Here is a 57,671-nt window from a genome sequence, read left to right on the forward strand (position 1 = left end):
TCAGCGGAATGCCGCGCTCCTTAAGACCCTTTTCAAGGCGTGCGACATTTTCGGGTGACAGGATGTCGGTGATCGACTTGCCGTCCATAAACATGGTGAGGTCGGGTCTTGTCAGCAGCGATGCCGCAATTTTCTTGTCATCGACGATTTCGTCCGATTCCACGATGACCGTCGCGGCTTTTTCAAACGCGGGTGTTGCGGCGGCTGGCATGCCAAGAACGCGTGGATCGGTGACGTGCATGGTGCCGAGAAGAAAGGACGGCGCCGTTCCAGCTTTTTCGATGCGCCAGAAGTTGCCCTTGCCGTTCGGGATAGCTGCCGCTTCCTGTTCGATCTTCGCGAAGCCCTGCGGGTCGCTCTTGCGCATCTCCACGAGAATATCGCTGCCCGTGCAGCTTATCTCCTGTTCGGCGGCTTGCGCCTCACCCAACGATAGCAACGTTGCGAAGAGGATTGCGACAGCAGTGACGTGCAGCGCGGCGAGCAACCAGAGCAGGGTGTCGCCGGTCTTGCCCATCAGTGTGGCGGTGAGATTTTGTGGCTTTATCAGGCTTTGCATAGGTACTATCCGGTTCTAGTCCACTTATAGAACGGCGGCTTGGACGTCTGATTAATGACTATGGTTAAGCATTTCCTGCTTCATGCGCGCGGGTGGGCATTATCGTAGATTTCCAGCAATCTTGCGGTATCGACGCCGGTATAGATCTGCGTGGTGGAGAGGCTGGCATGGCCGAGCAGTTCCTGAATGGTGCGCAGGTCGCCGCCGCCGGCCAGTAGATGGGTGGCGAAGGAGTGGCGCAGCGCATGCGGTGTGGCGTTTTCCGGCAGGCCGAAAGCGCCACGCAACTTCTGCATCTCGCGCTGGATGATGGCAGGTTGCAGCTTGCCGCCGCGCGCGCCGAGGAATAGCGGCTGGTCGGCAGCCAGATGATAGGGGCAGAGCTTTTTGTAGGCCTCAACCGCTTCCGTTACCACCGCCAGCAAAGGCACCACCCGGGTCTTGTTGCCTTTGCCGGTGATGCGAAGGCTGCGGGCGTCGGGCGTGAAATCGGCCGGAGCCAGCCCGAGCGCCTCGGAGATGCGAAGACCGCAGCCATAAAGAAGCGAGAGAACCGCAGCGTTACGGGCGGCAATCCACGGCTCTTCATTCAATTGCGCCTCGGTGGTGGTTATTTTCAGCGCCTGCCGGTCCGTCAGCGGTTTCGGCAGAGATTTCGGCTGTTTCGGCGAGCGCATGGCGGTGGCCCCGGCCGCATTCACCAGACCTTTCTTTTGCAGATAGTGGAGAAAGGAACGCAGGCCCGCCAGATGCCGCCCCAGCGAGCGTGCGCCGGCGCCTTCCCTGCGACGACTGGCCAGAAAGGCGCGAAGATCGACCGGGCGCAGATCGGCGATATCGGCGATTGAAGCTGACTTGCCGATGTAACCGGTGAGGAATGTCAAAAACTGGCGAGTGTCGCGCTCGTAGGCCTCGACGGTATTGTCTGCAAGGCGGCGTTCACCGGCAATCGCGGCAAGCCAGGATTGGCGCTCGTTCAAGAGATCGGGTGTGGCAAAAGTCAGAATTTCGGTCACGGGGCGCTCCATTCCTCTCCCAACGCTATGCCCTTATGGTCAGTATTTGGTTAAGGCTTGCGCCTGGGCTTCGCATCTGGCGTGGACTTTACCGGGGTCAGCCATTACATCCGGGCGGTTTCCTTTTTCATTCCGCCGGGGCATGTTCGCCACATCATGGCAAAAGATTCGTCCGATCTGTTTGGGGCTCTGTTCGACCCGCCGTCGCTCACGCGCACGGTGCCCGTTCTCGTGCCGATGCCGGCGCCGGGACCCTACAGTTATGCCGTGCCTGACGATATGGTGGTGGAGACCGGCTCCATCGTTCAGGTGCCGCTTGGACCACGGCAGGTCTTCGGCGTGGTGTGGGACGATGCAGGAGAGAAGAGCGTCGATCCGAAAAAGCTGCGGCCCATCACCAAGAGTTTCGAGTGCCCGCCGCTGAAAGCGGAAATGCGGCGCTTCATCGACTGGGTTGCCGCCTACACGCTTTCTCCGCCCGGCCTTGTGGCGCGCATGGCCCTACGCGCGCCCGCCGCCTTCGATCCCGAGCCTATGATCGAGGGGCTGCGGCTGACCGAAGGCAGGCCGGAGCGGCTTACTCCCGCCCGCGAGAGAGTGATGGAACTGGCGGCCGAGGGCCATGGCTGGACGAAGAGTGGCCTTGCCCATGCCGCCGGCGTTTCTACCAGCGTTGTCGATGGTCTGGTCAAGCAGGGCGTATTCGAGACGGTTTTTCTGCCCGCGCCGCCCGTTGTGGCCGAGCCTGATCCCGACTATGCCGAGCCGCGACTGGAAGGCCCGCAGAAACAGGCGGCATCGGAAATTCTCGAGGATGTGCGCAAGGGTGGTTTCCATGTTTCACTGATTGATGGTGTGACCGGCTCCGGCAAAACCGAGGTCTATTTCGAGGCGGTGGCGGAAACGCTGCGACAAGGCAAGCAGGTCCTCATCCTGTTGCCGGAAATCGCGCTGACGGCGGCCTTCCTGGATCGCTTTCACGACCGCTTCGGCGCCAAGCCGGCGGAATGGCATTCTGACCTGTCGCCGCGCATGCGCGAAAAGGTCTGGCGACAGGCGGTGACGGGTGAGGTGAAGGTGGTGGCCGGCGCGCGCTCGGCGCTGTTCCTTCCCTTCGACAATCTCGGCCTCATTATCGTCGATGAGGAGCATGACCCGGCCTACAAGCAGGAAGACCGCGTCTTTTACAATGCCCGCGACATGGCGGTCGTCAGAGCCCGGATCGGGGATTTCCCGGTGGTGCTGGTCTCCGCCACGCCGTCAGTGGAAAGCCAGGTCAACGGCAGTTCTGGCCGCTATAACACGATCCATCTGCATACGCGCTTCGGCGATGCGGCGATGCCCGATCTGCATCTGATCGATATGCGTCGCCATCCGCCGGAAAGGGGAGGGTTTCTTTCGCCGGTTCTCCTGCGCGGCATCGGCAAAACCATCGAAAAGGGCGAGCAGTCCCTGCTCTTTCTCAATCGTCGCGGTTACGCGCCGCTGACGCTCTGCCGGGTCTGCGGTCACCGTTTCCAGTGCCCGCAATGTTCGAGCTGGCTGGTGGAGCACCGGTTCCGCAATCAACTGCAATGCCACCAGTGCGGTCACAACGAGCCGACGCCGGACCATTGCCCGGAATGCGGCACCTTCGATCATCTGGTGGCCTGCGGGCCGGGGGTAGAGCGGATCGCCGAGGAGGTGGAGAAACATTTTCCCGAGGCCCGCACCATCGTGCTCTCCTCTGACCTGATGGGCGTCAAGCGGCTGCGTCTGGAGCTGGAGGCGATCGTCAAGGGAGAGGCGGACATCGTCATCGGCACGCAGCTGGTTGCCAAGGGGCACAACTTCCCCCTTATGACGCTTGTCGGTATTGTCGACGCCGATCTCGGGCTTGCCAATGGCGATCCGCGCGCAGCGGAGCGAACGTTCCAACTGCTCTCGCAGGTGACCGGTCGCGCCGGGCGAACCGGGCTGAAAAGCCACGGCCTGTTGCAAACCTACCAGCCGCAACACCCTGTCATGCAGGCAATCGTGTCCGGTGATGCATCTGCCTTTTACGAAAGGGAGATCGTGGAGCGGGAAAAAGCCGTTCTTCCGCCTTTCGGACGGCTTGCCTCAATCATCGTTTCCGCCGATACGCGTGCGGAGGCCGAAACCCATGCGCGGGGTTTAAGGGCAGCAGCACCGCAGGTTACGGGCATCATGCTGCTCGGCCCGGCGGAAGCGCCGCTGGCGCTTATCCGCGGCCGGCACCGTTTTCGCCTGCTGGTGCATGGGCGGCGCAATTCCGATATGCAATCCTTCCTTCGAACGCTTCTGGCCAATGGCCCGAAGGAACGGGGCAGCGTGCATGTGCAGCTCGATATCGATCCGCAAAGTTTCCTTTGAACTTTATCAATGGGGACGTTTTCCCGCTGTCATGACCGTGTCATAACGCAGCAGGCAAAAATGATTTGAGGAACGAGATGGAGTTTTATTTTCCCGCCGAATTCGGCGAGCAGCTGGCCTTCGGCGCTGCGGTGGTGTCGGTCGTGATCGGCCTCTTTTTCATGTTTGCACCAGGCGTTACTCTGCGTGCCTTCGGTCTGCAGGCGATCGGCGAGCGCCGGGATGGTTACGCGCTTGTGCGCTCGTCGCTTGCCGGTTTTTATCTCGGCCTCGGTGCTTCCGCCCTGCTTCTGGCGCAGCCCATGGTCTATCTCGCCTTCGGTGCGGCTTTCGGTCTCAGCGTGTTCGGCGGCATTCTCTCCATTCTCTCGGATGGAGGCGCAACAGTGCGGAATTTCATACTTCTGGTTGTACACCTTCTGTTGTCTGCACTGTCGTTGAGCTACGTGTTCGGACTGGTCTGAGACGGGCTTTTTGGCTTTTGTGCCGCACCTGCGGCGCATCCTGGGCGGAATCGGAAAATTTAAACGCATTCCCCCTTGCCCAAACGGCGCTTTCCGCTATTACGCGTGTTGCGAGTCCCGGCGTCCTATGCTAGACGGACCGCGAAATTGGGAAAAGGCAGGGGGGAATTCCGGTCTTTTTCGGGGAAATTGAAACGATTTCAAGAATTTGATGCGGAGGATCCCCCTCGCTGATGTTCTTGGACGATTAGCAGGGAAAAAGTGCCCGTGGCAGATACCTCCCATGGAACATCCGGTGTAGCCGAAAGGTATGCATCGTCGCTTTTCGAGCTTGCTTTGGAAGCGGGTGCGGTCGAGGCAGTTGGAGCCGATCTGGACAGGTTCGGCGCACTTCTCGATGAAAGTGACGATTTGAAGCGTCTGGTTGCGAGCCCGGTGTTTTCCGCCGAGGATCAGTTCAAGGCAATCACCGCAATCTGCGAGAAGGCCGGTATTGCCGGTCTTGCTGTCAATTTCCTCAAGGTCGTTGCGAATAACCGCCGTCTGTTTGCCGTTCCCGGCATGATCCGCGCCTATCGCTCCATTGCTGCTGCCCATCGCGGCGAAATTACCGCCGAGGTCACCTCGGCACATGCGCTCGACGAAGCGCAAGAAACTGAACTGAAGGCGGCGCTGAAGAGCGTTACCGGCAAGGATGTGACGGTTTCCGTTACCGTTGATCCTTCGATCCTCGGTGGCCTGATCGTCAAGGTTGGTTCTCGCCAGATCGATACGTCTCTTCGCACCAAACTTTCCACCCTTAAGCTTGCACTGAAAGAGGTTGGCTGATGGATATCCGCGCCGCGGAAATTTCCGCAATTCTGAAAGATCAAATCAAAAATTTCGGCAACGAGGCGGAAGTCTCGGAAGTCGGTCAGGTGCTTTCCGTCGGTGACGGTATCGCCCGCGTCTATGGTCTCGACAATGTTCAGGCCGGCGAAATGGTCGAGTTTCCTGGCGGCGTTCGCGGCATGGCGCTCAACCTCGAGGCCGACAACGTCGGTGTGGTTATCTTCGGTTCCGACCGTGCCATCAAGGAAGGCGACACCGTAAAGCGGACTGGCGCTATCGTTGACGTTCCGGTTGGCCCGGAGCTGCTCGGCCGCGTCGTTGACGCCCTTGGCAACCCGATCGACGGCAAAGGCCCGATCAACGCCGCCAAGCGTTCGCGCGTTGACGTCAAGGCTCCCGGCATCATTCCGCGTAAGTCGGTTCATGAGCCGATGTCGACCGGCCTCAAGGCTATCGACGCCCTCATCCCGGTTGGCCGCGGCCAGCGCGAGCTCGTCATCGGCGACCGCCAGACCGGCAAGACCGCGATCATTCTCGACGCGATCCTGAACCAGAAGGCCATTCACGACAATGGTCCGGAAGGCGACAAGCTTTATTGCGTCTACGTTGCTATCGGCCAGAAGCGTTCGACCGTTGCCCAGTTCGTAAAGGTTCTGGAAGAGCGCGGCGCCCTGCAGTATTCGATCATCATTGCTGCCACGGCTTCCGACCCGGCTCCGATGCAGTATCTGGCACCGTTTGCCGGTTGCGCCATGGGCGAATACTTCCGTGATAACGGCAAGCACGCCCTCATCGGTTATGACGACCTTTCCAAGCAGGCCGTTGCTTACCGTCAGATGTCGCTTCTGCTGCGCCGTCCTCCGGGCCGCGAAGCTTATCCGGGCGACGTCTTCTACCTTCACTCCCGTCTTCTGGAGCGCGCTGCAAAGCTCTCCGACGAAATGGGTGCTGGCTCTCTGACGGCTCTGCCTGTCATCGAAACCCAGGGCAACGACGTTTCGGCCTTCATTCCGACCAACGTGATCTCGATCACCGACGGCCAGATCTTCCTTGAAACCGACCTGTTCTACCAGGGTATCCGTCCGGCCGTTAACGTCGGTCTGTCGGTTTCGCGCGTTGGCTCTGCCGCCCAGATCAAGGCGATGAAGCAGGTCGCCGGTTCGATCAAGGGTGAACTTGCCCAGTATCGCGAAATGGCCGCCTTCGCCCAGTTCGGCTCGGACCTTGACGCTTCCACACAGCGCCTGCTTAACCGCGGTGCCCGCCTGACCGAGCTTCTGAAGCAGCCGCAGTTCTCTCCGCTCAAGACGGAAGAGCAGGTCGCGGTGATCTTCGCAGGTGTCAACGGTTATCTCGACAAGATCCCGGTCGCGCAGGTCGGCAAGTTCGAGCAGGGTCTGCTCTCCTACCTCCGCTCGGAAGGCAAGGCGATCCTCGACACCATCCGCACGGAAAAGGCAATCAGCGACGATACCAAGAGCAAGCTCAAGGGCGCTCTTGATAGCTTCGCGAAGTCTTTCTCGTAATTAGGGCTCTTTTACTCGGACGGATAACGGATGCCTTCACTAAAGGATCTGAAAAACCGCATTGCCTCCGTAAAGGCGACGCAGAAGATTACCAAGGCGATGAAAATGGTCGCCGCGGCGAAGCTTCGGCGCGCCCAGGAAGCTGCGGAGGCCGCCCGGCCTTATTCTCAACGCATGGGCGCCGTTCTTGCCAACATCGCCAAGGCGGTAGAGGCGGACGTCGCTCCGGCGCTGATGACCGGCACCGGCAAGGACAACGTGCATCTGCTCGTTGTCTGCACGGCAGAGCGTGGTCTTTGCGGCGGTTTCAACTCGCAGATTTCCCGTTTTGCCCGCGATCAAGCCCGCAAGCTGATTTCCGAAGGCAAAACGGTCAAGATCATCACGGTCGGCAAGAAGGGTTACGACAGCCTTCGTCGCGAATTCGCAGCTAATATCATCGAGCGCATCGAACTGCGCGAAGTGAAGAAGGTCGGTTTCGAAAACGCCGACCAGATCGCCAAGAAGGTGATCTCCCTGTTCAATGCGGGTGAATTTGACGTCTGCACGCTGATCTACTCGGAATTCAAGTCCGTCATCAGCCAGATCCCGACCGGTCTGCAGCTTATTCCTGCCGCAGTCCCTGTTGTGGAAGAGGTTGAGGCAACGCAGAGCGCCGTCTACGAATATGAGCCTGATGCGGCTTCTATTCTGGAAGACCTTATTCCGCGCAACATTTCGGTTCAGGTTTTCCGGGCTCTGCTCGAAAACGTTGCCGGTGAAATGGGCGCCAAGATGAGCGCGATGGACAACGCAACGCGCAATGCCGGTGATATGATCAACAAGCTGACGCTTTCCTACAACCGTCAGCGTCAGGCTCAGATCACCAAGGAACTCATTGAAATCATTTCGGGCGCGGAAGCGCTCTGAGGTAAGGAAAGAGGGTAAGGATAATGGCTAAGGCAGCTACCCCCAAGAAAACCGCAGCGGTGAACGGCGCGGGCAAGGTTACCCAGGTTATCGGCGCTGTTGTCGACGTGGCGTTCGAAGGCGAACTGCCTCCGATCCTCAACGCGCTCGAAACCGATAACAACGGCAACCGCCTCGTTCTGGAAGTCGCTCAGCATCTCGGCGAAAACGTCGTACGCACGATCGCCATGGACTCGACCGAAGGTCTCGTCCGCGGTCAGGTCGTCGCTGATACGGGCGCTCCGATCGAGGTTCCGGTCGGTCTGGAAACGCTCGGCCGCATCATGAACGTCATCGGTGAGCCGGTTGACGAAGCAGGTCCGATCGTAACGGCCAAGAAGCGCGCCATCCACCAGGACGCACCGTCTTACGTCGAGCAGTCGACTGAAGGCCAGATCCTCGTTACCGGCATCAAGGTCGTTGACCTACTGGCTCCTTACGCCAAGGGCGGCAAGATCGGCCTGTTCGGCGGCGCTGGCGTTGGCAAGACGGTTCTCATCATGGAACTGATCAACAACGTCGCCAAGGCGCACGGTGGTTACTCGGTATTCGCCGGCGTGGGTGAGCGTACCCGCGAAGGTAACGACCTCTATCACGAAATGATCGAGTCGAACGTCAACAAGCTTGGCGGCGGCGAAGGTTCCAAGGCTGCTCTCGTTTACGGCCAGATGAACGAACCGCCGGGCGCCCGCGCTCGCGTCGCTCTGACCGGTCTGACGATCGCTGAAAACTTCCGCGACGAAGGCCAGGACGTTCTGTTCTTCGTGGACAACATCTTCCGCTTCACGCAGGCTGGTTCGGAAGTGTCGGCTCTTCTCGGCCGTATTCCTTCGGCTGTGGGCTATCAGCCAACGCTCGCAACCGACATGGGCCAGATGCAGGAACGCATCACCACCACGAACAAGGGTTCGATCACCTCTGTTCAGGCGATTTACGTTCCCGCCGACGACTTGACCGACCCTGCGCCGGCCACTTCGTTCGCGCACCTTGACGCAACGACGGTTCTGTCGCGTTCGATCGCAGAAAAGGGTATTTACCCGGCTGTTGACCCGCTCGACTCCACCTCGCGCATGCTCGACCCGATGATCGTCGGTGAGGAACACTACGAGGTTGCCCGTAAGGTTCAGTCGACCCTGCAGCGCTACAAGTCCCTTCAGGACATCATCGCCATCCTCGGCATGGACGAACTGTCGGAAGAAGACAAGCTGACGGTTGCCCGCGCCCGCAAGATCGAGCGCTTCCTGTCGCAGCCGTTCTTCGTTGCCGAAGTCTTCACCGGTTCTCCGGGCAAGCTCGTCGCACTCGAAGACACGATCAAGGGCTTCAAGGGCCTGGTCAACGGCGAATACGACAGCCTGCCGGAAGCAGCTTTCTACATGGTCGGTTCGATGGAAGAAGCCATCGAAAAGGCAAAGAAGCTGACTGCTGAAGCTGCCTGATTATGAATTGGCGGGCGCGTGGTTCGACCACGCGCCTTGCCGACGATGACGGTGAAACCGGAACGGCTTTGCCGGCGTTTTAATAAAAGTCCGTGACGCCCGCGTAATTGAAAAGAAGTGAATAGCCATGGCTGACAGTTTCAAATTCGATCTCGTTTCCCCGGAACGTCTGCTCGTTTCCGAAACGGTTACGGAAGTCGTCATTCCGGCTACGCTGGGTGAGATGACGGTTCTGGCCAATCACGCGCCCACCATGACGACGATCAAGCCGGGCCTGGTGACGGTGAAATTCGCCTCTGGCGAAACCCATAAATACGTCGTTTTCGGTGGTTTTGCCGATATTCTTCCGACAGGTTGCACGCTTCTCGCCGAATCCGCTGTTTCGGCTGACGATATGTCCCCTGACACGCTGCAGAAGCGCATCGATTTGGCCAAGGCCGAAATCCAGGAAGGCAATCATCACCACGAGCATCTGACCAAGCTTGAAAAGCATCTCTACGAACTGACGAACCTGCATGAGGTTCTCGTCGCCGCTTGAAAGCACCGGGCGGGTTCGAAAGAATGACTGTCCACACAATACCCAAAGCAGAAAGCGGCCGTTTCGGTCGCTTTTTTGTTTTCGGCCACTGCCTGTTTTCTTAAGCAGGCAGAAAAATCTGAGTTCTCGTTCCAGTAAAAGCGTCACGGCCCGCTCATTACGTTTGCGGAAATCGATTCCGATTTTCAGGGCGATAGGCTAGACATGAGGGTGAAAAGTAGCATCGCTGTTGTCGATCGAGAGCAGACGAGAAGTCATGTTTCTTGTCATGGAGGGATGATCGCCGTGTCGATAGAAGCCAGTTATCGAAGGGTCGCAAGATCCGCGCTGCGACAGGGCGCCCTCAGCACGGGTGAGCGCGCCGTGCCGGAGGAGGTGCCGGTTGCCTTTTCTTACGGCGGCAGCACCCATGCCGTGATGATGGCTAGTCCCGCTGATCTTGTCGATTTCGCCGTCGGCTTCAGCCTGACAGAGGGCATCATATCGGGACGCAGCGAAATCCGGGCGATAGAGGTTATTGAAGCCGGGCAGGGTTATGATGTCCAGGTGGATCTGATGGACGCCGAGGCTGATGCCCTGCGGGCGAGACGGCGGCATATGGCAGGTCCGGTTGGTTGCGGTCTGTGCGGGATCGAATCCATAGAACAGGCGGTTCGCGTGGTCCCCGATCTCAGCGGCGCGAGAATGTCGATCCACGGTGATGATATCGTTGCCGCGGTGAAAGCACTGAGCGACGCACAAAGCCTCAACCGCGAAACCAGGGCCGTTCACGGTGCGGGTTTTTATAGTCCTCAAGATGGTTTGCTTGCGGTGCGCGAAGATGTCGGTCGCCACAATGCGCTCGACAAGTTGGCCGGTGCTGTCGTGAATGCCGGTATTTCCGCCAAGACAGGCATTGTTGCCGTCACCAGTCGCCTGTCGGTGGAGATGGTTCAGAAGACAGCGATCCTTGGTAGTCCGGTTATGGCAGCAATTTCGGCTCCTACCGCGCTTGCCATCGAAACTGCCGAGAGTGCGGGCATCACGCTTGTTGCGCTGGTGCGGGGTGAAGACTTCGAAATCTTCACCCGTGCGGACCGTGTTATTTTATAATGCCAGTTGCCGGTCGGCATTGGCATCCGGGGTTCGAAGCATACTAAAACTCCGCCCATTCGGGCGCAGCATTTCCGTGAGACCTTGCCGTTGCGTATCGCGGCTGTGGTGCTGTCAGCCTCGTTATTGCAGCGGGTCTTTTATTGATCTGCTGGGCGGATGATATCTGTCCTTCGCGCGATATTCTGAACTGCCGCAACAATTCGTGCAGGTTGTCCGCTTCATTGGCGAGGCCGTGGCTGGCGGCAGTGGTTTCTTCCACCATGGCGGCGTTCTTCTGAGTCGCCTGATCCATGACGTTGACGGCTTGGTTGATTTCTCTCAGACCGTTGGCCTGTTCGCGCGAGGCCTCGACGATGGCCGAGACGTTGGCATCGATTTCGCCCATTTGCGATTGAATATCCCGCAGCGCACCGCCGGTTCTGCCAACCAGATCGACGCCATTGGCGACCTGTTCGCGGGAGGTGTTGATGAGGGACTTGATTTCCTTGGCAGCAACGGCGGATCGTTGCGCGAGTTCCCGCACCTCTTGGGCGACCACAGCGAAACCCTTGCCCGCTTCACCGGCACGGGCAGCTTCCACGCCGGCATTCAGCGCCAGAAGATTGGTCTGGAATGCGATGTCGTCAATGACGCCGATGATGTTGGTGATTTCACCGGAGGAGCGCGAAATCGCGTCCATAGCGGAAATTGCCTGCTGAACGACTTCACCAGAATGTTCGGCATGTTCTCTCGTGCGCAACACCAGTTTCCCGGCCTCGCCGGCGCGCTGGCTCGCATCGGTCACGGTGGTGGTGATTTGCTCCAGCGCCGCTGCTGTTTCTTCCAGCGAGGCCGCCTGCTGTTCGGTTCGCTGCGAGAGCTGATCGGCGGCTATGCGGATTTCACCCGAGCCGGATGCGATTGTCGAGGCATTGTGAGCGATCGTCTGCATGGTGGACTGAAGTTTGCCGACCACGTCGTTGAAGTCCTGGCGCAATTTCTCCATGCTGGGCACGAAGCTGCTATCGAGGCGCTGCACCAGGTCACCCTCGGCCAGTGCCTGCAAGGCATCGGCGAGAATGGTGATGGCGCTCATGCGCGGCGTCACGTCGGTTGCGAATTTCACAACCTTCACCACCTTGCCCGTCTCATCCAATACCGGGTTGTAAGCGGCCTGGATCCATATCTCCTTGCCATTCTTTCCATAACGAACAAATTCGTCCGAGATGAATTCTCCGGATGCCAGCCGCGGCCAGAAATTGGCATAGGCTGGCGATGCGGCATAGGCCGGATCGCAGAACATACGGTGGTGCCGGCCTTCGATTTCCTTGAGGTCGTAGTTGACAGTGGCGCAGAAATTCGGATTGGCGGTAATGATCGTGCCATCCGGCAAAAATTCGATGGTGGCCTGGGAGCGTGAAAGCGCTTCGAGTTTGCCAGCATCTTCTACAGCCTTGATCTTCTTGGCTGTGATGTCGGTCGCTATCTTGACAACCTTATAGGGTTTGCCTGACCTGAAGACGGGGTTGTAGGAGGCCTCGATCCATATGGTCGATCCATCCTTGCGTATGCGGCGATATTCCTTGCCCTGAAATTCGCCGCGCGCAAGAGATTCCCAGAATTCCTGGTATGCGTGCGATGCGACAAATTCCCGGTCGCAGAAGATACGATGATGCTTGCCGACGATCTCTGCGAGATCATAGCCCAGCGTCACACAGAAATTGCTGTTTGCCGTAAGAATATTGCCTTTAAGATCGAATTCTATGACTGCCTGCGATCTGGATATCGCATCGAGCATATTTCGATTGTCTGCGCTTTTCCCTAACCCCAGCATTAACGTCCCCCAAATAGCGGCCTCGGCGCGCGCTGCCGCACAGGAGGTGTGGTCGGCGCCGTATCATGTTGAACAACGAACAGGTTCTGCCGCCAAAGGCAGCAATGCAGGCACTTGCGACTTGTCAGCCTCGGTCAGGTATCGGACCCCGCATGATGTGATGTAGGCGCGGTACTGTTCGTCGGCTTTTAATATTAGATATCTATAATATTAAAATGTTCTTATTTAATAAAAGAGACGGTCATGAAAACAAAAACCGCCGGGCAGGTGCTCCGGCGGTTTGGTTCAATGGTCAATAGTCTCGTATTTGAGCCTTTGTTCTTAGGTTGCCTAAGAACGCGAACCGGCCGTCATGCAAAGGAATTGCAACGATCAGGCGGCGAGATCTTCCGCTTCGGTTCCCTTGAACATCTTTGCAAGGTTCAGGAAGCAGATCATGCCATGTTCGTTGGCAATGATGCCTTCGGAGTAGGACTTGTCGAAAGAGGCCGAGATTTCCGGAACCGGTTGGACCTGATTTGCCGGGATCGTCAGAATGTCCGAAACGCGATCGACGAGCATGCCGATGACCATGTTGTGCACTTCGGCCACCACAATGGCGCTTCTTTCATTTGCGACGGTGCTTTTCATTCCGAGTTTGTGTGCGAGATCGATGATCGGAATAACCGAACCGCGCAGGTTCATGACGCCGATGACGTCTTTCGGCGCGTGGGGAATGGGCGTTGAAGGCGCCCAGCCGCGAATTTCGCGGATAGTCGTCGTCTTCACGCAGAATTCCTGATCGTGCAGGCGGAATGCGATGATTTCGAGCGTCTCGCCGCCAAAGTTGGTAGAGTTTATCATTGCCATCAGAATTCTTCCCAATGCTCGCTGTGGAGGCCAGCGCAAGTGCACCGACACTTGCATATGCGAATTTGGCGTTCTGCCTGGTGCCTGAACAGCCGGAAACAATATTTTCCGCCTTCAATGGAAGATTCGTAGCATGAGATGGTTTCGCAAACCTAAATGCGAAGACTTCAATATTCTTTCTCGTAAAATATACCGGCTGCACCTTCGCCATTACCGCCCGCTTCACCGCGCAGCTTCACGCCGCGCCCGACATCGAGGTTGATGATGGCCTTTGCGCCGGAATCGCCGCTTTGCTGCAGCTCGAGATAGGTTCGCTCGTTGAGATATTTGCCGGCGGAAACGCGGGCCTGGCCTTCGGAATCCGTCGAGATGTCGAGATCGTCGACACCGAGATTGCTTCTGAGCTTGTCGAACAACGAGGTGGAGCGCCCACCGGCAAGCTGTGCTGCCGCATCCGCCAGCCGCGCGATCTGCAAGGCTGAGAGCTTGGACATGGATTGGCCGAAGATCAGCTGTGCCATAACCTCATCCTGCGGCAGAGCCGGGGTTGAGGAGAAGGCGAATGTCGGGTCGTTGGCATTGCCGGAAACCGCAACGGTGATGGTGGCGGAACCAGCGGTGGACTGCGCCTCCATATCCAGAACCGGCACGAGGCCGCCGCCGAAGGTTATCTTGCCCGTATTGAAATCGAGACGGCGGGTGAGAATTTCGAGCCGTCCACGGCGCATTTCAAAACCGCCGGAGATGACGGGAACAGCCGCCGTACCGCGAATGGTCAGATTGCCGGTCAGTTCTGCGTCGATGCCGCGTCCGCGCACGAAGATGCCGCTTGGTGCGTTTACCTGCAGATCAAGATTGATAGTGGATGAACTGCCACTGCCACCCTGATCGTTGCCGAGTGCCTTTACCTGCGCCCGCACCTGCGGCGGGGCGTTCTTGTGCTTGACGTCGATTTCCGTCAGCGAGGCTGGAAGTTTCTCCGGGATGGTGATGGCGCTTCTGTCCAGCGTCAGCTTGCCGCCAAGCACGGGCGAATTCAGAAGCGGACCCTTCAGCGTCAGCGTGCCGCTCACGATGGTCGTCACCAGCGTGCCATCATTGTAACCGGCGCGGTCCAACGTGATCGTGATGTCGGCTGGAAAGCCCGAACCGCCCGTTATACCGACGCTACCCGTTCCCGAGATCGTTCCACCGCCGGCAAGCTTTCCCGTCAGCCGGGAGATGATGGCGCGATCACGATCGAAGGTGACCGTTGCAGCCAGCCCGTTGACCGTGAGGTTACGGCGCACATCGGTCAGTCGTGTACCATCGGTGGTGATGCTGCCGGTAACGACAGGCGCGGAAGCGCTGCCGGAAATCTTCACATCGATGGCGGCGGTGCCGTCCACATCGAGGCCCTGTGCTGCGGTTTGTGCGGCAACGGCGGAGAAGGGCAACCTCCCGGAAAAGGCCATGGAAAGCGGGCGGTTACCGGCAATGCCGAGGGAACCGCCGCCCGAAAGCGACATGCCGCCCTGACCGGTTACATTCGTATCGATCTGCAGGGTGCCGCCGGCGAAACGGCCGTTTGCCTTGATGCCGAGCGCTGCAAGCCCTGCCGCACGCGTCTGGGCAACCTCGGCATTCGTCCAGTTCAGATTATAATCGACCGCCGGGTCTGAAGCCGTGCCCTTGGCGCTGACCGTTCCGGATATACTCCCCGCCGCATCCAGCCCGGTGGCGAAGGCATTTGCGAGGTTCGCGGGAAGCGAGCGGATATTGGCGTTGATGTCGAGTATCGAACCCGCCGTGCCGTTTACCTCGACGCGCCCGTCGCCGGTGATGATAGTCAGACCGGAGATGCGGGCCGTGCCGTTCTCGATCGCAATTGTACTCGGCTTTTCAAGCCGTACGGCAATGCCCTTGGGGGCGGCCGAGAAGGCATCGAGCCGCACGGTCATCGGCGATCCTGCGGTATTGGCACTGCCCTTTACCACGAGCGGCGCATTGTCGTAGCGTCCGTTGACATCGAAGTTGGTGGTCGTGCCGGAATGGCCAATGGTTGCATTCAGCGCCGAAATCGCCGCGGTGCCAGCATTGACGCTGTCGGCGCTGACCTTGCCGTTGATGGCGAGCGCCTGAAGGTCGTCAATGGAGATATCGGCAGCGAGCTTCGAAATAACCGTTGTGCCCTGGCGGATACTGCCGCCATTCGCCTTTATCGTCGCGGCAATCCGGCCGTTATCGTTACTGAGTACGATGTCGCCGGCAATATCGCCATCTGCCTGTTGCGCGGCAAGTGCCGCCAGCAGGGCCAAGTCCGGGAAATTGAACGACAGATTGCCAGATGGCAGGAATTGTTGCGAGAATTGCAGCTTGCCGTTCAAGATGTTGCGACCCACTGCCACATGAAGCTCGGGTATTGCCGTGCCGTTTTCTGTCTGCACCACATTGGCGTTGGCGTCGATCTTCTGCCGGTCGAGGCTGCCGCTGGCGGTCAGTTTTGCCTGCGGTGCGGCCGGATCGGCCTTGCCTGCGGCATTGACCTTCAGGGCTTCAAGCTTCCGTCCGGCAAGAGTGGCACTTTCGGAGCTTAAGGTGACATTGAAGTCGGGCGCGGCAAGCGCGCCGCTGGCTTCAATTGCAAAATCGGCAACGCCCTTTGCCTGTGGCGTCAGTTTTTCGAGAGCGGGAAACTTGCCCGTCAGATTGGCGCTCAACACGTCGTCTTCGAGACTGACATCACCTGTAGCTTCAATTGTTCCGGATTTGACCACGAGGTTCTGAACGCTTGTGCGCCCGCCAATGATCAGGTCGATATCGCCCTGCAAAGCGATGGTGGTATCGAATTTTTCCGCCAGCGCTGGCGGCAGGGTGGCGGGCAACGCAAAGAGCTGCACGCTGGATGTCAGGCGATTGTTGGCGAGGTCGAAACTGCCGTTCAGCGTTCCGCCGACACTGGCGCTCTCCAGCGTCGCGCCGTCAAAGCCGATGGTCGACGAGGTGAGGCTGACCGGCGCCTTGATGGTGACCGGCGCACGCACCAGCCGGTCGATATCCGGGCTGACGAAGGACGATTGTGCCACGGAGAGAATGGTGTCGATGGTGCCGCTGCGATCGGCAATGTTGAGATTGCCGCTCCTGGCCGTCAGCTTGACATCATCAAGCCTCCCCTGTGGGAGGGAAAGGCTGCGCAACGATGCCGTGGTGTTGAGATGAGCGGCATCAGCGTTGCCCTTCAGGGAAAGATCAATGCCATTGATGAGGGCCTGGATCTCGCCATTGTTCAGCGGCCAGCGGAAATCCACTGGCCCGGCGGTGCCGATGAGATTGGCACTAAGATCGTTCTGGCCGTTCGGATCCACGGTGCCCGAGGCCGTCAGCAGCAATGTGCCGGTTTCCAGCGTGCTGCTGCCGATTTCGATGCGCCCCTGCGGTGAGAGCGTGGCGTTTGCATCAAGTTTCGTCTCGCCGGCGAAAAGCTGTCGGAAAGCGGGGGGCAGAAGCAGATCGGGCTGGCCGCCGCCTGCGACCTCGATACGCCGCGTGCCGTCGTCTCCAAGTAGATGGTGGCCGGTGACGTTGAGCACGGGGTTGCCGGCGACGTTGCCGCGCAGAGTGCCGGTCCAGTCAGAAAGCGGACCTTCACCGTTCACATCGATCGCCACGGCGGGTGTGCCCGGAAGCGAGAGCAGCGTGGCCAGAAGCCCGCCGTCGGGCTCCTTCATCTCCGCTTTCAACTTCAAGACATTTTCATTCGGCAGAAACGCGATGTCTGCATTGACCGCAGCGTCCGGCGTGCTCTGCCGGTGGGCAGTGAGCGATAGCCTGATATCGTCCTGCGCGGCCTTGAGATTGCCCTCGGCGGTCAGCTCGAAGTCGCGGCCAAGAAGGGATTGTCCGAGGCTAATATCGGGGAAATCGAAACTGTCGATGTCGATTTCAATCGGCAGGGACGAACTGCCGGAGCTTTTGGTCGATGTTTGCTCAGCGGGAAGCGGTTTGCGATCGACATCAATCGATCCGGCCGACACCCGGTCGGCGTGGAAGGTTCCGGCAAGAAGCGAGAGCGGCGACCAGTCAACGGCGATCTGGTTCACACGGGCGTAAGGTCCCTGCCGATCCGCAAGAGTAACATTGTCGAGCCGCAGGCGACCGGTCAAAAGACCGCTGGGTGGAGAGATTTCGATTGTCTGGTCGGGCGTGGAAACGAGCGATGAAATCTGCTTTGCGGCAATTCTTGCACCCATCGGGGTAAGACCGACGAACAGAACCGCAAGCAACACCAGCACCACGCCGCAAAGAGCAGCGTAGCCCAGCCATTTCAGCAATCGAATCAACGTTGTCATCAAGCGTAATCTACACTCTGTTGCTAGGGTGTTCGATGGCGGCGTTTAAAAAGACTGGCCGATGCCAGCATAAATGCCGAAATTGTTGCCACCATCATATTTTTCAAGCGGCATGGCGACATCAAGACGCAAAGGCCCAAAGGGTGTTGCGTAACGCAAACCAATACCGGCGCCAGCCCGGATATCGGAGAAATCAGGGGTTACGCTGTCGGATACCACACCCGCATCGATGAAGGGCACGATTCCGATCGTATCGGTGACCTTGATACGGGCTTCGATGGAGCCAACCACGTAAGAGCGGCCGCCAGTTGCATCACCGGCTGCATTATAGGGCGATATTTCCTGGTAGCTATAGCCGCGGACGGATCCGCCGCCGCCGGCATAAAAGCGCCTTGTGGTCGGTATGTCCTGCAGATTGCTGCCGCCGACGAGCACGCCGCCGGAAAGCTTTCCGGCCATGATCAAGCGATCTTCGGCGCCGAGTCCCTTATAACCCGAAATAGAGCCTTCAAAGGAGGAAAAGAAAGTACCGTTCAGCGCTTCATAGCTGGGCTTGGCGGCCACCGATGCACGAAAGCCTTCAGTGGGGTTGAGCTTGTCGTCGCGCGTATCGCGAACGAATTCCAGCGGTATGGAGGTGGTCAGATATTTGTTCTTGCCGAATGCGTCTTCGGTATCTGCCCACTGCACCTCGAGACCGGCGGCTGCGGTATCGGTGTCGTTCAGCTCATAACTGAAACCGGCGGCTCCCGTTATGGTCTTGGCCTCATAGGTATCGGGATGTTCGGTCTTGGCGATCAGGCTGGTCTTGAATGTGGTGCGCGGGTTGAACATGCCGGGCTTTGTGAAGGTGATGCCCGCCGAATAGTCCATGCCTTCGACGCTCGATGCTTCGGCGATGCGTGAAACCGAACCCTCGATCCGCAGCGATTCCGCCTGCCCGAACAGGTTCCTGTGGCCCCAATACCCCTGGAGGCCAATGCCTTCCGTGGTGGAATATTGTGCGCCGACGCCGAAATAACGGTGCTTGCCCTCTGACACCTCGATGGTGAGCGGAATGGAGCCATCGCGTGACAGCGTTCCTGCTTCCTTGATTGTCAGGCTGGAAAAGACGCCGAGCTGGCGTAGCCGGTCTGCGGCCTTGCGCAGTTTTTCCGGGGAGTAGGGTTCGCCGCCATTGAGGCGCGAATAACGGCGGATGAAGTCGCCGTCGACGGTTTTTTCGCCGGTGACGGTGACCGCGCCGAGGGGTGCCACGGGGCCACCTTCGGCAGCCATGGTAATATCGACCGTGTTCGTCGCGTGGTTTGCAACGGCCTCGCGTTTCGTCAGCTTCGCAAGCGGGCGGCCTTCGGCTTTCAGATCATCGATCAGCTTGTTGCCGGCGCGGATGATTGCCAGAGATCCGGCATCGCCGCCGGTGACGAGACCGTATTCTTCAAGGTTGCGGCCCGTCACATCGCCCTCGAGCCTGATATTGCCGAGCGTGAAGACCGGGCCGGGGGTGACGGTTATGACCACCGGCACCGGAGCGGAGTGATCGAACACCGGATTGGGCGGCAGATCGTCCACATCCTTGCCGGCGACCGTGACCTTGACGATGCCGCCATATCGGGCGTTTTCGTAAAGCGCTGCGATCAGCCTGTCCCTGTCATCACGCGCCTTGATCAGGAGGCCGAGATCGCCGGAGGCCGGTTTGTCCTTGTCGGCCAGAAGAAGCGAGCTGTTTTCCAGGCTGCCTTTGAGAGATTTGTCTGCATCGGCAGCATTCAGCGTCACGGCATATTTGACCGGATTTATAACTTCGATCTCCGGTTCTTCCGAACCCCAGAGACGCACGCCGAACAGCTTGAAAGCAAAGGCATCGCGAGTAAACGCCGGGTACAGGGCGAACGTAACGGCAACCGCAAGAGCGGTGCCAGCTTTCCGATACGCAATACCTGTCTTCGGGTTAGTCCGTGTTCTTCGCATAAGCTGCTTTATGGTTGAGCATTTATTATGGCTCTGACCCGTTTCCTGTCCGTTAACAGTGCAGTTTAATCATAAATAAACGGCGTTGAGGACCCTTCGGACTGTGTTTTGCCCGCCTTAACGCAAAAAGCCCCGGATGACCGGGGCTTCTGTGCAACGGTATCTCGTGCAGCTATTAACGGCAACGCGCCGTGTAACGCTGACCGTACTGGTCGCGATAATAGCAATAGCCCGGTTCGGATGCATTGCCGATCAACGCGCCGCCAACGCCACCGATCGCCGCGCCCACTGCCGCGCCACGAACGTTGCCCGTGATAGCGCCGCCCAGGACCGCACCGGAAACGGCACCGATCGAAGCACCCTTTTCAGTCTGCGTGCAGCTTGCAAGCGACAGGCCGACCAGCGCAAATATGATTGCCTTTTTCATGAAACTCTCTCCAACGTTACAATGAGCTCTTCGGCTCGGTAGGCGTCCCATATTTATCTGCGGCGACTGCTACCTCCGACCGCCACAGATAACTAACAATTCGATACCGTTTAGGGAAGCCTCCTCTTTCAGGCGTTCTTCCGCGCGTAAATCGATTGCGTCCCAAACAACGGCGCCGTTTGAAAAAGGTTCCAAATTTCCGGGTTTTTTGATGTGAATCAATTTTGTACTTTTCATCGGCGTCTATAAACGGTTTATTGGAATGGTTCAAAACAACGGCGAATTGACGCAGACGTGGTTAAAGCAGCTCGCAAGGGTTGACGGTCCCGGTGTCGAGGCAGAAAACGATCTGGTCAATTCTGGAGCATGGCATGGACTTCGAGGCATTTTTTACGACGGAACTGCAGAGCCTGCATTCTGAGGGACGCTATCGCGTTTTTGCGGATATCGAACGCCAGCAGGGGAATTTTCCCCGCGCGACACGGTACAACGCCAATGGCGAGCGCAAGGACGTAACCGTCTGGTGTTCCAACGATTATCTGGGCATGGGCCAGAACCCCAAAGTCATCGAAGCCATGAAAGCCGCCATCGATCACTGTGGCGCGGGTGCGGGAGGCACCCGCAACATTTCTGGGACCAACCATCATCACGTCCTGCTGGAACAGGAACTTGCCGATCTGCACGGCAAGGAATCGGCGCTGATCTTCACGTCGGGTTACGTTTCCAACTGGGCGACACTCGGCACACTTGGCCAGAAAATTCCGGGCCTCGTCATTTTCTCCGATGCGCTCAACCATGCCTCGATGATCGAAGGCATCCGTTACGGCCGTTGCGAGCGGGTGATCTGGAAACACAATGATCTCGAAGATCTCGAGGCGAAGCTCAAGGCAGCCGATCCAAGCGCGCCGAAGCTCATCGCCTTTGAATCCGTCTATTCGATGGATGGCGATATCGCCCCGATCAAGGAAATCTGCGATCTTGCCGATCGTTATGGCGCCATGACCTATCTCGACGAAGTCCATGCCGTTGGCATGTACGGACCGCGCGGCGGCGGCATTGCCGAGCGCGAAGGCCTGATGGATCGCCTGACGATCATCGAGGGAACGCTCGGCAAGGCTTTCGGCGTGATGGGCGGTTATATTGCCGGGTCCACGGCGGTCTGTGATTTTATCCGTTCTTTCGCCTCCGGTTTCATCTTCACGACGGCCCTGCCGCCGTCGCTCGCTGCCGGCGCAATCGCCTCGATCCAGCATTTGAAGGCAAGCCCCTTTGAGCGCGCCCGCCATCAGGACAGGGTGCGCAAGCTGCGGGGGCTTCTGGATGCACGCGGCATTCCGCATATGGACAATCCCAGCCATATCGTACCGGTCATGGTGGGCGATGCCGCCAAGTGCAAATGGATTTCGGATATCCTGCTCGACAATCACGGCGTCTATGTCCAGCCGATCAATTATCCAACCGTGCCGCGCAAGACCGAGCGTCTGCGCATCACGCCGACACCGCTGCACACCGATGCCGACATCGAACAGTTGGTCGGCGCGTTGCACCAGCTCTGGTCGCATTGTGCGCTGGCGCGGGCGGTGGCTTAAGGCCGCAGTTCAAACAAGAGAAAATCTGGCCGCGTTTACGCGGCCTTTTCTTTGCTGGCGATCAGTTCCCGCGCGTGATTGCGGGCTTCCCCGTCCGCCGAAAATACGTCTTCAATGCTGTTGGCTGATCGGCCGTCATGCATGCGGTCCATGACCGTTTCGACGATTTCGGCCATATCGAGAAAACCGATGCCGCCTTCGACGAAGGCGTGAAAGGCGGTTTCTTCGGCGGCATTCAGGGCCGCGCCCTGCAAGCCTCCGCGCTCCAGCGCCGTGCGCGCCAGTCGGAGTGCTGGAAACCGGGTTTCATCAGGCGCTTCGAAATCGAGCCGCGCCAGCTTGGCAAAATCCAGGCGCTCGACATTGAGATTGCCGCGCTCAGGATAGGTGAGGGCATAAGAGATGGCGGTGCGCATATCGGGCGAGCCGAGCTGGGCGATATAGGAGCCATCCGTATAACCCACCATCGAATGTATGATCGACTGCGGATGAACGATCACCTCCACCTGCTCGGGCCTGAGATCGAAGAGATATTTCGCCTCGATCATTTCCAGCCCCTTATTGAACATCGAGGCGCTGCCGATCGATACCTTCAACCCCATCGACCAGTTGGGATGTGCGCGGGCGATATCTGCCGTGACATTGGCCATCTGCTCACGCGACCAGGTGCGGAACGGTCCGCCGGACGCGGTGAGTACGATGCGCTCCACGGCCTGTTTGTGATCGCCCGTCAGGCACTGGAAGATCGCGCTGTGTTCGCTATCGACCGGGATCAACCTGCCGCCGCCCTGTTTGACCGTGCGCAGGAAAACATCGCCTGCGGAAACGAGGCATTCCTTGTTGGCAAGCGCTATGTCTGCGCCGCGCCGTGCGGCTGTCAATGTCGGGGCAAGACCAGGTGTTCCGGCAATCGCTGCCATTACCCAGCCGGCCTCCATCGAGGCCGCTTCTTCGAGGCCGGATTTGCCCGCCGCAACCTCAATGCCGGTGCCGGCAAGGGCCGCTTTCAGCGCTTCGTATTTGCCATCCTCGGCGGTTACCGCAAGCTGCGCGCCGAATTCACGCGCCTGTTGCGCCAGAAGATCGATGTTTCCGGCGCCGGTGAGCGCCGTAATCTCGAATTGTCTGCGACCACCCAGCTGACGGACGACATCCAGTGTGTTCGTACCGATCGAACCCGTCGAACCCAATATCGTCAGCCTGCGTGGCATTTCACTGGTATCTGTCATCTTCCGTCCGTCGGTCGTTTCCGGTTGCCCGAAACCGATGCATAGTTTCTGGCGACATGCACTAGCCTCTACTCGTGAAAACCCGTCATAACAAGGACACAGCCGGGCTATTGTTTTTGCGGATGGCAAAGCCATATGCAAGAAAAACGATGAGAGAATATTGATGCGACGTTTTCTGGTTTCCAGCGGTTGGATTTTTGCGGCAAGCCTTGTGCTGGTTCTGGTCTTTATTCCTTTTGACCCACGCCTTTCGGAACATGCTCAAGCCCTGCCGGGAAGGATAGTTTCCTTCAATCGCTCCATTACCGATTTCGGTACTTTCAGCTGGATGCTTTATTCCACCGGCGCTCTTGCCATCCTCGCCTATGTCGGCGCGCGGGTCCTGCAGGCGCGGACCTACGCCGGGCGGCTGAGAACGGCATGGCGGCTTCTCGCTTACTTCTTCCTGACGATCGGAACGGCGAGCATATTGGTCCACACGCTGAAATTCCTGATCGGGCGGGCGCGGCCGGAGCTTTTTCTGGAAATGGGTGCCTATAGCCTCACGCCTTTTACCGGTGACAATCTTTATGAGAGCTTCCCGTCAGGCCATTCGACGGCTGCCGGAGCGTTTTTCGGTGTTTTCGCCATGCTGATGCCGCGCTTCCGCTGGGCGTTCCTGCTGCTTGCGCTTGTCATTGGTGTTTCACGCGTCATCGTCGGCGCGCATTATCCAAGCGATGTGGCCGCCGGGCTGTTGCTTGGCATGTGGACGGCCATGGCCTTCGCCTTTATCTTTGCCCGGTCCGAAATGCTTTTCCGTTTCGATGCAAATGGTTGGCCACAGCCGAAAAATGCAAACCTGCCGCCGGCGGATGCACGATAGAGACGTTTAACGGACAGGGGGGCGGTGATGGAAGAAGCGAAAGTCGTGCCGAAGAATGACGGCAGGGCCGTTCAGCACATCCGCACGTCCGTTGTCGTGGCCGGTGGCGGGCCGGCCGGCCTGATGCTTGGCCTTTTGCTTGCCCGCAGCGGTATAGACGTAACGGTTGTCGAGAAACATGGAGATTTTCTGCGCGATTTTCGCGGCGACACCATTCACCCCTCCACGCTTGAACTGATGGAGCAGCTGGGTTTCGCCGAGGAGTTCCTGAGCTTCCCGCATACGCGTGCGCCACGGCTGAACGCAGTCATCGGCGGCGAGCGTATCACGATCGCAGATTTTTCGCGGCTGCCGGTCCATCATCGTTTTATTGCCTTCATGCCGCAATGGGATTTTCTCAATTTTATCGTCGGCAAGGCCGGGCAATATGAGAATTTCCGGCTGCTGATGAATGCGCCGGTAACCGGCCTGATCGAGAGCGACGGGCGTGTTGGTGGCCTCATGGTCAATACGCCGGAAGGCCCAATCGAGATCGCCGCTGATCTGGTGGTGGGCGCGGATGGCCGCAACTCCATCGTCCGCGAGGCGGCGGGACTTGAAGTACAGCACTTCGGCATCCCGACCGAGGTGCTTTGGATGCGCCTTTCGAGACAGCCGGGTGATCCGGCCGACACCATGGGCCATGCGGGTTCGCGGCAGGGTTTCGTGATGATCAACCGCGGTGACTACTGGCAATGCGGGTACGTGGTGCGCAAGGGCTTTTTCGCTGACATGAAGATTGAGGGACTTGAAGCCTTCAGGAACCGGGTTGCGGAAATCTGCCCTTTCCCGCGCGAGAGGCTCGACGAAATTACGAGCTGGGATGACGTGCATCTGCTCACCGTCCGTATCGATCGGTTGAAGCGCTGGTGGAAGCCCGGCCTGATCTGCATCGGCGATGCGGCCCATGCCATGTCGCCCGTCGGCGGTGTCGGCATCAATCTTGCCATTCAGGATGCGGTTGCTGCGGCCAATGTTCTGGTGCCGGTATTCACATCCGGCCGGACCATTGCCGATGATGACCTCGCCGCCATAGAGAAACGGCGATCCTTTCCAACCAAGGCCACGCAATTCTTGCAGCGGATGATGCGTGTCGGTCGCAAGAAAGAGCAGACGGAAACGGCGGAAAAGCCGAAAGGCCCACCCGCCATCGTGCGGGCGATCATGCGGTTTCCACTTTTTGCCCATCTGACCGGCAGGCTGGTGGGGTTGGGCTTTCGTCGGGAAAAGATCGAGACGGTGTGACGCGGCTTAAACCGCGTTCACGATTTCCTTCGCATATTTCAGCCCGATAACGGCGGAACCAATCAGCCCCGGCTCGATCCGGCAAATGGCAGGCACGACGAGCGGCCTGTCGAAGCGCCTGAGAATGCGGCCCCTGACGGCTTCGTCCAGAGCTGTCACGAGTTCCCTTGAATTCGAAAGCCCGCCGCCGACGGGCACGATGGTTGCGCCGGTGACATTGATCACCATCGCCAGCGGCGAGGCGAGAATATCAATGAGTACATCGATGGTTCTTGCGGCTTGCGCATCGCCTGCCTGCCAGGCGGCAATAATATCCTCACTGGTCATATCCTGCCCGTGAAGATGCAGATGCAGCTTTTCCATGCCGCGCGCGCTGCCGATCGCGTCGACACAGCCGGTAAGGCCGCAACCGCATTCGAATCGCGGCAGCGATACCGGTGGATTGCCGGCCAATGTCGCGGCCACTGGCCCATGTCCCCACTCGCCAGCGAAGCCGCCGTCGCTGTTGATGAGCTTGCCGTCAATCACCAGCCCGCCGCCGACACCTGTTCCAAGGATAACGCCGAAGACGACGCGATGTCCTTGTCCGGAGCCAATTTCCGATTCGGCGATCACGAAACAATCCGCATCGTTCGAAACGATAACGGGAAGGTTCAGGGCTTTTTCCAGATCGTCTTTTAACGTTCTGCGGTGAATGCTGGGAATATTGGCGACTGTCGCCTTTCCCGTATCAAGATCGATGACGCCTGCGATCGACAGTGATACGCAGTCGGGTGTGCCGCCGCTGTTGTCGATGACGGATTTCAAGCCGGCAGCGAAGTCTTCGAAGCTGGTTTTGGGCGTTGGTATACGCGGTACGGGGCGAATATCGTCCGGGGCATGGGCAATCGCGCCCTTGATGGTCGTTCCGCCGATATCGAAACAAACGATCATGGTTCAGACTCCGGAACGTGTGGCATCGTAGATTTTTTCTCCGCCAATCCATGTTGAATGCATCTGGAGGTCTGGTGTCAGCATCACGAAATCAGCATCGAAACCGGCCAGGAGTTTTCCCTTGCCGGAGGCGCCGATTGCCTGCGCCGGATAGGCGGATGCCATTCGCAAAGCTTCTTCCAGCGGCATTTCCATCTTCTCACGCATGAAGCGGATGCAGGAGAGCATGTCTATATCCGCTCCCGCCAGCGTGCCGTCGGCCAATGTTAGCCGTCCACCGTTGCGATAGACGCGCCGGCCGTTCAGTTCGAAACCGTCATCATCCGTGCCGATGGTGGACATGGCGTCGGTGACAAGGAAGATGCGGGCCGGGCCATTCTTGGCGCGCAGCGCAATGCCGATTGCGGCCGGATCGACATGGAATCCGTCGGCTATAAGCCCGCAATGCAACCTGCCGTTCGAAAGTGCGGCCCCGACCAGCCCCGGCTCGCGGTGGCCAAGCGGGCTCATGGCATTGAAGAGATGCGTTACCATGGAAGCGCCTGCATCAGCATAGGCCGTCGCAACATCGAGACCGGTGTCGGTATGGCCGAGGCTGACGACGATGCCGGCGTCGCTGAGTGCTGCAACCTGCTCGACAGTAACATTTTCCGGGGCAATGGTTGTCAGCACGAAGGGGAGTTCCGCCCTGCAGCCCGTCAGGACCGCGAGGTCGTCTGTCTCCATCTTGCGGATCAACGCCGGATCATGCGTGCCCTTGCGCGCGACGGAAAGATGCGGCCCCTCGAAATGCAGGCCGAGGAAACCGGGCACATGCTCCTTGCCCGCGGCAATCCCCGCCTGCGCCGCCCTGAAAGTCACGTCCGACCGGTCGGTGATGAGCGTCACCATCAAAGCCGTCGTGCCGAACTGGGCGTGGGCGGAGCAGATGCGGGCAATGCCAGCCACATCCGGCTGGTTGTTGAACATGACGCCGCCACCGCCATTGACCTGAAGGTCGATGAAGCCCGGCGCGATCAACAGCCCATCTGTATCGATCACTTCGGCGTCGGCAGGCACGCTTTCCAGGACAGCGGCAACACGCCCTTCGCGGATCAGGAGCACCTTGTCATCATGCCATTCGGCGCCATCGAAAATGCGGGCGCCGACAAATGCCTTTATGCCGCTCATTGGGTCTCAGTTACCTTTTTCAATGCCACGGGAGCATCCGGGTTGAAGCCTCTTGCGCGCGACAATTGCTCGATGAAGCCGTAAAACGGTGCGATAAGCAGCAATGCATCGGTCAGGGGATGGTTGGTTTCCACGAAGGGCAAGGGCTTGGCCGGGCTACCCTTGGCGGATGTGACGAAAACATTGGCGCCTTTGTGGGCAAGGCTTGCGGCAATATCCGTAACGGAGGTCTCGGCGCGGTCGCGCGCGGCAAAGGCGATTACCGGAAATTTCGGTGCGACCAGCGAAACCGGGCCGTGCATGACTTCTGCCGACGAATAGGCTTCCGCGTGCAGCTCGCAGGTTTCCTTGCATTTCAGCGCGGCTTCCGCGGCAATCGCAAGGGCGGGGCCTCGGCCCAGCATATAAAGTGAATCCTCACCCTTCACAGCCTCGCCAATATGGCTCCAGTCAAGTGCGATCGCCTTGGCGAAATTCTGCGGCAGGGTGCTGACGGCCTTCGCGAGCAGGCTGTCTTCCGTCCATTCGGCAAGGATGGCCAGACCGGCGACAATGGAGTTGACGAAGGACTTGGTTGCGGCAACTGCCTTTTCCGGTCCCGCCTGGATGTCGATGGCGTGATTGGCTGCGTCTCCAAGGGGGGAGGGCAGGGTGTTCACGAGGGAGAAGGTAAGCGCTCCGCCCTTGCGGGCACTTTCCGCCAAAGCGACGATGTCAGGGCTTTTGCCCGATTGCGATACGGCGAAGGCTGCCGCCCGTTCCAGCCGCAGTTTCGTCTGGTAGATCGATGCGAGCGAAGGGCCGAGAGAGGCGACTGGAAGCCCCGTCTGTAACTCGATCGCGTATTTCAGGAAATGCGCGGCGTGATCGGACGATCCGCGGGCAATGGTGACGATAACGGCCGGGTCACGGGCTTTCAGCTTGTCTCCGGCCTGCCGGAAGTCGGCACTGGTATTGTCCAGCAGACGGGCGACGGCATCGGGAATCTCGTTGATTTCCTGGCGCATCAGGGTTGTCATCGTTTTCTGTCCTTGGTCGATGTGTTTCAGTCGGAGGTCATCGTCAGTTCGGCGACGAGATCGTAGGCGTCGCTGCGATAAAGGGCGCGCGATATTTCCATGAGGCGGCCGCTTTCGAGATAGGCCATGCGCTGGACGGAAAGTGCAGCAGACCCGGGGGGAACTCCAAGCAGCATCGTTTCCTCATCCGTAAGGTTGCGCGCAGAGATGCGCTGGATGGCGCGGACGGGGCGAATATCGCTTTTCGCAAGCTCCTGATAAAGCGAGTTTTCCACCAGCTGTGGGTCCGGCAGAATATCGCCCGGCAGGCTCGTGACTTCGAGCGCGATCGGCTGGTCGTTGGCAAGGCGCAGTCGCGTCAACCGGGCAACCATGGCGGATTGGGAAAGGCCGAGAGCCATCATTTCGTCACCGGTCGGATAAAACAGGCCTCTTTCAAGCCAGCGCGTGCTCGCCACCATTCCCCGGCGGCGCATATCCTCTGTAAACGAGGTAAGCTTGGTCAACGGCTGCTGCATACGGGTGATGGGTTTGACGACAAAGGTGCCCGACCCATGCCTGCGCACGAGAAGTCCGTCGCGAACGAGATCGTCCACAGCCTTGCGCACCGTGACGCGGCTGACGCAGGCGCTTTCGGCAATGTCGCGCTCGGGCGGCAGGGCATCGCCATGTTTGAGGCGGCCGCCATTGATGGCGTCTTCAATCGTCTGACGCAGTTTCAGGTAAAGCGGGCCGCCGCCTCCCGATTGCAGGTCGTCCAGATTAAGCGCTGCCCCGTTCATCCATAACCTCTGTCACAATCGATGTGGCGAATTCCGGCTATACCATATGCGTCACAATCGGCAATACCAAAATAGAACCATTAGTGGATTTGTACGATTAATCGGTGGTTTTTTCGATCATTTGCCGAATAATAAGGCCTCTTGCTTGAAATTTCCGCATTAACCAAAAAAAATTTCCGGCAATTGGAATTGCTATAGACGATTGGCATTTTTTTGGTATTGTTTTCGTATCAGTGGCTGACGGCGCTCTATCTTGCGCCTGTCTCCGCTGGGGAAATCGGTCTCCGGTCCTCACTAGGATTTGCGAGATCGAATTTAACTTGACCGTTATGAAAATTAATTTCATCGTGGCGGAAAATTATCGCAGATATCAGGATAACCAGCAAAGAAATGGTTGCTTCTGCGAAAATGAATTACGAATGAACAGGGAACAAAGTTCATGAAGGTGGGAATTATCGGACTCGGATTCCGTCTCGGTTATCTGGGCTACGTTTTTCACGAGATCGACAAGGATTTCGAGATCGTCGGTTATGTCGATCCTGCCCCGGCCGGTCTGCCGGGTCTTGAGGAAAAGGGCATTTCGGCTGGCAAGGCCTATGACAGCCCCGAGGCGCTGATTGCCGGCGAGACATTCGACCTTTTGATGATCGGCTCACCGAACCATATGCATCTGGAGCATATCCGCATCGGGCTTGAAGCCGGTTGCACCATTTTCTCGGAAAAACCCATCGTCGTCAGCATCGAGGAAAGCCTCGAACTCGCCCGGTTGCTCAACAAGCATGGACATGAGCGGCTGCTGGTCGGTCTGGTCCTGCGTTACTCGCCGCTTTACCGCGATCTGCGCGCCGCGCAGGCCGAAGGCAAGCTGGGTGACGTCGTCTCCATCGAGGCTTCGGAACATATCCCGCCCTATCATGGCGCGTTCTTCATGCGCGACTGGCGGCGTTACGAGAACTATTCCGGCTCCTTCATGCTGGAAAAATGCTGCCACGACCTCGATCTCTATAACGGCGTGGTGGGTGCCCGGCCGCGTTTCGTTTCGAGCTTTGGCGGGCGCAAGAGCTTTACGCCTGCAAATGCTCCGCAAAATGACGGCATCAACGACATGGAAGTCTACCATCGCAAGCCGAGCGGCTGGATGGGTTCCGACAAGGTTTTCGACAGCGACGGCGATATCATCGACTACCAGACCGCGATCGTCGAATATGAAAATGGCGCATCGCTCGCCTTCCATACCAATCTGAACGTTCCCGACGATTTCCGCCGTTTCTGCGTCATCGGCGCCAAGGGCATGGCCGAGGGCGATTTCGTGCGCGGCTTCCTGAACGTGCACAATGCCCGCACCAACGAAAAGACCGTTGCCAAGACCTATTCGGCGGCAACCGTGCTCTCCCAGCATTATGGCGCTGATGAGCAGATGGCCGAGGACGTGATCAACCATGTCGTCAAGGGGACGCCCCTGCCGGTTTCCGCGCTCGATGCGATCGAGGCCGGTATTCTGGCGCTCGCCATGGACGAGGCGCGCCATGGCCGCAAGGTGGTCGATCTCAAGCCGGTGTGGGAGGAATATGATCTGGCACTCCACGGGCAGTTGAAGTCGCCCGCCGTGAAATCGGCTTAAGGGGGCGCTGCGATGGATGCGAAACGCAGCGCGGTTATCTTTGCCTGGCTTCTTCTTTTGCCGGCGCTTTTATACATCACTGTTATTGTTGCTTATCCGCTCGTCGATACCTTCATCCTGTCCTTCACGGACGCGTCGTTGAAAAAGACGACGAACTGGGTGGGTTTCATCAATTACGAGAAGATCTTCAACGAGACTTTCGCCGGGGTCATCACGCGGACCTTTATCTGGACGTTCTTTTCCGTCTCGATAAAGATGATCATCGGCACTTTCGGTGCGGTGTTGCTGAATTCGGCCGTTCCCGGTCGGGCCCTGTTTCGCATCCTGACGATGCCGCCATGGATCGTGCCGATGGCTATCGGCATCTTCATGTGGGGCTGGATGTATAACGGCCAGTTCGGCATGATTTCCGGTGTTCTACAGAATCTTGGCCTGGTGGACGGTCCAGTCGCCTTCCTCGCCTATGGCAGCACGGCTTTCTGGGCGACCATCATCACCGACGTATGGATCGGCGTGCCGATGGTGACGCTTTATCTGCTGGCGGCAATTCAGGCCATTCCGCAGGATCTTTACGAGGCAGCCTGGACCGACGGCGCCAGCCGCACCTACCGCTTCCGCCGCATCACGTTGCCGCTGATGCTGCCGGCCATGATTACCATGTCGATGATCTCGCTGATTTCGACCTTCAATTCCTTCGACATCATCTGGATCCTGACACAGGGCGGACCGACGGGCCAGACGACGACCATGATCATCGACACCTACAAGACGGCGATCGGTTCCTACAAATACGGTGAGGGCGCGGCGCGCGCAGTGCTGATCTGCATCTTCCTGTCCATATTCACCTACTTCTACTTCCGCATCACCAGCCGTATCTCGCAGGAGACCAGCCGATGACCGACAAAAATGCGATGATCAACCGTTACAGATGGTATGAGATCGTCGGGATTTATTGCGGCATCGCCGTATTCCTGACCTTCGTGCTGGCGCCGTTTGTCGAAGGGTTTCTGGTTTCGCTGAAACCGCTCAGCCTGCTTTTTTCGTCACCGTATAAGTTTTGGCCGGAAAACGGCTCCTTCGAAGCTTACCGGACCATGTGGGTCAGCGTTCCCGGCTTTGCCCGCTACGTCTTCAACTCCTTCTTCATCTCGACGATATCGACGATCATCGTTCTGCTTCTGGTGGTGCCGGCGTCCTATGCTTTCGCGCGGTTCCAGTTTCGCGGTCGCGGGCAATTGCTCGGCGCGTTTCTTGCGATCAACATGTTCTCCGGTGCGGTGCTTCTGATCCCGCTTTACCGGCTGATGCGCAATATGGGCGTCCTGAACACCTATCTGGCGATGATCATTCCCGGCGCCGCCTTTTTGATCCCCACTGCCATCTGGCTTTTGCGAACCTACATGCTGCGTATTCCGCGCGAACTGGAAGAGGCGGCCTATGTGGACGGCGCGAGCTATTTCTATACCTTCCGCCGGGTGATCCTGCCGCTTGCGATGCCTGGCATCGCCGTCGTGTCCATCACCACCTTCATCGGTGCTTATGCGCAGCAGTTCATCTTCGCGCTCACTTTCAATTCCAAGACCGAATATATGCCGCTGCCCATCGGCCTGTTTGCCTATTTCGGTCGTCAGGAAGTCGTCTGGAATGAGTTGATGGCGGCCAGCTTCGTCGGCATTGCGCCGGCCATGGTCGTCATCTTCTTCATGCAACGCTATCTCGTCAGCGGGCTTACCGCCGGCGCGGTGAAATAATCAACAATAGGAACGACCACCAGAAAACGGGAGACTATCTATGGCACTGAAACATTACGGATTGGCGCTTTGCGCCTTCGCATTTGCCGGTTCCACTGCCCTTGGCACGGTGGCGGCACACGCCGCCGACAAGGAGATCAGCTGGATCTATTGCGGCGACAAGATGGACCCCATCCATGAAAAATACATCAAGGAATGGGAAGGCAAGAATGCCGGCTGGAAGGTCGTTCCTGAAGTCGTCGGCTGGGCGCAGTGCCAGGACAAGGCAACCACGCTCGCAGCCGCCGGCACTCCGGTCGCCATGGCCTATGTCGGTTCGCGCACGCTGAAGCAGTTCGCACAGAACGACCTCATCGTTCCGGTGCCGATGACCGAAGACGAAAAGAAGACCTATTACCCTAACATCGTCGACACGGTTACCTTCGAGGATACGCAGTGGGGCGTGCCTGTCGCCTTCTCGACCAAGGCGCTCTATTGGAACAAGGACCTCTTCAAGCAGGCCGGTCTCGATCCGGAAGTGCCGCCGAAGACCTGGGCTGAAGAGATCGCCTTTGCCAAGCAGATCAAGGAAAAGACCGGCGTCGCCGGTTATGGCCTGCCCGCCAAGACCTTCGACAACACCATGCACCAATTCATGCACTGGGTTTACACCAATAACGGCAAGGTCATCGACGGCGACAAGATTACCGTCGACAGCCCGCAGGTTCTTGCAGCTCTGAAGGCCTACAAGGACATCACGCCTTACTCCGTCGAAGGTCCGACGGCCTACGAGCAGAACGAAATCCGCGCCATCTTCCTCGATGGCAAGGTTGGCATGATCCAGGCGGGATCGGGTGCCGCAACTCGCCTGCAGGAAACCAAGATCAACTGGGGTATCGCAACCCTGCCGCTCGGCCCTGAAGCCAAGGGTCCCGGCACGCTGCTCATCACCGACAGCCTCGCGATCTTCAAGGGAACCGGTGTCGAAGAAAAGGCGACCGAGTTCGCCAAGTTCATCACCTCTCCCGGCCCGCAGGGCGAATACGAACTGCAGGGCGGCGCTGGCCTGACCCCGCTTCGTCCGTCGCCGAAGGTTGATGAGTTCATCGCCAAGGACCCCTTCTGGAAGCCGCTGATCGACGGTATCGCCTATGGCGGTCCCGAGCCGCTCTTCACTGACTACAAGGGCTTCCAGGACACGATGATTGAGATGGTGCAGTCTGTCGTTACCGGCAAGGCGACACCGGAAGATGCCGCAAAGAAGGCATCTGCCGCTCTCGAGCAGTATAAGTAATCCACATTTATACGGTTGCGGGCGCAGGTCGCCCGCAACCTCATAATTCGTTGCGAGAATACCCGCCGCTATGACGGCAGGAGCTTCTCGTGTGTTTTAACGGTTCCGATAAGGCGCGATTTTTCCGTGTCGCGGAACGTCTCTGAACGCAGCCTGATGTCGGCTGGTGACGGGAGAGGCAAGTTTTGGGTCAGCTTTATCTCAACAACGTCCGCAAGAACTATGGACATTTCGAAGTCATCAAGGGCGTTCAGCTCGACATCAGGGATGGCGAGTTCGTCGTTTTTGTCGGTCCCTCGGGATGCGGTAAATCCACATTGCTGCGCATGATCGCCGGCCTTGAGGATATTTCCGCCGGCGACATCGTCATCAACGGCGTGAAGGTCAATGACTTGCCGCCGGTTAGACGCGGCATCGCCATGGTGTTCCAGTCCTATGCGCTCTATCCGCATATGACAGTTTTTGAAAACATCGCTTTTCCCCTCCGTGTCGAAAAGATGGAAGAGGGCAAGATCAAGGAAAAGGTCGAGGCCGTCGCCAAGATCCTGCAACTCGACCAGCGCCTGCAGCAGCGTCCCGGCATGTTGTCCGGCGGCCAGCGCCAGCGTGTAGCGATCGGCCGCGCCATCGTTCGCGAGCCGAAGATATTCCTGTTCGACGAGCCGCTTTCCAACCTTGACGCCGCACTTCGCGCCGACATGCGTATCGAGCTCACCAATCTGCATCGGACGCTGAAGGCGACGATGATCTACGTGACGCATGACCAGGTGGAAGCCATGACCATGGCCGACCGCATCGTGGTGCTGAATGCGGGCGAAATCTCCCAGGTCGGCGCGCCGCTGGAACTTTACCACAAGCCCGCAAACCTGTTCGTCGCCGGTTTCATCGGCAATCCGAAAATGAATTTCCTGAAGGTCACCTGCAAATCCGTCAGCGCCGATGGTGTGACCGTGGAGTATGAGGGCCAGACAATCACCGTGCCGGTGGAGCCGCGCGCCGGTCTTGAAGGCACGCAACTGACGCTCGGCATTCGCCCGGAACACACCGGTCTCGAAACGGCCGACCTGAATATCAAGGTCGCGCCCAGCGTTATCGAGCGGCTGGGTGTGAATACGATCGCTTATGGCGTCGCGCCCACGGGTGAAAATTATTGCGCGCTTCTTTCCGGTTCTGCGCCTGTTGTCGTCGATGAAACCATCGTCACCGGTATCAAGGCGTCGGATTGCCATCTGTTTGATGAAAGCGGCACATCGCTCGAACGGCGTGTCGACCTTTCTGTCCTCAAACTGATACAATAAAGGGCGGGAACCGGGCCATGAAATCTGTCTCGCCATGCCCGGTTTTCTGCGACGCTATCGGTTTTCAGCGGTCTTCGTCCTGCAGACGAAAAAGCAACGCCGGGCTTTCGGCCCGGCGTTCAAAACGGTCTGGCAGGTCCGCTGGATCACGGCATGGGATTGGGCATGTATCCGGTGAAACCGCTGATTTTCCAGCGGCCCTCATGCAGTCGGCAATAATAGAGCGTCTGCCATTTCATGACGTCGAAGCTGCCATCGGCCTTGCGAAGCCCGCCGTCGAACTTCTTGCGAACCAGCGCGGTCTCACCTTCCACTTCGATTTCTTCCAGCGTGGTGGTGGTGAAGATCGCATTGCGCGGGTCTTCAGCGAATTGCTGGGTCTGGAAATCCTGCGCCTGTCGCAGCCATTCGTCGCGATAGGCGTCAAGCGAGGGGAAGGACAGGCGCCAGTTGTCCGGGTTTGCATCCCGGTTGGCGTTGATGCCGAGAAAGCCGTCCTTTACGAAATCATCCGCGACTTTCGACCAGTCGGCAGTGAGGAAGGCGTCGATATCCCGCGTTACCAGCATGTCCCAGATGGAGTGGCGGGCGACGTCTGTTTCGGGAAAAGGGTTTTTGAATGGGTCGCGCATGATTTAGGTCCGTTGTTGAAATTATTTTCAAGATTTGGATATTTCTCTGGCGAAGATTGTTGGCATATGCTCATCTCGCAATCAACAGAGAAAATAATTTTCAAATCAAAGGTGTCCGGCGTGTCGTCAACGGGGCGAAACATGGTCGATTCATGGGTGTGTACGGTTGACGGGCGTCTCGGATTAGGGTGCATCGGAAACGGGGCCAAGCCTTAAGTTTTGGCGGAACGGAGACCGGTGAGCATGGATATTTTCGCAAAGATTCAAGACGACAGGGGACAGTTCTCGCAATCGGAGCGGCGGATCGCCGATATTCTGGCTTCGGACTTCGAGTTTGCGGTCAATGCATCGATCATCGAGCTTGCCGCCCGCGCCGAGGTTTCCCCGCCAACTGTGACGCGGTTCTGCCGCCGTCTGGGGTGCCAGAGCTTTTCGGATTTCAAGGTCAGCCTTGCCAAGACCGCTTATGTCGGCATCCGCTACCTCACCTCGGAACCGACAAGCACGGGCCCGTCGGACGTCGCCGAGGAAGTGCTTGCCAAGGCGCAGGAGGCGCTTTTCCTGCTGCACAAGACGCTCGATCCCGCCCTGGCCGACGAAGCGGCCGTCCGGATTGCCAATAGCGGCATGATCTACGCGTTTGGAGCCGGTGGTAATTCCTCGATGATCGCCTCGGAAATTCAGAACCGGCTGTTTCGCCTTGGCCTGCGCGTTTCGACCAGCGCCGATCACAGCATGCAATTGATGATGACTGCCGCTGCGCGGAAGGAAGACGTCATCATCGGATCCTCCTTTTCCGGCCGCAACATGGAATTGGTGAAGTGCTTCAGGCTGGCGCGGGAAATGGGGGTTACCACCATCGCGCTGACCCAGAGCGATACGCCCGTCGCCTTGGCCGCCGATATGGTGGTGGCCGTCAACGTGCCTGAGGGAAACAATATCTTCCGCCCAACATCATCGCGTTATGCCTATCTGGCGGCGGTTGATGTTCTGGCGACGCTAGCTGCCTATCACCACCGGCAGCGGTCGATGGTGACCCTGCGGCACATCAAGCAGCAGCTTGTGGAGCATCGTGATCCGGACGACCGGCAATTGCTGGGTGACTAGAGCATTTCCAGTGAGCCGCGTAGCGGTTTCACGCCCGGAAAATGCATAAAAACAAAGATGTAGAGCGGCTTGACCTCAAAACCCGCTCTGGAAAGCCTCGAAGGAGTAGCATGACATGCAGGACAGGAAAGACCAAGTCGCCGTCGTAACGGGCGCGGCGGGCGACATCGGCCGGGCAATTGCCGCGGCGCTTTCTGAAAGCCACGCGAAGGTGGTGTTGGTCGATATCGATCCCGACGCCCTTTCCAATGCGCTTTCCCTGCTTTCCGGTTCCGCCTTCGTTTCGAAAACCTGCGACGTCACCGATCCGCAGGATCTTGCAAGGCTGGCCTTGGAGGTTGCGGAGCTGGGTGATGTCGCGACCCTCGTCAACAATGCTGGTGCTGCAAGGGCCGTCAGCCTGCACGACACGACCGCAGAGATATGGCGCAAGGACAATGCCCTTAACTTGGAAGCACCGTTTCTCTGCTTCAGGGCTTTCGAGGACGCACTTAAGCGCACGCAAGGGTCTGTCATCAATATCACCTCCGTCAACGGCATGGCTGTGTTCGGCCATCCCGCCTATAGCGCGGCAAAGGCAGGCTTGATCCATCTGACGAAGCTGATCGCTGTCGAATATGGAAAATTCGGCATCCGTTCCAATGCTGTTGCTCCAGGAACTGTGCGCACGCAGGCTTGGGAAGCGCGGGCGGCAGTCAATCCTCAGGTCTTCGAGGAAGCGAAGCACTGGTATCCGTTGCAGCGCATCGTGAGGCCTGAGGATGTCGCCAACGCCGTCGCTTTTCTAGCCGGGCCACAGGCAGCGGCCATCAGCGGCGTGTGCCTGCCGGTGGATTGCGGCCTGACGGCAGGGCAGGCGCCGCTCGCCCGCACTTTCTCACAATCCGAACACTACTGACCGAAGTCCTCTCGGGCTTGAAGCACAATAAAGGGGAGCATCATGGCGCTCGCACAATTTCGTCTCGAAAACTCATGGCATCCGCTCGAAGATTCCGCATCGGGTGGCTTCACCTTCACCCTGTTCAATCTTTCCAGCGAGCCGGTGAAGGATTTCCGGATCGTCTATACGTCGCTGACGCGGACCATCGACAAGCCCGTTTGCGGCAATGCCATCTATCTGCGCCGCAATGCCAATTTCCATGAATTTGCGCCGCCAACGGGTTTCGTGCTCGAAGCCGGGAAATCGTGGCGTTTTACCGTTGACGGCCTGCTCAGGCCTGCCCGCCATCGAACAGACGGTGCGAAATCCGCCTATATCAGCCTTGCCGACGGCACACATCGCGCGGTTGATGTCGCTGACCTGATGCTTGACGGGCGCCATAGCGAGCCGGCGCCAGCCCTGCTTCCCGAAGGAAAGCTCGATCTGCCCTTCGCCATCCAGCCCTGGCCTGCGGAAATCGATGCCGCGCCGGGCGAAGACTTTCCCGTCGCACTCTTCCCGACGGAAGAGGCAGGCAAGGAAGAAGTGCTTGCGGTGGAAACTGTTTCGTCGCTGTTCCGCAGGCTTTTTGCCGTTGGTCACGTGCCTTTCAGCCTCGCGCCTGTTCATGAGGGCAAACCGCTTCGTTTCAAGCAACATAGCGGTCTGGAAGCGGAAGGTTATCGCCTGTCTTTCTCTGATGACGCCGTCGTCGTGGAATATTCGGCCGCTGCAGGTCTGCAATACGGCCTGACTGTGCTCGCGCAATTGCTGCACGGCGCGCGCACCGATACCAAATTCCGTTTCCCGGTTTCCGGCACCATCGCCGATGCGCCGCGTTACAGCTGGCGCGGTTGCCATCTGGATGTCTCGCGACAATTCTATCCGACCGGTGATGTCGTGCGGCTGATCGACATTCTTGCATGGCTGCGCATGAACCGGTTCCATTGGCACCTGACGGATGACGAGGCCTGGCGTCTCGAAATCAAGGCTTACCCGCTGCTGACGACAGTCGGCGCGACGCGCGGCCCGGATGCGCCGCTTCTGCCGCAGCTCGGCAATGGGGCTGAGCCGGTTTCCGGTTACTACACGCAGGATGATGTTCGCATGGTCGTCGCGCATGCGGCGGCACTGAACATCGAAATCGTACCAGAGGTCGATATTCCCGGCCACAGCACGGCGGCTCTCGTGGCCTATCCGGAGCTGACGGATGGGCAGGAAGCGCCGGACAGCTATCGCTCCGTACAGGGCTATCCCAACAATGCGCTCAATCCCGCCATCGAGCCGACCTATGAATTCCTTGGCAAGATATTCGACGAGATGGTGGAGCTTTTCCCCTCGCGGCTGATCCATATCGGCGGCGACGAGGTAGCAGATGGCTCCTGGCTTGCCTCGCCGCTTGCCAAGTCGTTGATGGAAAAGGAAGGCCTCGACGGCACCTTCGGCATTCAGTCCTATTTCATGAAACGTATTCAGGGGATGCTGCATGAGCGCGGCCGCCAGCTTGCCGGCTGGGACGAAGTTTCGCACGGCGGCGGCGTCGATCCCTCGGGAACATTGCTGATGGCCTGGCAGAAGCCGGAAGTTGGCCTGGAGCTTGCAAAGCAGGGCTACGACGTGGTGATGACGCCGGGACAGGCCTATTATCTCGACATGGTGCAGGATGAAGCCTGGCAGGAGCCGGGCGCAAGCTGGGCCGGCACCGTTCCGCCGTCGCATACATATGCTTACGAGGCAGTCGGTGAGTTCCCCGAGGAATTGAAGGAGCGGATGAAAGGCGTTCAGGCCTGCATCTGGTCCGAGCATTTCCTCAATCGCGCCTATTTCAACCATCTGGTTTTCCCGAGACTGCCCGCCATTGCCGAGGCGGCGTGGACGCCGAAAGCGCAGAAGGACTGGCTGCGTTTCTCCGCCATCGTCCGCTTGAGCCCGGTCTATTGAGAGGAAGGCGAGATGCGTATTGCCGTTGGTGGAATTCATACCGAATGCAGCACCTATTCGCCGGTGCTCATGCGTCAGGAAGATTTTCGCGTCTTTCGCGGGGCGGAGTTGCTGGAAGCCGAATATTTCAATTTCCTCGGCGAAGGCGGGGCGGAAGTGTTGCCGCTTCTGCATGCGCGGGCGGTGCCGGGTGGCCCGGTGTCGCGCGCGGCCTATGATGCGTTCAAGCAGGAATTCTTGGAGCGTCTCAAGGCTTGCCTGCCGCTCGACGGGCTTTATCTCGCCATGCATGGCGCGATGAATGTCGAGGGAATGGACGATGCGGAAGGGGACTGGATTTCCAGCGCCCGCGCCGTAGTCGGACCGGATGTGATCATTTCCGCCAGCTACGACCTGCACGGCAATGTCAGCCAGTCGATCATCGACCAATTGGATATTTTCGCCGGCTACCGAACTGCGCCGCATATCGATGTGCGCGAGACGATGGCGCGGGCGTGGACGATGCTCATCAAGGCTCTGAAAACTGGCGAGAAGCCCGGTGTGGCATGGGCGAAAATCCCCGTTCTCCTGCCGGGTGAAAAAACCTCCACGGAAGATGAACCGGCCAAAAGCCTCTATGCCGTCTTGCCGGACTACGACGCGCGGCCCGGCATTTGGGATGCGAATTTCATGATCGGCTACGTCTGGGCCGATGAACCAAGGGCGACGGCCTGCGCTGTCGTGACCGGGACGGACAGGGAGGCCGCGCAGGCGGTCGCCTCGGAGATTGCGCAATCCTACTGGAATGCCCGACAGGATTTCCGTTTCGGTCCCGTGACCGAACCGCTCGAGGTCATCATGGATATTGCGGAAAAAACAACAACCGGGCCGATCATCCTGGCGGATTCCGGCGACAATCCGACCGGCGGCGGGGTGGGCGATCGCGCCGATGTTCTGGCGGCGTTGATTTCGCGCAATTGGCAGGGCGCGTTGATCGGCGGCATCACCGACAGGCCGGCGGTCGAGGCCTGTTTTGCGGCGCGCGAGGGCGCGGCGCTTTCCCTGAAGATCGGCGGCAGTCTCGATCCCGAAAGCCCTTCCATCACCGTCGAAGCCAAGGTCCTGAAACTGGACGATCCAGGTGCTTCCGATCAGCGGCAGGCGGTAGTCGTGATGGATGGCATTACCGTCATTCTGGCTGCAAGGCGCAGGCCCTATCACATGATCGCGGATTTCACCCGTCTGGGCTTCGATCCGAAGGCGGTAAGGCTGCTGGTCGTCAAGTCAGGTTATCTTTCGCCGGAGCTTGCGCCCATCGCCAATCCCAATCTCATGGCGTTGACGGAGGGGGTTATCAATCAGGATATCGAAAACCTCCCCAATCGCCGCCGGGATGGCGATTTTTACCCATGGAAACCGCATTTCAACTATATCCCGAAACCCATCCTTTCGGCCCGCTGGCGATGACAGCGGTTCGATAGCATTTCATTCAGCGATCCGGCCGTGCCAGATCATCTCAGGCGAACCTTCATGCCGTCGGCTCTTTCCCTCGTTTTCAACAATCCGTCGATCCGCATCGGGGCGCTCGCCATCCTGTTCTTCGGATTTTCGAATGCCGCCACCGCCCCCTATCAGGCGGTGATCGGCATTCGCGAAATCGGGCTCAGCAACACCGTCTATTCCCTGCTGATGCTGTTTGCCGCCATCATCAATGTCAGCGCCAGCGTCCTGATGGGCATCGTTGCAGACCGGCTCGGCGAATATCGCAAACCCATGCTGCTGATCGCGCTTTTCGGCGTCAGCGGCTATCTGCTGGTTTATCTCGTTGGTAATGCCACCGCCTTCGTGACCGCAAAGCTGCTGCTCCTGCCGATTTTCGGGGCGATGAACTCTCTGATTTTCGCGCATGTGCGCGCCGATGCCCGCAATCTTTCGACGGGCGACATGATTGCCGTGAATTCGATCATGCGGGCCACCATCTCGCTTTCATGGGTGCTGGTGCCTGGTATCGTCGGTATTTTTCTGGTGAATTCCGGCAATATGCTGCTGGCTTTCCTGTTCTCAGGCATCTGCGCGCTTATCTGCTTTCTGCTTGTCGCCTTTTGCCTGCCGCGCACGGCCACGCCGGCATCGGTGAACACGCAGTCACGTTTCGGTGTCCGCGCTTCACTTGCGGAAATCGGCGAGCGACGGGTGCTGCTGCGGATCATCGCCATCGCGCTCATCTGCTCGATGCTGCATCTCAATGATTCCATCCGCTCGCTCATCATAACGGGTCAGGCAAAGGGAACGGTCGCGGATATCGGTATCGTCGCGGGCATCGTTGCCGCGCTGGAAATCGTCTTCATCCTGCTGTGGGGCTGGATCGAAAAGAAGGTGCCGCAAACACTGACTCTTGCGGCTGGAGCGGGGCTTTATGCCATCTACCTCATCCTGCAGGGTCTCGCGACGGCACCTTGGCATATCTATGCGCAGACCTTGATCAGCGCGCTCGGCGCAGCCGCCATCATCAGTATCCCGATCACCTATCTGCAGGAACTGATTGCGGATCGGCCGGGGCTTGGAAGCTCGCTGATTGCCGTCAACATCTTCCTCGGCGCGGGTTTGGGTGCGCTGATTTTTGCCGTCGGCACGCTCGTCACGAGCTATTCAGGCACTTCAATCCTGGGAGCGGTTGTGGGTCTCGGCGGCGTTTACATGCTCTACGCGCTTGATGGGAAGGGCCGCCGCAGGTAGAGCGTCGGACCGAAAAGTGTGGGCGGTTTTCGGATAAGCCGGCGCGAAAACACGGCACATTCAAAAGAAAGAGGTTACGATGATTCTCGAGATTTGCGTGGACGACGTGGCCGGTCTGGAAGCGGCGGTCAGGGGTGGGGCCGACCGAATAGAACTTTGCGCGGCATTGTCCGGTGGCGGTGTGACGCCGTCTGCGGGTTTCATGCACCGGGCGGCGGCCTACGCCCTGCCTGTGAGCGTGATGATCAGGCCGCGCGCCGGGGATTTCGTGTTCACGCGCGACGAAGCCGATGTGATGAAACGCGATATCGATGCGGCGCGCGCGGCGGGGCTTTCCGGCGTGGTGCTCGGTGCCTCGCTTGGCGATGGCTCGCTTGATATTCCCTTGCTCGAAGAACTGCGCCGCCACGCCGACGGGCTGGATATGACGCTGCACCGGGCGATCGACGTTGTTCCTGACATGGATGAAGCATTGGAGGCCGCTATCGCGATGGGCTTCCCGAGAATTCTGACCTCCGGGGGCGCGCGTTCGGCGCTTGAGGGCATCGAGACCTTGGCCCGATTATCCGAGCTTGCCGCCGGGCGAATTGTCATCATGCCGGGGGCCGGGGTGCGTCCACCAGTCGTGCAGACATTGCTGGACCGCTTTCCCATTACGGAGATCCACGCATCCTGTTCCGCCATTCCGTTTTACGATCCGGAAAGCCGGGTGGCGAAACTCGGTTTCACCGGCGCGGGGCGCAAGGGCACGGATGAAGAGGCCGTTCGCGAGTTAAAGGCGATCCTCACCGCTCATCAAAAAGGCGGCGTAAAGCTCTAGCCGTTCCTGCGGCGCCATCGAGATCGAGGTGGATCACGTCCGGTCCCGGCAGGGCCAATGCCGCCCTGATGGCATCGGCCATGGATTGCGCAGAGATATCCTTCTCTTCCAGAACCTGTGCCAGTCCCAGCCGCGCCAGCCGTTCGGCGCGGGCGCTCTGTTCCGTTTCGCCATCGGCCGCAAACGGGATCAGAAGCGAGCGGCATTTTGCCTGTAGAATATCGCAGACGGTGTTGTAACCGGCCTGCGAAACCGAAAGCCGCGCGCCGGCAAGCAGGCTTGCGAAATCCTTGCGGAAGCGGAAGATGGACACATTTTCGGGCGCCTGCGCCGAGATCGCATCGAAATCTGCCTGCGGCATGTTGGGGCCGGTTATGAGGCACCAGCTTTTGATCTCTTCCAGCAGAGGCGATGCCTCAAGTGCGGCCCGGATAAGGGCTGCACCAACGGCACCTCCGCCAGCGGAAACGACGATATCGAATTTCTCCGCCGGTTCCGGCGATGGCAGCGGCGCGACGAGGCCGGTATAGACAACGCGCTGGCTGATTTCGCCGGCAAGGGGAAAGGTCTCCTCCAGCCGGACGAAATCCGGATCTCCGTGGACCAGCACCGCGTCGAAATGTTTCTTCACCAGCGACACGGTTTCTTCGTCCCGGCCGGGTTTGGTTTTTTCCTGCAGAATATCGCGCAGCGACGTCATGACGAGCGGGCGTGGTTCACTGTCCTCGATCTCGTGCAGAAGCGGCAGCAATTCGAAACGCACCTGCCTGCGGCCGAAGGGGAAGGCCTCTATGATGACGATATCCGGCTTTGCGCCGTGATAAGCGCCGATCAGCATATCCGTTCGCAGCTTCTTGAAGTCGTCATCGACCGGTTTGCCGGAACTATCGACAAGGCCGGAAAAGCTGCCGTCGCTAACGGCGATCGGCGGCAATTCGACATGGCGGATGCCTTCGCCCGGAAAGCCGGGAACCGGGGTGCCACCTGTCACCAGAACGACATCGAAACCATCAGCCTGAAGGGCATTGGCAACGCGGCTGGCGCGGGCGATATGGCCGATGCCCAGAAGGTGCTGGACGTAGAAGAAAACGGAAGGGCGCTTTTCCGTATCGGTCATGGCGTTTTTTCCCACTCGGTTTCGAACAGCGTCTTCAACTCGGCAATGCTGGTGCGGTTGTCGAAGGCGGTTCGCACACGGTTTTCCGCCGCACTACCCAGACGCTCACGCAATTGCGGATCGGTAATCGCCGTGCGCAGAGCCTCGGCGAAGGCAACCGGATTTTCGGGTTCCGTCAGGAGGCCGTTTTCACCGTCCACGAAGAATTCCGGAATGCCTGATATATTGGTGGAAATGCAAGTCAGTGCCTGGCTGGCGGCCTCGACCAGCACATTGGGAAGACCGTCTCGGTCACCATCGCTGGTGATGCGGCAGGCAAGGGCGAAGAGGTCGGCCTCGCGGTAATTCTCCAGCACCTGTTTCTGGTCCATGGCGCCTGTCCAGACGATCCTGTCGGCGATGCCAAGCTCGTCGGCGAGTTTTTTCAACCCGGCAAGTTCGTCGCCGCCACCGATATGGGTGAAACGCCAATGGATTTCCTGTGGAAGCGAGGCCAAAGCCTGCAACAGAATATCGATGCCCTTTTTCTTGACGGCCCGTCCAACACTCAAAATCCTGACCGGATCATGAGCGTCCGATCCATCTCTTTGCGGACGCGGCGTGTCGAAATGCGGGAAGCGGGTGAGATCAAGACCGTGATAGCTCAAATGCACATTTTGTTTGACGCCGGAAAGGGTGCGAAGATGCTGAAAGCCGCTTGCGGTGCAGGTCACGGCCCACCGGGCGCTTTCCAGCTTTGCGGCAAGGTCCCGGTCGCTGGAGGTCCAGATATCCTTGGCGTGGGCCGAAATCGTCCAGGGCGTGCCGGTGATAAGATGGGTATAGGCGGCGACCGAGGCGGGTGTGTGGATGAAGTGGACATGCAGCCACCCGGCATCTACAGGCCATTCGTGCGCCAGCACGGCCGCCTGCCCGAAACGGCGGAAGCGGTTGCGGCTGAGATCGTGCGGCAGATCGCTGAAAAACCGACGCAGCGCCTTGGTGAAGCCTGACTTTTTGCGGCATGCCCACAGGGCCTTCAGCACGCGGATGGGCTCGTCATGCAGATATTCCGGCAGGTAGGTCACGGGTGCGCGGATTTCATCGTGAACGGGGTGGCGTTTTTTATCCGTCGGGCGGCGCATGGACATGAGTTCCAGCGTAAGGCCAGCCTTTTCAAGCCCTAGAAGTTCCTGGGCGATGAAAGTCTCGGACAGGCGCGGATAGCCCTTGAGGAGCACCACGATTTTTTTTGTGTCGGTCACGTTGCGCGTGTCTCTTTTGAAGCGGTGGTTGTCGGGGAGCCGGTTACGCTGTCAGCGTTATTGGCACCTTGTCGCCCTCGGGCGGCAGCCATTCGGCTATCCGTTTCGAAATGTTTTCCAGACCATCGAGCTTCAGGTCCTGCGAATTGACGGAAGGCGGCGCGCGATTCGGCAGCGCTTTAAGAGCTGCCGCCATTTTTGCCGGATTCTCGGCATCCTCAGGTAAAAGCATGTCGAAAAGGCCGAGCTCCGACGCGCGGCTTGCGCGGATAAGCTGCTCCTCCCTCGGCACCGTGCGCGGCACGACGAGGGCAGGCTTGTCGAACGACAATATCTCGCAGACGGTGTTGTAGCCGCCCATCGACACGACGGCCTGAGCGCCGGCAACGAGGTCTTCCATGCGGTTGTCGAATTCGATGATCTCGATGTAAGGAATATCGGCAACACTGCTCATGAATCGCTGGCGCTGGTCTGCCGGCATGTAAGGGCCGAGCACCACGAGCGCCTTGTGCGTCAGTTCGCTATCATGACGGTAGGCGTTGATGACGTCATCGATCAATTCGCTGCCGTCACCGCCGCCGCCAGTGGTGATGAGAAGATAGTCGCCCTCCGGCCGGTGCGCCACGGTTTCCGCCTGCGTTTTGGAGCGTTGCAGGAAGCCGACGAAATCCATCTTGTCGCGAACGGTCTGGGGAACATCGAGGCCCGTCAAGGGGTCGTGGAAATCCGGTGGGCCATAAATCCAGACGTGGTCATAGAACTTGCCGATCTTGGTCATCACGTCATTGCGCTTCCACTCCGCTTCAAGCAGCTGCGGTGCGTCCATGACGTCACGGAGGCCGATGACAAGCTTGGTTCCCTGTCCCTTGAGATACGCGAGCGTTTCCTCCACCTCGCCACGAAGACCCATGGGCTCCTTGTCGACGATGAAGATATCCGGCTGGAAGCTTTCGGCAGTGTGATAGATGATGGAGCGGCGCATCTTCAGTGTTTCCTGAAGATCGATATGCCGGTCCATGGAGGTGTATTCGCCGTTGCGCAGCTTGATGACGCTCGGGATTTTTACGAAATCGACACGAGCGCGATAATCGAAGGCGCCGGCGATAGTCGCACCCGAAATGATAAGCACGTTGAGGCCGCGATAATCCTCCACCAGCGCGTGAGCTATCGTGCGACAGCGCCGCAGATGTCCGAGGCCGAAGGAATCGTGGCTGTACATGAGGATGCGTGCGTCGTTCAGACGGGAGGTCATCGGCCACACCTCTTTTTGCCTTTCCCAAAAAAGGCGATGGTGGAAGAGCAGTTTATCAAGGCGTGTTCCATTTTATCTGAAGGGATCCGCAGCATCACGTAGTCCGTCACCGAAGAAATTAAAGGCCAGAATGACGAGAACAACCGGAATCGTCGGGATGAGAAGCCACGGATATAGCGCAATGACGCTGACGCTGCGCGCCTCCGTGAGCAGAATTCCCCAACTTGTGATCGGCGGCCTGAGGCCGAGACCAAGGAAGCTCAGCGCGGTTTCGCCGAGAATCATGCCCGGTATCGTCAGCGTCGCCGAGGCGATCAGATGTGACATGAAGCCGGGGATAAGGTGCCTGCCGATGATGCGCGGCGTGCCGGCGCCCATCAGTTGTGCAGCCAAAACATAGTCTTCCTCGCGCAATGCCAGCAATTTGGAGCGCACGGCGCGCGCCAGTCCCGTCCAGTCCAGCATGCCGAGAATGATGGTGATGCCAAGATAGACGAGGATCGGACTCCAGGTCACCGGCATGATTGCTGCGAGTGCGAGCCACAGCGGAATGCTCGGAATGGATTGCAGGACTTCGATGATACGCTGGACGATGAGATCGAAAGTGCCGCCGCGATAACCTGCAAGACCGCCGATCACAATGCCGAGAACGAAGCTCATGGCGACACCGAGAAGGCCGATCGTCAGCGAGATGCGCGCGCCGTAGATGATTCGCGACAGCACGTCTCGTCCAAGCCGGTCGGTGCCGAGCAGGAACATTTCACCACCTTCGGCCGGACATACGAGGTGGGTTCTAGCCTCGATCATGCCCCAGAAATGATAGGCATCGCCCTTGCAGAAGAAACGCAGCGGCTGGATATCCGTCGGCACATCCCGGTAGACACGCCGCAGATTGTCCATGTCGAGCGTCATTTCCCGACCATAGACGAAAGGCCCGACAAATTTTCCGTCATTGAAAAGGTGAATGGCCTGGGGTGGGGCGTAGATATGCTCGATATTGCGGGTGTGAAGATTGTAAGGCGCGAGGAACTCGCTGATCAGGATCGAAAGATAAAGCACCACCAGAAAGGCGCCGGACCAGACGGCGATCTTGTGCTGGCGGAACTGCCACCACATGAGCCGCAGCTGCGACGCCTTGCTGAAGGCCGCCATTCCGGACGTATTGGGTTCGATGAGCGACGGGTCGAACGGCGCCGTCGAAACGTAGTGGGGCAGTGCTTCGCCGGATGTCGGGATGGATGAAGTCATTTGACGTTACCACCTCCGAAGCGGATTCTCGGGTCAAGTATGGCAAGGGCGATATCCGACACAAGAACGCCGATCACCGTGAGGAAAGCAAGGAACATCAGGAAGGAGCCGGCCAGGTACATGTCCTGGCTTTGCAGCGCCCGGATGAGCATCGGACCGGTTGTTTCGAGCGACAGCACGACGGCGGTGATTTCCGCGCCTGATATGATAGCCGGCAGGATCGAGCCGATGTCCGAGATGAAGAAATTCAGCGCCATGCGCAGCGGGTATTTGATCAGCACCTTGAAAGGGTGAAGCCCCTTGGCGCGGGCGGTTACGACATATTGTTTCTGCAACTCGTCCAAGAGGTTGGCGCGCAGGCGGCGGATCATGCCGGCGGTTCCGGCCGTTCCGATGATGAGGACGGGTATCCAGATATGTTCGAGAATCGATTTGAACTTTGGCCAGCTCATCGCCTGGTTCAGATATTCCCGGTCCATCAGATGGCCGATGGAGATGCCGAACCAGATATTGGCGAAATACATCAGGATCAGCGCCAGCATGAAGTTGGGGATGGCGATGCCAAGCAGACCTAGGAAGGTCAGGCCGTAGTCGCCCCAGCTATATTTGTGCGTGGCGGAGTAGATGCCGATCGGGAAGGCAAGAATCCAAGTGACGATGATGGTGACGAAGGACACCAGAACCGTCAACCACAGACGGTCTCCCACAACCTCGTTTACCGGGAGCTGATATTCGAAAGAATAACCGAAATCGCCAACCAGCATGCCGGTTGCCCAGCGGAAGTAACGGATCGGCGCCGGCTGGTCGAAGCCATAGCGGACGCGCAACTCCTCGATTTCGGCAAGGTTTGCGGTCTCGCCCATGGCGCGCAGTTCGGCGACGTAGCTTTCGAAATAATCGCCCGGCGGCAATTCGATGATGGTGAAGACCAGCATCGAGATCAGGATCAGCGTGGGGATCATGACGAGGATGCGCTTGAGAATATACCGCAGCATATCAGGCGTCTCCGTCATACCAGAAGGCATCCGGCATGTAGATGCCGAGATACGATGTGGGTTCAAAGCCGAAAAGCGCCTTTTCCGGCACGTTTCGCATGCGTTTGACATGGACGACGGGTTGCAGCGCGCCGTTGACGATGCCGATGGAAAATACCTGCTGCGTGTAGATACCAAGCATTTCCAGCCAGATGGCCTCGCGTTCTTCCTCGGTGACGCTTCTGCGCCATTTTTTCAGGAGGTCGAGCAGATGCGCTGCTTCCGGCAGGTCAGGCTCCTTGCCCTCGCGCCCGCCGGACAGATAATGGATGCCCCAGACCGGCCATTGCAACTGGTCGTCGCCGGTGGGCGCAAGGCCCGAAGGCAACATGTCGGGGGTCGGCACGCCATTGTCCATGCCCATCCACACCGACATCAGCACCTCGCCGCCCATGGCACGCTTGCGGAAGACATCGCGCTGGGTCGGGCGGACCGAAACCGCAATGCCGATATGCCGCCAGTGGTCCGTGACCAGTTCCATCACGTCCGTTTCGAGCGTGCTTTCGCCTGTGGTCTCGACGATGATATAGGCTGGACGGCCGTCCGGCAGAAGCCGGTAGCCGGCGCTGTCGCGCTTATCGAGACCTGCTTCGTCAAGCAACCTGTTGGCCATCGCCCGGTCGAAGGCACTCCAGGCCTCGGCAAATTCCGGTCGGTAAAGCGGGCTTTCCGGCAAGACGGTGTCGGCGCTTTCCTTGGCCAGCCCGTAAAAGCAGACCATGTTGATTTCGTGCCGGTTTATAGCGAGCGACATTGCGCGGCGCACGCGCACGTCCTGGAAACAGCTCCGCCATACAGGATCGGCGCAGTTCAGATTGGGCAGAAGCGCAATGCGCGACCCTTGAGAGCGTTTGTAGAGGTTCACCTTCAGAGGAAAGCGCTTTTCGGCATCCTTCAGGAAGGTGTAGTCGGCGAAATCGAGGCCGAAATATTGCAGATCGCTGTCACCCGACGCCGTCTTGGCCGAGATGATGTCGGAGGAGGTGACGTTCAGCAGGAACCGGTCGAGATAGGGCAGTTGCAGGCCGTTTTCGTCGACACGGTGATAATAGGGATTGCGTTCGAAAACGAACTGTTCGGCCGGTGGCGAAGTCGTATTGCGCCAGGCGTCCAGCGTCGGCAGAGCGGGATTTTCTGGACGGACCTGCCGCGACATCTTGATATGCAGACCGCTCCAGTCATCCGCCTTGTTCTTCTTGATGAGCTTGGCGAGGTTTTCCGCGGTCTGATATTTGATGTGGAACTGCTTCATATAGGCGGCGGGCAGGAAAAGCCGCGCGGGCGATGCTGCTGCGAGCTTTGCCAGAAAATCGGGGTTCGGACCTTCCCAGGTATAGCGCACCGTCAGCCGGTCAATGACTTCGATCTGGGGAGGATTGTTGTTGACCAGCAGTTCGATTGGCGGGCCGCCCTTGTGAATTTCCTTGTTGAGAGCAACATCCTCCCAGAAATACCGGAAATCCTCGGAGGTTAAATCGCTGCCGTCGGACCATTTGTGGCCTTCTCGCAGCTTGAAGGTGAAGATGCGTTCGTCCTGAACGTCGTAGCTTTCCAGAATGTCGGGATGAAGCTCGAATTTTTCGTCGTAACCAACCAGGCGGGCATAGTTGCTGATGGGCATAAGCCGGATATCGCGCTGGCCGCCGATCAGCATGCGCACGGAACCGCCGTGTTTTCCGGGCTCCCGGCCAAGCGCCTTCATATCGATGACGCGCGGGTTTTTCGGCAAGCGCTCGGCAATATCAGGCAGCTCACCTTTTTCCCGCTTTTCCTTGAAGTAGGCGGGGTCGGTATAGGCAGCGCGCGCATAGGTCGGCAAAAAGACGGAGGCCATCAAGGCAAGGGTGGTGCGGCGCGTAATCACGAGCGAAGCTCCCTGATGTCGGCATTGCCATTTGCGAGAACGAAATGGCCATCGCCAAGATCGGCAGAGATCATTTCGCCGTCACCCTCGTCGCGGAATTGCTTGCCCCAGTCGAACTTGCCCGTCGCGCTGATCTTGCCGATGGTGCGGAAATCGAGCGGACGGTCGAGATCGGGAAAAGGCACGGCCGCCAGCAACGATTTTGTATAGGGGTGAACCGGAGAGCGCATCATGATTTCCCGCGGCGCCAGCTCGACGATGCGGCCCTCGCACATCACCGCCACGCGGTCCGCCATGTAATCCACCACTGCCAGATTGTGCGAGATGAAGAGGTAGGTAAGTCCGAGGTCCTTCTGCAAATCCTTGAGCAGGTTGAGGATTTGCGCCTGCACCGAGACATCTAGGGCAGAAACGGGTTCGTCGCAGATCAGCAGTTCGGGACCCAACGCCAGGGCTCTGGCAATGCCGATACGCTGCCTCTGGCCGCCTGAGAAACTGTGCGGATAACGGTTCAGCGCGCTTTCTCCAAGGCCGATTGCCTTGACGAGATTACGGACTTTTTCCGCGCGGTATTTCGCATCGCCCCGTCCATGGATTTCAAGCGGCTCGCTCAAAATATTGCGCACGGTCATGCGCGGTGAAAGCGATGAGATCGGGTCCTGGAAGACCATCTGTATCTTCGACCGCAATTCCTTTAGATCGCCGTCCCTTGCATTGAGGACGTCGATATCGCCCTGCGGCCGGTGAAAGGTCACGGAGCCTTCATCCGGGCGAACGGCGCGCATGAGGATTTTGCTGACGGTTGTCTTGCCGCTGCCGCTTTCGCCGACGAGGCCAAGGCATTCTCCCCGGCGGATTTCAAAACTCACGCTGTTGACCGCCTTGGTGGCATTGGCATCGCGGCGGCTAAACCAGCTGGACTTCCGGGTCGTGAAGGTCTTGCTGATATTCTCCACGGTCAAGAGCGGGCCGGGGGTCTTGTTCACTGCGGCGGTCTTCTTGCCGACAAGGCTTTCGTGGTCGACGGTGATCTCACGAAGCGCCTTCAGCCTCTCACCCGGCTTCATGTCGAAATGCGGCACGGCGGCCATCAGGCCCTTGAGATAGGGGTGGCTCGGTGCCTTGAAAATATCGTCGACCGTTCCGGCTTCCATGATCTCGCCCTGATAGATCACGGCAACCTCGTCGGCGATGTTTGCCACCACGCCGAGATCGTGGGTGATGAGCAGCATGCTCATGTTCAGCCGGCTCTGGAGATCGCGCAGGAGTTTGAGGATTTGCGCCTGTATGGTTACATCAAGAGCCGTCGTCGGTTCGTCGGCGATCAGAAGCGCGGGGCGACAGATCAGTGCCATGGCAATCATGGCGCGCTGGCGCATGCCGCCCGACAATTCGAAGGGATACATGTTCACGACCTTCTTTGGGTTGGAAAACCCTACAAGGTCGAGCGTCTCATGCATTTTTTCCGCGCGCTCGGCCGGCGACAGGATGCTGTGGATTCTCAGCGCTTCGTCAATCTGGTTGCCGATCGTGTGCAGCGGCGAAAAAGACGTCATGGGTTCCTGAAAAATCAGCCCGATGCGATTTCCGCGTATAGCGCGGATTTCCCGGCCATCCTTCGGCAGTTGCAGCAGATCGACGGGGCCGGCTGCGGCATTTGCGGGATCGGTAAACAGCACGCGGCCGTTCACGCGCGCCGTCTTGGGGTGGATGCCCATGATCGTCTGGCCGATGACGGATTTTCCGGAGCCGGATTCTCCGACAAGCGCGGTCACTTTTCCCGGAAGAATGCGAAGGCTGGCACCCCTCACGGCGTCAATCGTGCCACCCATAAGAGAAAACGAGACCCGCAGATTTTCAATACGGAGCAAATCTGCGCCTGCGCTCATGCTAAAGGGTTCCTTGCCGTCTCTCTTTATCGTTGTCTTGTGACAATTTGCTCAGGAGGGCTTAAAGGCACGTTATCGTAGGGTTTGTTGTCTGTCTATGCCTCTGAAACATCGAATTGTTTAGCAAATTCAAAGCCGGCTTCCAAATTGCAATGGCTTGCCTGATGGCTTGTGTTTGGCGATATGTTAACGAACGTTCCCGGGTGAGGATCCATGTCCGACAAGAAATATTACGATGCCCAGCTGGATAGAGCCCGGCAGTTGCAAAACCAAGGACAATATGCGGAAGCGCATGCGCTTCTCTTATCGCTGGTTGCAGTAAAGGACGGGCACCTGATGGGTGAGCGGACAGTGCTCGGTCTGCCGCGCAGGCTGCATGCGGCACGGCTGCGTCTTGCCAAGGCTGAAGGCGATGTGGTCGCGAGGATCGGCTATCAATACACGCTGGTTCCGCCGCCGCAGGTGCTTGCAAAATATGCGCATTTTTCCCCGGAGGAGCACCGCGCTATCAATCTGAAAAGCAGGGAGGACGTGCCGAGGCGCATCCATCAGATTTGGATCGGAGACAAGGCCCCGCCCGTATCGGTCAAGGCCTGGGCCGCCCATGCCGCCTCGCATGGTTACGAATATCGCCTCTGGCGGGAGGCCGATCTTGAGCGGGAAGGCGTGTTTTCGAATGACGTCTTCAGGACGATGCTGGAAGACGGCGATTATCCCGGTGCTGTCGATGTGGCCCGCTATGTCGTGCTGGAGCGTTTTGGTGGCATCTATCTTGATTGCGACTGGTATCCGGCGCGGGATGATGCGAGTTTCGATGCTTTCCTGCCACTGGTAGGGCTGACGGCGTTTGATGAAGAAACACCGCGCGATACCGGGCAGGGCAGCATGCTTCTTGCCAACTCTTTCATTGCGACACCTGCCGGCCATCCGGTCTTCCGCAGGATGCTGGAGGCGTTTCCGAGGATTCTTGAGGAAATGCCGCGTGCGCCAGCCTGGTGGTCGACGGGTCCGCTGATCTTTACCGTCATCGCTCGGGCTGGGAGCATCAGCCTTGCGCCGGCGGGGTTTGTTGCCGCTTCTCTTGCCGATCGCGCCGCGTTGCAGGAGGTTGAAGCTGTCAGGCGCGAACTTGCCACCAAGACGGGTGGTTTGCTGATTGCCTGGAAGTCATGGTGATATCTGGTTGATGAGTTCCGCCGAGGAACGCCAGCGCGCGGCAGGATGTTTGCCGGTAATTTCGAACAGCCGTTTCAGAAAACGCCAGACGTTGTCATCATGCACGAGATGATGGGTGAGGATGCCGGTCGTGCCGCCGTGCTCCGCAGTCTGCAGGATGCGGGCGGCGGTCTCGGCGAAAAGGATGTCGTCTTCGCGCCCACCGCGGCTGCCGTGCCAGTCAATCACGTCGACATGGGTGTTCAGGCAAGGTGGCACGGCGTCTTTCTCCGGGCCGAAAACCGAAAGCGCTCGATATCCGAGGTCTGCCAGTCCCTGCACCACATTGGCATCTATGCGGTTCCACGGCGGAACGAGCATAGGCACGAAACGCCTGCCATGCAGATCGTGCAGTTTTTCCAGCCCGGATTGCAACTCGTCGAGAACGATGGACAGGTCACGGTGTGATCCGAGTTCCTGTTTCTTTTCTTTCTCGGTGGCATAGTTCGTATGGGACCAGCCATGCACGGCGACATGGGCAATGTCAGTCGTATCCAGGTGCTGCGCGAGCTTGTCCGTCGTCATCTTGGGAATAACCGCAAGCGTGACCGGCGCGGAAAAGCTGCTGCAAAGATCGAGAAGCGTGTCGAGCGCCGGTGTCGGTTCCACCGCATCGTCGTCCCTGAGCCAGAGATCGGCCGTTATGCCGCGTCGTCCACATTCATCCAGTGCCGCTACGAGTTTTTCCAGACTCATGATGTTTGTGCCTTTGCTCGCAACAGGATATCGTTCAGTTCTCTTGCAGCGTTTTCCAGAGATCGTTCATTTTTTACGAATTGGCGGGCTGCCCTTGCCAATTCCTCCCGCCGCTTGTCATCGCCGAGCAGAGTTTCGATTGCTCCAGCATAGGCGGCTGTATCATTTTCCGGTGTCAGTAATCCGGTGGTTCCGGATTTTACCACTTCGGGAACGCCGGCCACCGCTTTGGCGATAACGGGCAGGCCCGCAGCCTGTGCCTCGAGATAGGCGAGACCATAGGCTTCGCCATGCCCCGGCCAGACGTAAACCGATGCTTTTGAAAGAAGTTCTGCGATTTCGTTTGCGTTTTTTTCTCCGTGCCAGACAAGACGGCGATCGGGAAAAGAGCTGAACATGGCTTGCACGGCAGCGCGTTCCGGCCCGTCGCCGATGATATCCAATGTCCAGTTCAAATCCTGCGGCAACAGCGCAAGCGCTTCGCGAAGCGCGCGATAGCTGTCGAACTTGTCACCCGCCCGCATCATGGCGACGGTGATGAGTTTTCCCGGTGTGGGGCGCGGAGCAATTTCAAGAAAATTACTGGCATCGATAAAGGGCGCCAACATCGCCGAGCGGAGTGCGGGAGAGGCGCGGACAAGCCCGTCGCGATCACGCGCGGTGAAGCAGATATTGATGGCGGCAGCGTTCAATGCGGCCAGTAACTCGTCCTGAACCGCCTGCCAGCCCATGCCATTGCGCTTTGGGGAATAGGAGGCCTCGGCGGTGACGTAGGGAATATCGAAACGTGTGCCCAGTTCCGGCCCGAGCAAGTCCGGGGCCTTGTAATAGGGGTGATAACAAAACCACAGATCCGGCGCGCCTTCCCGCTGCCAGCGCTCCGTGATGGTCTCGATTTCGTGCGTCGCCGCATCGGCAAGCAAGGACCTCGCCGGATCGTCAGCCTGTTTGAGAAAGCTGCGCAGCTCGGAAGCGACGGAAACATCGTGGCCGCTCATCGCCATCGCCTTCATCAGCAGGCGGGCCATCAGCCGGTCTCCGGAGGGAACGGGATGGTTGGGCGATTTGAGCGGTGAATAAAAAGCGATCCTCATCCGGATGGTTGTGCGTCGCCCATGGCTCTGGCGTCAACCGGAATTTGAGAGGGCCGAGCCTTGACAGCCTGACCATTCTTGCCCAACTGAAAGGCATCTTTTGCACATGCGCGGAGCGTGACACGCTTTGACTTCCCCAGTCGTTTCCCAGAACCTGCTTTCCAGCATCGAAAACAAAAGCGCCAAAGCGGCGGTGATCGGCCTTGGCTATGTCGGCCTGCCGCTAGCCATCACGATCGCCAAGGCCGGTTTCAAGGTCGTCGGTTTCGATATCGATCCCGGTAAAATGGTCGCGATCGATGCCGGCCGCAGCTATATCGAGGCGGTTTCGGACGAGGTGCTGGCAAGCGTCAGGCGCGATGATGGCTTCATCGCAACGTCTGATTTTTCCAGACTGGCTGAATGCGATGTGATTGCCATTTGTGTGCCGACGCCCCTGACGAAATATCGCGAGCCGGACCTCTCCTATGTCGAAAAGACCTGCCGGGACATTGCCGCGCATCTGCGCAAGGGGCAGCTTGTGGTGCTGGAATCGACCACCTATCCCGGCACGACCGACGGGGTTGTGAAGACCATTCTGGAAGGTACGGGACTTGTCTCCGGCGTCGACTTCTTCATCGGTTTTTCGCCCGAGCGGGAAGATCCCGGCAATCGCGATTTCGAGACCTCGACGATTCCGAAGGTCGTTGCAGGCGATGGCGAGGCTGCCGGGAAACTGATGGCGGCATTCTACGGCTCAGTGGTCAAGAAGATCGTTCCAGTCTCGACAAACGCCACGGCCGAGGCGGTGAAAATCACCGAAAACGTCTTCCGTGCTGTCAATATCGCGCTCGTCAATGAACTCAAGGTCGTCTACGAGGCCATGGGCATCGACATCTGGGAAGTGATCGACGCGGCGAAAACCAAGCCGTTCGGTTTCATGCCGTTTTATCCCGGCCCGGGTCTTGGTGGCCACTGCATACCGATCGATCCTTTCTATCTCACCTGGAAATCGCGAGAGTACGAGTTGCCGACGAGGTTCATCGAGCTCGCCGGCGAAATCAACACCGGCATGCCGCGTCATGTCATCGGACGGGTCGCGGAAGCCCTCGACATCCGTTCCGGCAAGGCGCTCAGCCGCTCCAAGGTGCTGGTGGTCGGTCTGGCCTACAAGAAGAATGTGCCCGATATTCGTGAAAGTCCTTCGCTGAAACTCATAGAACTTATTCAGGAGCGCGGCGGCGAAGCGGCCTATTATGATCCGCACGTGGCAGAAATCCCGAAAACCCGGGAATATAGCCACCTGATGGGCATGAAATCCGTGGCTTGGGACAAGCAGACCGTCAGCGCCTTTGACGCTGTTCTGGTCGCGACCGATCACGACAATGTGGACTATGCCGCTCTTTGCGAATGGTCGCCGCTGATCATCGATACGCGAAACGTCTTCGCACGTCGGGATATCGCCGCAAAACACATCATCAAGGCCTGATCGCCTTCTCCCGGGCATTTCCGGCAACATCGCCATACGTTTCTACTGGAAATGCCCGGCATTCATGAACGGACGGACTATGAGCAGATTGGACAGTTTCATTCGCCGGTTGACCGCGCAGCGCGATATCCTCAACCACGTCAAGGCCGATCTTGATCTGCCTGACGAAGGTGCGATCATGGAAATAGGCCTCGGAAACGGGCGCACGTTCAATCATTTGCGGGAACTGTTTCCGCAACGTCGCATCGTTGCCTTCGACAGGGCCATGGGTGCACACGCCTCGTCTGTTCCGGCACAGGAAGATCTCGTCATCGGTGAAATATCGGAAACCGCTCCGGCCTTCATCGGTGTGGAGGCGGCCATGGTGCATGCCGATATCGGCACGGGCTACCCGGAAAAGGATGCCATTACCCTGACATGGCTGC

Annotated in this window: 47 protein-coding genes (2 of these 47 running past the window's edge); 25 read left to right on the forward strand and 22 right to left on the reverse strand. The window is 58.6% G+C overall.

Annotated features, from left to right (window positions below; translation table 11 throughout):
• Nucleotides 1–559, reverse strand: partial view of a TraB/GumN family protein gene (locus tag F617_RS0116645; protein ID WP_019566057.1) — the 5' portion only. The gene continues 536 nt to the left of window position 1, outside the view; only the first 559 of its 1,095 coding nucleotides appear in the window; the start codon lies at nt 557–559; the stop codon falls past the left edge of the window.
• Between the two features lie 80 nt (nt 560–639).
• Entirely contained in the window at nt 640–1,587 is a 948-nt protein-coding gene (locus F617_RS0116650) for a tyrosine recombinase XerC (RefSeq protein WP_019566058.1), read from the reverse strand.
• A gap of 144 nt (nt 1,588–1,731) precedes the next feature.
• On the opposite strand from F617_RS0116650, the gene F617_RS0116655 reads away from it, so the two are divergent.
• The 8 genes from F617_RS0116655 (at nt 1,732) to fdhD (ending at nt 10,786) form a co-directional block, all read left to right on the forward strand.
• Nucleotides 1,732–3,948 carry a primosomal protein N' gene (locus F617_RS0116655; protein ID WP_003516742.1) on the forward strand — a complete coding sequence of 739 codons (2,217 nt, stop codon included), beginning with the start codon at nt 1,732–1,734 and terminating at the stop codon, nt 3,946–3,948.
• Between the two features lie 77 nt (nt 3,949–4,025).
• A complete protein-coding gene (locus F617_RS0116660) occupies nt 4,026–4,412 on the forward strand; it encodes a phage infection protein (protein WP_019566060.1) in 387 nt (128 codons plus the stop codon).
• A gap of 261 nt (nt 4,413–4,673) precedes the next feature.
• Complete coding sequence (locus tag F617_RS0116665; protein WP_026330904.1) at nt 4,674–5,240, forward strand: F0F1 ATP synthase subunit delta; 567 nt, start codon at nt 4,674–4,676, stop codon at nt 5,238–5,240.
• Complete coding sequence (gene atpA, locus F617_RS0116670) at nt 5,240–6,769, forward strand: F0F1 ATP synthase subunit alpha (RefSeq protein ID WP_003516747.1); 1,530 nt, start codon at nt 5,240–5,242, stop codon at nt 6,767–6,769. Before F617_RS0116665 ends, atpA begins: the two co-directional genes overlap by 1 nt.
• A gap of 30 nt (nt 6,770–6,799) precedes the next feature.
• Nucleotides 6,800–7,678 (forward strand): F0F1 ATP synthase subunit gamma, encoded by an 879-nt coding sequence (locus F617_RS0116675; protein ID WP_003516748.1) that lies wholly within the window; start codon nt 6,800–6,802, stop codon nt 7,676–7,678.
• A 23-nt stretch (nt 7,679–7,701) separates the two neighbouring features.
• Nucleotides 7,702–9,156: a F0F1 ATP synthase subunit beta gene (gene atpD / locus F617_RS0116680; protein ID WP_003516750.1), complete on the forward strand. Its 1,455-nt coding sequence runs from the start codon at nt 7,702–7,704 to the stop codon at nt 9,154–9,156.
• A gap of 127 nt (nt 9,157–9,283) precedes the next feature.
• Complete coding sequence (locus tag F617_RS0116690; RefSeq protein WP_003516751.1) at nt 9,284–9,694, forward strand: F0F1 ATP synthase subunit epsilon; 411 nt, start codon at nt 9,284–9,286, stop codon at nt 9,692–9,694.
• A 276-nt stretch (nt 9,695–9,970) separates the two neighbouring features.
• Nucleotides 9,971–10,786, forward strand: coding sequence for a formate dehydrogenase accessory sulfurtransferase FdhD (gene fdhD, locus F617_RS0116695; RefSeq protein WP_019566062.1), 816 nt, complete (start codon nt 9,971–9,973; stop codon nt 10,784–10,786).
• A gap of 43 nt (nt 10,787–10,829) precedes the next feature.
• Here the strand turns inward: fdhD and F617_RS0116700 are convergent, their stop codons facing one another.
• From F617_RS0116700 to F617_RS0116725, 5 genes are all read right to left on the reverse strand, one after another.
• Nucleotides 10,830–12,602, reverse strand: coding sequence for a methyl-accepting chemotaxis protein (locus F617_RS0116700; RefSeq protein WP_026330905.1), 1,773 nt, complete (start codon nt 12,600–12,602; stop codon nt 10,830–10,832).
• Nucleotides 12,603–12,974: 372 nt separating this feature from the next.
• Complete coding sequence (locus tag F617_RS0116705) at nt 12,975–13,451, reverse strand: chemotaxis protein CheW (RefSeq protein ID WP_003504949.1); 477 nt, start codon at nt 13,449–13,451, stop codon at nt 12,975–12,977.
• Nucleotides 13,452–13,618: 167 nt separating this feature from the next.
• Nucleotides 13,619–17,779 (reverse strand): translocation/assembly module TamB domain-containing protein, encoded by a 4,161-nt coding sequence (locus tag F617_RS0116715; protein ID WP_019566065.1) that lies wholly within the window; start codon nt 17,777–17,779, stop codon nt 13,619–13,621.
• A 45-nt stretch (nt 17,780–17,824) separates the two neighbouring features.
• Nucleotides 17,825–19,750 (reverse strand): autotransporter assembly complex family protein, encoded by a 1,926-nt coding sequence (locus F617_RS0116720; RefSeq protein ID WP_019566066.1) that lies wholly within the window; start codon nt 19,748–19,750, stop codon nt 17,825–17,827.
• A 175-nt stretch (nt 19,751–19,925) separates the two neighbouring features.
• Entirely contained in the window at nt 19,926–20,177 is a 252-nt protein-coding gene (locus F617_RS0116725; RefSeq protein ID WP_003492347.1) for a YMGG-like glycine zipper-containing protein, read from the reverse strand.
• 371 nt (nt 20,178–20,548) lie between these two features.
• Here F617_RS0116725 and hemA point away from each other — a divergent pair, with 371 nt between their 5' ends.
• Nucleotides 20,549–21,766: a 5-aminolevulinate synthase gene (gene hemA / locus F617_RS0116730; RefSeq protein ID WP_019566067.1), complete on the forward strand. Its 1,218-nt coding sequence runs from the start codon at nt 20,549–20,551 to the stop codon at nt 21,764–21,766.
• 35 nt (nt 21,767–21,801) lie between these two features.
• Here hemA and dxr read toward each other — a convergent pair whose 3' ends face one another.
• Nucleotides 21,802–22,995, reverse strand: a complete 1,194-nt coding sequence (dxr, locus tag F617_RS0116735; RefSeq protein WP_026330906.1) for a 1-deoxy-D-xylulose-5-phosphate reductoisomerase — start codon at nt 22,993–22,995, stop codon at nt 21,802–21,804.
• Nucleotides 22,996–23,158: 163 nt separating this feature from the next.
• Here dxr and F617_RS0116740 point away from each other — a divergent pair, with 163 nt between their 5' ends.
• Both F617_RS0116740 and F617_RS0116745 read left to right on the forward strand, forming a co-directional pair.
• Nucleotides 23,159–23,860, forward strand: coding sequence for a phosphatase PAP2 family protein (locus F617_RS0116740; protein ID WP_019566069.1), 702 nt, complete (start codon nt 23,159–23,161; stop codon nt 23,858–23,860).
• 27 nt (nt 23,861–23,887) lie between these two features.
• Nucleotides 23,888–25,144 (forward strand): FAD-dependent oxidoreductase, encoded by a 1,257-nt coding sequence (locus F617_RS0116745; protein ID WP_019566070.1) that lies wholly within the window; start codon nt 23,888–23,890, stop codon nt 25,142–25,144.
• A 6-nt stretch (nt 25,145–25,150) separates the two neighbouring features.
• On the opposite strand, the gene F617_RS0116750 is transcribed toward F617_RS0116745, so the two are convergent.
• Genes F617_RS0116750 through F617_RS0116765 form a run of 4 tightly spaced genes read right to left on the reverse strand, consistent with a single transcriptional unit; the run spans nt 25,151 to nt 29,048 of the window.
• Complete coding sequence (locus F617_RS0116750; protein ID WP_019566071.1) at nt 25,151–26,077, reverse strand: ROK family protein; 927 nt, start codon at nt 26,075–26,077, stop codon at nt 25,151–25,153.
• 3 nt (nt 26,078–26,080) lie between these two features.
• Nucleotides 26,081–27,247, reverse strand: a complete 1,167-nt coding sequence (gene nagA, locus F617_RS0116755; RefSeq protein ID WP_019566072.1) for an N-acetylglucosamine-6-phosphate deacetylase — start codon at nt 27,245–27,247, stop codon at nt 26,081–26,083.
• Nucleotides 27,244–28,266, reverse strand: coding sequence for an SIS domain-containing protein (locus tag F617_RS0116760; protein WP_003516766.1), 1,023 nt, complete (start codon nt 28,264–28,266; stop codon nt 27,244–27,246). Before F617_RS0116760 ends, nagA begins: the two co-directional genes overlap by 4 nt.
• Nucleotides 28,267–28,292: 26 nt before the next feature.
• Nucleotides 28,293–29,048, reverse strand: coding sequence for a GntR family transcriptional regulator (locus F617_RS0116765; protein ID WP_003516768.1), 756 nt, complete (start codon nt 29,046–29,048; stop codon nt 28,293–28,295).
• 439 nt (nt 29,049–29,487) lie between these two features.
• Between F617_RS0116765 and F617_RS0116770 the strand changes: the two genes are divergently transcribed.
• From F617_RS0116770 to F617_RS0116790, 5 genes are all read left to right on the forward strand, one after another.
• Nucleotides 29,488–30,669 (forward strand): Gfo/Idh/MocA family protein, encoded by a 1,182-nt coding sequence (locus F617_RS0116770; protein ID WP_003516769.1) that lies wholly within the window; start codon nt 29,488–29,490, stop codon nt 30,667–30,669.
• Between the two features lie 12 nt (nt 30,670–30,681).
• The gene (locus F617_RS0116775) at nt 30,682–31,566 is read left to right on the forward strand and encodes a carbohydrate ABC transporter permease (protein WP_003516771.1); all 885 of its coding nucleotides are present in this window, start codon (nt 30,682–30,684) and stop codon (nt 31,564–31,566) included.
• Nucleotides 31,563–32,420, forward strand: a complete 858-nt coding sequence (locus F617_RS0116780) for a carbohydrate ABC transporter permease (protein ID WP_003516772.1) — start codon at nt 31,563–31,565, stop codon at nt 32,418–32,420. Before F617_RS0116775 ends, F617_RS0116780 begins: the two co-directional genes overlap by 4 nt.
• Before the next feature lie 40 nt (nt 32,421–32,460).
• A complete protein-coding gene (locus F617_RS0116785; protein WP_003516773.1) occupies nt 32,461–33,693 on the forward strand; it encodes an extracellular solute-binding protein in 1,233 nt (410 codons plus the stop codon).
• 185 nt (nt 33,694–33,878) lie between these two features.
• Nucleotides 33,879–34,991, forward strand: a complete 1,113-nt coding sequence (locus tag F617_RS0116790) for an ABC transporter ATP-binding protein (RefSeq protein ID WP_003516776.1) — start codon at nt 33,879–33,881, stop codon at nt 34,989–34,991.
• A 146-nt stretch (nt 34,992–35,137) separates the two neighbouring features.
• On the opposite strand, the gene F617_RS0116795 is transcribed toward F617_RS0116790, so the two are convergent.
• Nucleotides 35,138–35,623, reverse strand: coding sequence for a hypothetical protein (locus F617_RS0116795; protein ID WP_013636865.1), 486 nt, complete (start codon nt 35,621–35,623; stop codon nt 35,138–35,140).
• Between the two features lie 243 nt (nt 35,624–35,866).
• Between F617_RS0116795 and F617_RS0116800 the strand changes: the two genes are divergently transcribed.
• The 6 genes from F617_RS0116800 to F617_RS0116825 all read left to right on the forward strand — a co-directional run bounded on the left by F617_RS0116800 (nt 35,867) and on the right by F617_RS0116825 (nt 43,125).
• Nucleotides 35,867–36,730: a MurR/RpiR family transcriptional regulator gene (locus F617_RS0116800; RefSeq protein WP_019566073.1), complete on the forward strand. Its 864-nt coding sequence runs from the start codon at nt 35,867–35,869 to the stop codon at nt 36,728–36,730.
• A gap of 115 nt (nt 36,731–36,845) precedes the next feature.
• Nucleotides 36,846–37,628: an SDR family oxidoreductase gene (locus F617_RS0116805; RefSeq protein WP_003516784.1), complete on the forward strand. Its 783-nt coding sequence runs from the start codon at nt 36,846–36,848 to the stop codon at nt 37,626–37,628.
• Nucleotides 37,629–37,670: 42 nt separating this feature from the next.
• Nucleotides 37,671–39,590, forward strand: a complete 1,920-nt coding sequence (locus tag F617_RS0116810) for a beta-N-acetylhexosaminidase (RefSeq protein WP_019566074.1) — start codon at nt 37,671–37,673, stop codon at nt 39,588–39,590.
• A gap of 12 nt (nt 39,591–39,602) precedes the next feature.
• Nucleotides 39,603–41,036 carry a M81 family metallopeptidase gene (locus tag F617_RS0116815; RefSeq protein ID WP_019566075.1) on the forward strand — a complete coding sequence of 478 codons (1,434 nt, stop codon included), beginning with the start codon at nt 39,603–39,605 and terminating at the stop codon, nt 41,034–41,036.
• A 63-nt stretch (nt 41,037–41,099) separates the two neighbouring features.
• Nucleotides 41,100–42,305 (forward strand): MFS transporter, encoded by a 1,206-nt coding sequence (locus F617_RS0116820; protein WP_019566076.1) that lies wholly within the window; start codon nt 41,100–41,102, stop codon nt 42,303–42,305.
• Between the two features lie 79 nt (nt 42,306–42,384).
• Complete coding sequence (locus F617_RS0116825) at nt 42,385–43,125, forward strand: copper homeostasis protein CutC (RefSeq protein WP_019566077.1); 741 nt, start codon at nt 42,385–42,387, stop codon at nt 43,123–43,125.
• Here F617_RS0116825 and F617_RS0116830 read toward each other — a convergent pair.
• The 7 genes from F617_RS0116830 to F617_RS0116860 all read right to left on the reverse strand — a co-directional run bounded on the left by F617_RS0116830 (nt 43,091) and on the right by F617_RS0116860 (nt 52,773).
• Complete coding sequence (locus F617_RS0116830; RefSeq protein ID WP_019566078.1) at nt 43,091–44,242, reverse strand: glycosyltransferase family protein; 1,152 nt, start codon at nt 44,240–44,242, stop codon at nt 43,091–43,093. The two genes, F617_RS0116825 and F617_RS0116830, sit on opposite strands and share 35 nt — an antisense overlap.
• Complete coding sequence (locus F617_RS0116835; protein WP_019566079.1) at nt 44,239–45,486, reverse strand: glycosyltransferase family 4 protein; 1,248 nt, start codon at nt 45,484–45,486, stop codon at nt 44,239–44,241. Before F617_RS0116835 ends, F617_RS0116830 begins: the two co-directional genes overlap by 4 nt.
• Before the next feature lie 43 nt (nt 45,487–45,529).
• Nucleotides 45,530–46,738 carry a glycosyltransferase family protein gene (locus tag F617_RS0116840; RefSeq protein WP_003516795.1) on the reverse strand — a complete coding sequence of 403 codons (1,209 nt, stop codon included), beginning with the start codon at nt 46,736–46,738 and terminating at the stop codon, nt 45,530–45,532.
• A 72-nt stretch (nt 46,739–46,810) separates the two neighbouring features.
• Nucleotides 46,811–47,986 (reverse strand): ABC transporter permease, encoded by a 1,176-nt coding sequence (locus F617_RS0116845; RefSeq protein ID WP_019566080.1) that lies wholly within the window; start codon nt 47,984–47,986, stop codon nt 46,811–46,813.
• A complete protein-coding gene (locus tag F617_RS0116850; protein WP_003516797.1) occupies nt 47,983–48,981 on the reverse strand; it encodes an ABC transporter permease in 999 nt (332 codons plus the stop codon). The genes F617_RS0116845 and F617_RS0116850 overlap by 4 nt, the downstream gene beginning before the upstream one ends.
• Nucleotide 48,982: 1 nt before the next feature.
• Nucleotides 48,983–50,884 carry an ABC transporter substrate-binding protein gene (locus F617_RS0116855; RefSeq protein ID WP_019566081.1) on the reverse strand — a complete coding sequence of 634 codons (1,902 nt, stop codon included), beginning with the start codon at nt 50,882–50,884 and terminating at the stop codon, nt 48,983–48,985.
• Entirely contained in the window at nt 50,881–52,773 is a 1,893-nt protein-coding gene (locus F617_RS0116860; protein ID WP_003516799.1) for an ABC transporter ATP-binding protein, read from the reverse strand. Before F617_RS0116860 ends, F617_RS0116855 begins: the two co-directional genes overlap by 4 nt.
• 213 nt (nt 52,774–52,986) lie before the next feature.
• Between F617_RS0116860 and F617_RS0116865 the strand changes: the two genes are divergently transcribed.
• Nucleotides 52,987–53,949 (forward strand): glycosyltransferase family 32 protein, encoded by a 963-nt coding sequence (locus F617_RS0116865; protein WP_019566083.1) that lies wholly within the window; start codon nt 52,987–52,989, stop codon nt 53,947–53,949.
• Here the strand turns inward: F617_RS0116865 and F617_RS0116870 are convergent.
• Nucleotides 53,941–54,684 (reverse strand): polysaccharide deacetylase family protein, encoded by a 744-nt coding sequence (locus F617_RS0116870; RefSeq protein WP_019566084.1) that lies wholly within the window; start codon nt 54,682–54,684, stop codon nt 53,941–53,943. The genes F617_RS0116865 and F617_RS0116870 overlap by 9 nt on opposite strands.
• Nucleotides 54,681–55,778: a glycosyltransferase family 4 protein gene (locus F617_RS0116875; RefSeq protein WP_026330907.1), complete on the reverse strand. Its 1,098-nt coding sequence runs from the start codon at nt 55,776–55,778 to the stop codon at nt 54,681–54,683. The genes F617_RS0116870 and F617_RS0116875 overlap by 4 nt, the downstream gene beginning before the upstream one ends.
• A gap of 127 nt (nt 55,779–55,905) precedes the next feature.
• Between F617_RS0116875 and F617_RS0116880 the strand changes: the two genes are divergently transcribed.
• Entirely contained in the window at nt 55,906–57,246 is a 1,341-nt protein-coding gene (locus tag F617_RS0116880; protein ID WP_019566086.1) for a nucleotide sugar dehydrogenase, read from the forward strand.
• A 79-nt stretch (nt 57,247–57,325) separates the two neighbouring features.
• Nucleotides 57,326–57,671, forward strand: partial view of a class I SAM-dependent methyltransferase gene (locus F617_RS0116885; protein WP_003516804.1) — the 5' portion only. The gene runs 137 nt beyond the window's last position; only the first 346 of its 483 coding nucleotides appear in the window; its start codon is at nt 57,326–57,328; its stop codon lies off the right edge, out of view.

The organism is Agrobacterium sp. 10MFCol1.1, assembly GCF_000381165.1.
Lineage (GTDB): Bacteria > Pseudomonadota > Alphaproteobacteria > Rhizobiales > Rhizobiaceae > Agrobacterium > Agrobacterium tumefaciens.

Bases quoted from the DNA above. Each gene is read 5' to 3' on its own strand.
- F617_RS0116650 (WP_019566058.1), bottom strand. From the start codon at position 1,587: ATGGAGCGCCCCGTGACCGAAATTCTGACTTTTGCCACACCCGATCTC.
- F617_RS0116655 (WP_003516742.1), top strand. From the start codon at position 1,732: ATGGCAAAAGATTCGTCCGATCTGTTTGGGGCTCTGTTCGACCCGCCG.
- F617_RS0116660 (WP_019566060.1), top strand. From the start codon at position 4,026: ATGGAGTTTTATTTTCCCGCCGAATTCGGCGAGCAGCTGGCCTTCGGC.
- atpA (WP_003516747.1), top strand. From the start codon at position 5,240: ATGGATATCCGCGCCGCGGAAATTTCCGCAATTCTGAAAGATCAAATC.
- F617_RS0116675 (WP_003516748.1), top strand. From the start codon at position 6,800: ATGCCTTCACTAAAGGATCTGAAAAACCGCATTGCCTCCGTAAAGGCG.
- atpD (WP_003516750.1), top strand. From the start codon at position 7,702: ATGGCTAAGGCAGCTACCCCCAAGAAAACCGCAGCGGTGAACGGCGCG.
- F617_RS0116690 (WP_003516751.1), top strand. From the start codon at position 9,284: ATGGCTGACAGTTTCAAATTCGATCTCGTTTCCCCGGAACGTCTGCTC.
- fdhD (WP_019566062.1), top strand. From the start codon at position 9,971: ATGATCGCCGTGTCGATAGAAGCCAGTTATCGAAGGGTCGCAAGATCC.
- F617_RS0116700 (WP_026330905.1), bottom strand. From the start codon at position 12,602: ATGCTGGGGTTAGGGAAAAGCGCAGACAATCGAAATATGCTCGATGCG.
- F617_RS0116705 (WP_003504949.1), bottom strand. From the start codon at position 13,451: ATGGCAATGATAAACTCTACCAACTTTGGCGGCGAGACGCTCGAAATC.
- F617_RS0116715 (WP_019566065.1), bottom strand. From the start codon at position 17,779: ATGACAACGTTGATTCGATTGCTGAAATGGCTGGGCTACGCTGCTCTT.
- F617_RS0116720 (WP_019566066.1), bottom strand. From the start codon at position 19,750: ATGCGAAGAACACGGACTAACCCGAAGACAGGTATTGCGTATCGGAAA.
- F617_RS0116725 (WP_003492347.1), bottom strand. From the start codon at position 20,177: ATGAAAAAGGCAATCATATTTGCGCTGGTCGGCCTGTCGCTTGCAAGC.
- hemA (WP_019566067.1), top strand. From the start codon at position 20,549: ATGGACTTCGAGGCATTTTTTACGACGGAACTGCAGAGCCTGCATTCT.
- dxr (WP_026330906.1), bottom strand. From the start codon at position 22,995: ATGACAGATACCAGTGAAATGCCACGCAGGCTGACGATATTGGGTTCG.
- F617_RS0116740 (WP_019566069.1), top strand. From the start codon at position 23,159: ATGCGACGTTTTCTGGTTTCCAGCGGTTGGATTTTTGCGGCAAGCCTT.
- F617_RS0116745 (WP_019566070.1), top strand. From the start codon at position 23,888: ATGGAAGAAGCGAAAGTCGTGCCGAAGAATGACGGCAGGGCCGTTCAG.
- F617_RS0116750 (WP_019566071.1), bottom strand. From the start codon at position 26,077: ATGATCGTTTGTTTCGATATCGGCGGAACGACCATCAAGGGCGCGATT.
- nagA (WP_019566072.1), bottom strand. From the start codon at position 27,247: ATGAGCGGCATAAAGGCATTTGTCGGCGCCCGCATTTTCGATGGCGCC.
- F617_RS0116760 (WP_003516766.1), bottom strand. From the start codon at position 28,266: ATGACAACCCTGATGCGCCAGGAAATCAACGAGATTCCCGATGCCGTC.
- F617_RS0116765 (WP_003516768.1), bottom strand. From the start codon at position 29,048: ATGAACGGGGCAGCGCTTAATCTGGACGACCTGCAATCGGGAGGCGGC.
- F617_RS0116770 (WP_003516769.1), top strand. From the start codon at position 29,488: ATGAAGGTGGGAATTATCGGACTCGGATTCCGTCTCGGTTATCTGGGC.
- F617_RS0116775 (WP_003516771.1), top strand. From the start codon at position 30,682: ATGGATGCGAAACGCAGCGCGGTTATCTTTGCCTGGCTTCTTCTTTTG.
- F617_RS0116780 (WP_003516772.1), top strand. From the start codon at position 31,563: ATGACCGACAAAAATGCGATGATCAACCGTTACAGATGGTATGAGATC.
- F617_RS0116785 (WP_003516773.1), top strand. From the start codon at position 32,461: ATGGCACTGAAACATTACGGATTGGCGCTTTGCGCCTTCGCATTTGCC.
- F617_RS0116795 (WP_013636865.1), bottom strand. From the start codon at position 35,623: ATGCGCGACCCATTCAAAAACCCTTTTCCCGAAACAGACGTCGCCCGC.
- F617_RS0116800 (WP_019566073.1), top strand. From the start codon at position 35,867: ATGGATATTTTCGCAAAGATTCAAGACGACAGGGGACAGTTCTCGCAA.
- F617_RS0116805 (WP_003516784.1), top strand. From the start codon at position 36,846: ATGCAGGACAGGAAAGACCAAGTCGCCGTCGTAACGGGCGCGGCGGGC.
- F617_RS0116810 (WP_019566074.1), top strand. From the start codon at position 37,671: ATGGCGCTCGCACAATTTCGTCTCGAAAACTCATGGCATCCGCTCGAA.
- F617_RS0116815 (WP_019566075.1), top strand. From the start codon at position 39,603: ATGCGTATTGCCGTTGGTGGAATTCATACCGAATGCAGCACCTATTCG.
- F617_RS0116820 (WP_019566076.1), top strand. From the start codon at position 41,100: ATGCCGTCGGCTCTTTCCCTCGTTTTCAACAATCCGTCGATCCGCATC.
- F617_RS0116825 (WP_019566077.1), top strand. From the start codon at position 42,385: ATGATTCTCGAGATTTGCGTGGACGACGTGGCCGGTCTGGAAGCGGCG.
- F617_RS0116830 (WP_019566078.1), bottom strand. From the start codon at position 44,242: ATGACCGATACGGAAAAGCGCCCTTCCGTTTTCTTCTACGTCCAGCAC.
- F617_RS0116840 (WP_003516795.1), bottom strand. From the start codon at position 46,738: ATGACCTCCCGTCTGAACGACGCACGCATCCTCATGTACAGCCACGAT.
- F617_RS0116845 (WP_019566080.1), bottom strand. From the start codon at position 47,986: ATGACTTCATCCATCCCGACATCCGGCGAAGCACTGCCCCACTACGTT.
- F617_RS0116850 (WP_003516797.1), bottom strand. From the start codon at position 48,981: ATGCTGCGGTATATTCTCAAGCGCATCCTCGTCATGATCCCCACGCTG.
- F617_RS0116860 (WP_003516799.1), bottom strand. From the start codon at position 52,773: ATGAGCGCAGGCGCAGATTTGCTCCGTATTGAAAATCTGCGGGTCTCG.
- F617_RS0116865 (WP_019566083.1), top strand. From the start codon at position 52,987: ATGTCCGACAAGAAATATTACGATGCCCAGCTGGATAGAGCCCGGCAG.
- F617_RS0116870 (WP_019566084.1), bottom strand. From the start codon at position 54,684: ATGAGTCTGGAAAAACTCGTAGCGGCACTGGATGAATGTGGACGACGC.
- F617_RS0116875 (WP_026330907.1), bottom strand. From the start codon at position 55,778: ATGAGGATCGCTTTTTATTCACCGCTCAAATCGCCCAACCATCCCGTT.